Annotated in this window: 49 protein-coding genes (2 of these 49 cut by a window edge); 31 read left to right on the top strand and 18 right to left on the bottom strand. The window is 65.7% G+C overall.

The annotated features are described in order from the left end of the window. Window positions 1-351, top strand: partial view of an ABC transporter ATP-binding protein gene (locus CEY09_RS02960; protein WP_088587474.1) — the 3' portion only. 348 nt of this gene lie to the left of the window's left edge; 351 of the gene's 699 nt are visible here — the last part of the coding sequence; its start codon lies beyond the left edge, outside the window; it ends in the stop codon at window positions 349-351. A gap of 612 nt (window positions 352-963) precedes the next feature. On the opposite strand, the gene CEY09_RS02955 is transcribed toward CEY09_RS02960, so the two are convergent. Then, complete coding sequence (locus CEY09_RS02955; RefSeq protein WP_088587603.1) at window positions 964-1,251, bottom strand: YkvA family protein; 288 nt, start codon at window positions 1,249-1,251, stop codon at window positions 964-966. A 107-nt stretch (window positions 1,252-1,358) separates the two neighbouring features. On the opposite strand from CEY09_RS02955, the gene CEY09_RS02950 reads away from it, so the two are divergent. The 6 genes from CEY09_RS02950 to CEY09_RS02925 all read left to right on the top strand — a co-directional run bounded on the left by CEY09_RS02950 (window position 1,359) and on the right by CEY09_RS02925 (window position 8,792). Then, on the top strand, window positions 1,359-1,685 hold the full coding sequence (locus tag CEY09_RS02950; RefSeq protein ID WP_088587473.1) for an ArsR/SmtB family transcription factor: 327 nt from the start codon (window positions 1,359-1,361) through the stop codon (window positions 1,683-1,685). 29 nt (window positions 1,686-1,714) lie between these two features. Then, a complete protein-coding gene (locus CEY09_RS02945) occupies window positions 1,715-2,215 on the top strand; it encodes an arsenate reductase ArsC (protein ID WP_088587472.1) in 501 nt (166 codons plus the stop codon). A 4-nt stretch (window positions 2,216-2,219) separates the two neighbouring features. Then, a complete protein-coding gene (gene arsB, locus CEY09_RS02940; RefSeq protein ID WP_088587471.1) occupies window positions 2,220-3,299 on the top strand; it encodes an ACR3 family arsenite efflux transporter in 1,080 nt (359 codons plus the stop codon). Between the two features lie 3 nt (window positions 3,300-3,302). Next, entirely contained in the window at window positions 3,303-4,496 is a 1,194-nt protein-coding gene (locus CEY09_RS02935) for an MFS transporter (RefSeq protein ID WP_088587470.1), read from the top strand. Between the two features lie 34 nt (window positions 4,497-4,530). Then, window positions 4,531-5,289, top strand: a complete 759-nt coding sequence (gene arsH / locus CEY09_RS02930; RefSeq protein WP_088587469.1) for an arsenical resistance protein ArsH — start codon at window positions 4,531-4,533, stop codon at window positions 5,287-5,289. Between the two features lie 641 nt (window positions 5,290-5,930). Beyond that, complete coding sequence (locus tag CEY09_RS02925) at window positions 5,931-8,792, top strand: autotransporter family protein (RefSeq protein ID WP_088587468.1); 2,862 nt, start codon at window positions 5,931-5,933, stop codon at window positions 8,790-8,792. 70 nt (window positions 8,793-8,862) lie between these two features. Here CEY09_RS02925 and CEY09_RS02920 read toward each other — a convergent pair whose 3' ends face one another. Genes CEY09_RS02920 through CEY09_RS02905 form a run of 4 tightly spaced genes read right to left on the bottom strand, consistent with a single transcriptional unit; the run spans window position 8,863 to window position 13,919 of the window. Then, window positions 8,863-10,500 carry an ABC transporter ATP-binding protein gene (locus CEY09_RS02920; RefSeq protein ID WP_088587467.1) on the bottom strand — a complete coding sequence of 546 codons (1,638 nt, stop codon included), beginning with the start codon at window positions 10,498-10,500 and terminating at the stop codon, window positions 8,863-8,865. Then, window positions 10,497-11,327, bottom strand: a complete 831-nt coding sequence (locus CEY09_RS02915) for an ABC transporter permease (protein WP_088587466.1) — start codon at window positions 11,325-11,327, stop codon at window positions 10,497-10,499. The genes CEY09_RS02920 and CEY09_RS02915 overlap by 4 nt, the downstream gene beginning before the upstream one ends. A 3-nt stretch (window positions 11,328-11,330) precedes the next feature. Continuing rightward, a complete protein-coding gene (locus tag CEY09_RS02910; protein WP_088587465.1) occupies window positions 11,331-12,305 on the bottom strand; it encodes an ABC transporter permease in 975 nt (324 codons plus the stop codon). 9 nt (window positions 12,306-12,314) lie between these two features. Next, window positions 12,315-13,919: an ABC transporter substrate-binding protein gene (locus tag CEY09_RS02905; protein WP_088587464.1), complete on the bottom strand. Its 1,605-nt coding sequence runs from the start codon at window positions 13,917-13,919 to the stop codon at window positions 12,315-12,317. A gap of 260 nt (window positions 13,920-14,179) precedes the next feature. Between CEY09_RS02905 and CEY09_RS02900 the strand changes: the two genes are divergently transcribed. From CEY09_RS02900 to CEY09_RS02860, 9 genes are read left to right on the top strand one after another with little or no spacing between them, the layout of a single operon-like run. Beyond that, complete coding sequence (locus CEY09_RS02900) at window positions 14,180-15,052, top strand: VOC family protein (RefSeq protein WP_088587463.1); 873 nt, start codon at window positions 14,180-14,182, stop codon at window positions 15,050-15,052. Between the two features lies 1 nt (window position 15,053). Beyond that, complete coding sequence (locus CEY09_RS02895) at window positions 15,054-16,163, top strand: M14 family metallopeptidase (protein WP_088587462.1); 1,110 nt, start codon at window positions 15,054-15,056, stop codon at window positions 16,161-16,163. Between the two features lie 37 nt (window positions 16,164-16,200). After that, window positions 16,201-17,214: a quinone oxidoreductase family protein gene (locus CEY09_RS02890; protein ID WP_088587461.1), complete on the top strand. Its 1,014-nt coding sequence runs from the start codon at window positions 16,201-16,203 to the stop codon at window positions 17,212-17,214. Then, the gene (locus tag CEY09_RS02885; RefSeq protein WP_006227806.1) at window positions 17,211-17,633 is read left to right on the top strand and encodes a PaaI family thioesterase; all 423 of its coding nucleotides are present in this window, start codon (window positions 17,211-17,213) and stop codon (window positions 17,631-17,633) included. The genes CEY09_RS02890 and CEY09_RS02885 overlap by 4 nt, the downstream gene beginning before the upstream one ends. Before the next feature lie 27 nt (window positions 17,634-17,660). Further along, window positions 17,661-19,307, top strand: coding sequence for an ABC transporter substrate-binding protein (locus CEY09_RS02880; RefSeq protein ID WP_088587460.1), 1,647 nt, complete (start codon window positions 17,661-17,663; stop codon window positions 19,305-19,307). A 10-nt stretch (window positions 19,308-19,317) separates the two neighbouring features. After that, a complete protein-coding gene (locus CEY09_RS02875; RefSeq protein ID WP_088587459.1) occupies window positions 19,318-20,289 on the top strand; it encodes an ABC transporter permease in 972 nt (323 codons plus the stop codon). A gap of 1 nt (window position 20,290) precedes the next feature. Continuing rightward, window positions 20,291-21,178: an ABC transporter permease gene (locus CEY09_RS02870; RefSeq protein WP_088587458.1), complete on the top strand. Its 888-nt coding sequence runs from the start codon at window positions 20,291-20,293 to the stop codon at window positions 21,176-21,178. Window positions 21,179-21,203: 25 nt separating this feature from the next. After that, window positions 21,204-22,745: a class I adenylate-forming enzyme family protein gene (locus CEY09_RS02865; RefSeq protein WP_088587457.1), complete on the top strand. Its 1,542-nt coding sequence runs from the start codon at window positions 21,204-21,206 to the stop codon at window positions 22,743-22,745. Continuing rightward, on the top strand, window positions 22,742-23,515 hold the full coding sequence (locus tag CEY09_RS02860) for an SDR family NAD(P)-dependent oxidoreductase (protein WP_088587456.1): 774 nt from the start codon (window positions 22,742-22,744) through the stop codon (window positions 23,513-23,515). Before CEY09_RS02865 ends, CEY09_RS02860 begins: the two co-directional genes overlap by 4 nt. Window positions 23,516-23,535: 20 nt before the next feature. On the opposite strand, the gene CEY09_RS02855 is transcribed toward CEY09_RS02860, so the two are convergent. Next, window positions 23,536-24,516, bottom strand: a complete 981-nt coding sequence (locus CEY09_RS02855; protein ID WP_088587455.1) for a LysR family transcriptional regulator — start codon at window positions 24,514-24,516, stop codon at window positions 23,536-23,538. 181 nt (window positions 24,517-24,697) lie between these two features. On the opposite strand from CEY09_RS02855, the gene CEY09_RS02850 reads away from it, so the two are divergent. The 3 genes from CEY09_RS02850 (at window position 24,698) to CEY09_RS02840 (ending at window position 28,171) form a co-directional block, all read left to right on the top strand. After that, on the top strand, window positions 24,698-26,041 hold the full coding sequence (locus CEY09_RS02850) for an MFS transporter (protein ID WP_088587454.1): 1,344 nt from the start codon (window positions 24,698-24,700) through the stop codon (window positions 26,039-26,041). Between the two features lie 10 nt (window positions 26,042-26,051). Continuing rightward, complete coding sequence (locus CEY09_RS02845; RefSeq protein WP_088587453.1) at window positions 26,052-27,362, top strand: ArgE/DapE family deacylase; 1,311 nt, start codon at window positions 26,052-26,054, stop codon at window positions 27,360-27,362. A gap of 188 nt (window positions 27,363-27,550) precedes the next feature. Continuing rightward, complete coding sequence (locus CEY09_RS02840) at window positions 27,551-28,171, top strand: glutathione S-transferase family protein (RefSeq protein ID WP_088587452.1); 621 nt, start codon at window positions 27,551-27,553, stop codon at window positions 28,169-28,171. A gap of 29 nt (window positions 28,172-28,200) precedes the next feature. Here the strand turns inward: CEY09_RS02840 and CEY09_RS02835 are convergent, their stop codons facing one another. Beyond that, window positions 28,201-30,534, bottom strand: a complete 2,334-nt coding sequence (locus CEY09_RS02835; protein ID WP_088587451.1) for a cytochrome P450/oxidoreductase — start codon at window positions 30,532-30,534, stop codon at window positions 28,201-28,203. A gap of 107 nt (window positions 30,535-30,641) precedes the next feature. Here CEY09_RS02835 and CEY09_RS02830 point away from each other — a divergent pair, with 107 nt between their 5' ends. Beyond that, entirely contained in the window at window positions 30,642-31,442 is an 801-nt protein-coding gene (locus CEY09_RS02830; protein WP_088587450.1) for an IclR family transcriptional regulator, read from the top strand. Here the strand turns inward: CEY09_RS02830 and ligD are convergent, their stop codons facing one another. From ligD to CEY09_RS02785, 9 genes are all read right to left on the bottom strand, one after another. Continuing rightward, window positions 31,443-33,944, bottom strand: a complete 2,502-nt coding sequence (ligD, locus tag CEY09_RS02825) for a DNA ligase D (RefSeq protein ID WP_088587449.1) — start codon at window positions 33,942-33,944, stop codon at window positions 31,443-31,445. It abuts the gene before it with no gap. 1 nt (window position 33,945) lies between these two features. Next, window positions 33,946-34,866, bottom strand: a complete 921-nt coding sequence (gene ku / locus CEY09_RS02820; RefSeq protein ID WP_088587448.1) for a non-homologous end joining protein Ku — start codon at window positions 34,864-34,866, stop codon at window positions 33,946-33,948. A gap of 65 nt (window positions 34,867-34,931) precedes the next feature. Continuing rightward, entirely contained in the window at window positions 34,932-36,053 is a 1,122-nt protein-coding gene (locus CEY09_RS02815; protein WP_088587447.1) for a PepSY-associated TM helix domain-containing protein, read from the bottom strand. 34 nt (window positions 36,054-36,087) lie between these two features. Further along, on the bottom strand, window positions 36,088-38,304 hold the full coding sequence (locus CEY09_RS02810; protein ID WP_088587446.1) for a TonB-dependent receptor family protein: 2,217 nt from the start codon (window positions 38,302-38,304) through the stop codon (window positions 36,088-36,090). Between the two features lie 175 nt (window positions 38,305-38,479). Beyond that, window positions 38,480-39,943 (bottom strand): ArnT family glycosyltransferase, encoded by a 1,464-nt coding sequence (locus tag CEY09_RS02805; RefSeq protein WP_088587445.1) that lies wholly within the window; start codon window positions 39,941-39,943, stop codon window positions 38,480-38,482. Beyond that, a complete protein-coding gene (locus CEY09_RS02800; RefSeq protein ID WP_088587444.1) occupies window positions 39,927-40,949 on the bottom strand; it encodes a glycosyltransferase family 2 protein in 1,023 nt (340 codons plus the stop codon). Before CEY09_RS02800 ends, CEY09_RS02805 begins: the two co-directional genes overlap by 17 nt. Beyond that, complete coding sequence (locus CEY09_RS02795) at window positions 40,936-44,094, bottom strand: CusA/CzcA family heavy metal efflux RND transporter (protein ID WP_088587443.1); 3,159 nt, start codon at window positions 44,092-44,094, stop codon at window positions 40,936-40,938. Before CEY09_RS02795 ends, CEY09_RS02800 begins: the two co-directional genes overlap by 14 nt. A 13-nt stretch (window positions 44,095-44,107) precedes the next feature. After that, on the bottom strand, window positions 44,108-45,337 hold the full coding sequence (locus CEY09_RS02790; protein ID WP_088587442.1) for an efflux RND transporter periplasmic adaptor subunit: 1,230 nt from the start codon (window positions 45,335-45,337) through the stop codon (window positions 44,108-44,110). Window positions 45,338-45,351: 14 nt separating this feature from the next. Further along, complete coding sequence (locus CEY09_RS02785; RefSeq protein WP_088587441.1) at window positions 45,352-46,566, bottom strand: TolC family protein; 1,215 nt, start codon at window positions 46,564-46,566, stop codon at window positions 45,352-45,354. A 266-nt stretch (window positions 46,567-46,832) separates the two neighbouring features. Here CEY09_RS02785 and CEY09_RS02780 point away from each other — a divergent pair, with 266 nt between their 5' ends. From CEY09_RS02780 to CEY09_RS32365, 5 genes are all read left to right on the top strand, one after another. Next, window positions 46,833-47,171, top strand: a complete 339-nt coding sequence (locus CEY09_RS02780) for a DUF4148 domain-containing protein (RefSeq protein WP_006222053.1) — start codon at window positions 46,833-46,835, stop codon at window positions 47,169-47,171. Between the two features lie 189 nt (window positions 47,172-47,360). After that, a complete protein-coding gene (locus CEY09_RS02775) occupies window positions 47,361-48,050 on the top strand; it encodes a heavy metal response regulator transcription factor (RefSeq protein ID WP_006222054.1) in 690 nt (229 codons plus the stop codon). Continuing rightward, window positions 48,050-49,423 (top strand): heavy metal sensor histidine kinase, encoded by a 1,374-nt coding sequence (locus tag CEY09_RS02770; protein ID WP_088587440.1) that lies wholly within the window; start codon window positions 48,050-48,052, stop codon window positions 49,421-49,423. Before CEY09_RS02775 ends, CEY09_RS02770 begins: the two co-directional genes overlap by 1 nt. A 74-nt stretch (window positions 49,424-49,497) precedes the next feature. Further along, window positions 49,498-49,890, top strand: coding sequence for a DUF4148 domain-containing protein (locus CEY09_RS02765; protein ID WP_088587439.1), 393 nt, complete (start codon window positions 49,498-49,500; stop codon window positions 49,888-49,890). 5 nt (window positions 49,891-49,895) lie between these two features. Continuing rightward, window positions 49,896-50,258 carry a hypothetical protein gene (locus CEY09_RS32365; RefSeq protein ID WP_208625034.1) on the top strand — a complete coding sequence of 121 codons (363 nt, stop codon included), beginning with the start codon at window positions 49,896-49,898 and terminating at the stop codon, window positions 50,256-50,258. Between the two features lie 24 nt (window positions 50,259-50,282). On the opposite strand, the gene CEY09_RS02755 is transcribed toward CEY09_RS32365, so the two are convergent. After that, window positions 50,283-51,170: a LysR family transcriptional regulator gene (locus CEY09_RS02755; protein ID WP_006222058.1), complete on the bottom strand. Its 888-nt coding sequence runs from the start codon at window positions 51,168-51,170 to the stop codon at window positions 50,283-50,285. 126 nt (window positions 51,171-51,296) lie between these two features. Here CEY09_RS02755 and CEY09_RS02750 point away from each other — a divergent pair, with 126 nt between their 5' ends. From CEY09_RS02750 to CEY09_RS02725, 6 genes are all read left to right on the top strand, one after another. Further along, window positions 51,297-52,205 (top strand): NAD(P)-dependent oxidoreductase, encoded by a 909-nt coding sequence (locus CEY09_RS02750; RefSeq protein WP_088587438.1) that lies wholly within the window; start codon window positions 51,297-51,299, stop codon window positions 52,203-52,205. 56 nt (window positions 52,206-52,261) lie between these two features. Continuing rightward, entirely contained in the window at window positions 52,262-53,227 is a 966-nt protein-coding gene (locus CEY09_RS02745; protein WP_088587437.1) for a Bug family tripartite tricarboxylate transporter substrate binding protein, read from the top strand. 32 nt (window positions 53,228-53,259) lie between these two features. After that, window positions 53,260-53,838 (top strand): amino acid synthesis family protein, encoded by a 579-nt coding sequence (locus CEY09_RS02740; RefSeq protein WP_006222061.1) that lies wholly within the window; start codon window positions 53,260-53,262, stop codon window positions 53,836-53,838. 344 nt (window positions 53,839-54,182) lie between these two features. Then, window positions 54,183-55,478: an APC family permease gene (locus tag CEY09_RS02735; RefSeq protein WP_175216731.1), complete on the top strand. Its 1,296-nt coding sequence runs from the start codon at window positions 54,183-54,185 to the stop codon at window positions 55,476-55,478. Between the two features lie 74 nt (window positions 55,479-55,552). After that, complete coding sequence (locus CEY09_RS02730) at window positions 55,553-56,428, top strand: SAM-dependent methyltransferase (protein ID WP_167389998.1); 876 nt, start codon at window positions 55,553-55,555, stop codon at window positions 56,426-56,428. A 58-nt stretch (window positions 56,429-56,486) separates the two neighbouring features. Next, window positions 56,487-56,951: an Rrf2 family transcriptional regulator gene (locus CEY09_RS02725; protein WP_035212164.1), complete on the top strand. Its 465-nt coding sequence runs from the start codon at window positions 56,487-56,489 to the stop codon at window positions 56,949-56,951. Window positions 56,952-56,954: 3 nt separating this feature from the next. Here the strand turns inward: CEY09_RS02725 and CEY09_RS02720 are convergent, their stop codons facing one another. Further along, window positions 56,955-57,671: the 3' portion of an acyl-CoA dehydrogenase family protein gene (locus tag CEY09_RS02720; protein ID WP_088587435.1), read on the bottom strand. 435 nt of this gene lie beyond the right edge of the window; 717 of the gene's 1,152 nt are visible here — the last part of the coding sequence; the start codon falls outside the window, past its right edge — the gene reads right to left on this strand; the stop codon is at window positions 56,955-56,957.

Here is a 57,671-nt window from a genome sequence, read left to right as displayed (position 1 = left end):
GCCGTGTTTCCGAAACTGGCGGCCAGGCTGCAGCAACTGGGCGGCACCTTGTCAGGCGGCGAACAGCAGATGCTGGCGATCGGCCGCGCGCTGATGAGCGCGCCACGCCTGTTGTTGCTGGACGAGCCGTCCCTGGGGCTGGCGCCCAAAGTCGTTGCCGAGATCTTCGAGGTGATCGGCCAACTCGTGGCCAGCGGCACCTCGGTGCTGCTGGCCGAACAGAACGCCGCCATGGCGCTGCGTGTGGCCGGCAGGGGTTACGTGCTGCGCGCAGGCAACATCGTCCTGTCGGGCAGCGCGCGGGCGCTGGCGGACGATCCTTCGGTGCAGCAGGCGTATCTGGGCATTTAGGTAGACAAACCGATCAAGCAGCCGTCCAGGACGAGTCCGGAATGCGGCTGCCGGGTGGACGGCCGCTTGGGCGCCGTCGTCCCTTGCCGCGTGCGGTCAGTGTTCCGGCTTCTTGGGGCGCGCGAAGGCGTCTTGGCCGTCGGGTGCCTGTGAGCCTCCAGCCGGATATCCTGAATTCGTGGCCGGGTCGGGATTGACATCGCCGGTGGGTGGCCCGCTGGCCGCTGGTTGACCCGTGAAACCGGTCTCCGCGCGGTCTACGTGAGGAGAGGGCGGTGGGTTCGGGGCGGGTGCGGGTTTTGAATCGGTCATGATGGCTCCTGAGTGCAAATTTGGCGGCATGCGCTGAGGGAAATGGGTCGGCACGCAGCCATACGCCGGATTGGGGTGTCGGCCGATCGGATACTCGCAACTCGCGTTCCCGTGTCGCGCCAAACATCGAGTTTTTTGCAGGGAAAGCAGGGCAAGAACGCTGGGGAGATTGTGGCTGAAGCCCCAGTGCCTCTCGCTGTGTATAAAATACGCATAATGTGTATTATGTAAAGTAAGAATGATGGGTTTCCAGCCAGGTCCCTGGCCTGCACCTGCCTCATCCGCCTTTCGCCGACCGATTCAAGGCCGTGGCATGAGCCAAAACCAGGCTGGTGCGCCAACGCTTAGCCACAACGCCAGGATCAACACCGCACCTGCCTTGCTTCGCGGTTTTGCGCCGGCCGAATCCATCCACGCCTCGGCTTGGCCCCTGCATTCGACAAGCGGACTCAGTGCATAGGCGACCACGAACACGCCTACCGCCTTCGCATGCCAAGGTGTCCGCGGGTGTTTGCCGGCAAACCAAAGGGTCAAACCGTCACGTTTGACGCGTTTGGCCCAAGCCTTGAGCCGTTCACCGGTGTTCATGGGATTGCCGTCGTTTTCGAACAGGATCTGCACTTTGCCATGTTGCGCCCAACCACTTGCGATTACCTACTATTCAATGATTCCAGAATCGTTGTATGATTTAACTTATGAATGAAGATCAAGCAGTTCTCGCCCTCGGTGCCCTGGCCCACACCCAACGTCTTCGCGTGTTTCGCGCGCTTGTTGTGGCTGGTCTGGGTGGTCTCACGCCCAGCTTCCTGGCCGACCAGCTCGGCATCGCGCGCAATACCTTGTCTTTCCATCTGAAGGAGTTATCGCACGCAGGCCTGGTCAGCATCGAGCAGCAAGGCCGGAACCTGATCTATCGGGCCGACTTTTCCCAGATGAACGGCCTGCTCGGCTACCTCACCGAACACTGCTGCCAGGGCGCGCCCTGCGAGGCTTCCGATCCCGGCGCCTGCACTACCTGCTGAATCCTCCTCCGCTATTGCCCGGAAATCCCATGTCGCACTCCCCTTTCAACGTGCTGTTTCTTTGCACGGGCAATTCCGCCCGCTCCATCTTGGCTGAAGGCCTGCTCAGAGGCATGGGAGGCGACCGCTTCCACGCCTATTCGGCCGGCAGCACCCCTCAAGGCCAGGTGCATCCGCTGGCGCTCGCCACGCTGGGCTCCTTTTCATTGCCGACCGACGGTTACCGGAGCAAGAGCTGGGACGAATTCGCGGAATCGGGCGCGCCAAAAATGGACTTCATCATCACTGTCTGCGATAACGCCGCCGGAGAAGTTTGCCCGGTGTGGCCGGGACAACCCATGACGGCACATTGGGGAATTCCTGACCCCGCGGCATGCGAAGGAACCGAAGACACTCGTCGCAAGGCGTTCCATGACGCCGCGCGCGTACTTAAGCGCCGCCTTGAGCTATTCCTGTCTCTGCCTATTGACCGCCTGGACGCGATGTCGCTGCAGGCTGAGTTGCGCGGCATCGGCAAAGCGCAGGAGTAAGTCGATGTCGTCCGCTACACAAACGGCGCCCGCGCAGCAAGCGCGGGTCGGGTTGAGCGCCTTCGAGCGTTACCTGACGCTCTGGGTGTTTCTCTGCATTGTCCTGGGGGTGGCTCTGGGTCAACTTATGCCTGCGCTATTTCAGGCCATCGGGCATCTGGAGGTCGCGCAAGTCAATCTGCCCGTGGGCATGTTGATCTGGGTGATGATCATCCCGATGCTTCTGAAGGTGGACTTCGAGGCCTTGGGCCAGGTCAAGCAGCATTGGCGCGGTATTGGCGTAACGCTGTTCATCAACTGGGCGGTCAAGCCGTTCTCCATGGCGTTCCTGGGGTGGCTGTTCATCCGGCAGGTCTTTTCCCCCTGGTTGCCTGCCGACCAGGTGGATAGCTACATCGCGGGTTTGATCCTGCTTGCCGCCGCCCCGTGTACGGCCATGGTGTTCGTGTGGAGCCGGCTGACCGGCGGTGATCCGGTGTTCACACTGTCTCAGGTTGCGCTGAATGACGCGATCATGGTGTTCGCCTTTGCACCGATTGTCGGCCTGCTGCTTGGCCTGTCGGCCATCACCGTGCCCTGGAATACGTTGCTGGTTTCGGTCGGGCTGTACATCGTGATCCCCGTGATCCTTGCTCAACTCTGGCGTCGCGCCCTGCTGCGTCGCGGGCAGGACGCATTCGAGGCCGCGTTGGCGCGAATCGGGCCGTTTTCGATGGCAGCGCTGCTGTTGACGCTGGTGCTGCTGTTCGCGTTCCAGGGCGAAGCCATCATCGGCCAGCCGCTCGTGATCGCCATGCTGGCGGTGCCGATCCTGATCCAGGTGCTCTTCAATTCCGGCTTGGCGTACTGGCTGAATCGTCGCGTGGGAGAAAAGCACAGCATCGCTTGTCCGTCAGCACTGATCGGCGCCTCCAATTTCTTCGAGCTCTCCGTCGCGGCCGCAATCAGCCTGTTCGGATTCCAGTCCGGCGCCGCGTTGGCAACCGTGGTGGGCGTGCTGATCGAGGTGCCAGTGATGTTGCTGGTCGTGCGCGTGGTGAACCAGTCCAAAGGCTGGTACGACGCGGGCGCCCGTCGGAGCTAGCCGGTGGCAGGAGCTCCGGTCCGAGTGGTCGGTAGGCTGGGCGCCGCCCAGACATTGGCCTGGGCATCGTCCTACTACCTGCCTGCCGTGTTGGCCGCTCCGATGGCCGATGAACTGGGCGTTCCAACGCCAACGGTCTACGCGGCATTCTCCGGCGCAATGGTGGTGTCGGCACTTGTCGGCCCCTGGGCAGGCCTTGCGATCGACCGTCACGGCGGCCGCATCGTCCTTGTTGGCACGAGCCTGATGTTCGCGCTGGGATTGGCCATGCTGGGGGCGGCCCAAAGCCTATGGGCAATGGTTGCCGCTTGGCTCATCCTCGGCTTGGCAATGGGTGCCGGCCTGTACGAAGCCGCATTCTCCAGCCTCGTTCGCCTGTACGGACATCACGCGCGCGGCGCGATCACCGGCATTACGCTGATTGCGGGCTTTGCCAGCACCGTTGGCTGGCCGCTATCGGCCTGGATGGAAACACGGTTCGGCTGGCGCGAAGCATGCCTTGGTTGGGCGGGCCTGCATTTACTGATCGGTGTGCCCCTCAATGCCTGGCTACCGAAACTGCCGACCTCGCCAAACGTCGAAAAGCCAGTCGTGGCAGCGCCGACAGAAGCGGTTTCCTCCCCTGCCACTGCTCCTCCACCCAAGCACCAAAAGTTTGCAACCGCCCTCCTCGCCTTCGTCTTCGCCGCCACTTGGTTCATCAGTACCGCCATGGCGACACACTTACCGCGCATGCTCGAGGCTGCCGGCGCCACCTTGGCCGCGGCGGTTGCGGTAGGTGCGCTTATCGGTCCTGCACAGGTGGCCGGCCGCGTGCTGGAGTTTGGATTTCTGCGACACGTTCACCCCCTGCTGTCAGCACGCTTGGCCGCGATGGCGCACCCCGCGGGTGCGGCGGTGCTGCTGATGGCGGGACCGGCAATGGCGCCGGTATTTGCCGTTCTCCACGGCGCCGGTAACGGCATCCTGACCATCGCGAAGGGCACCTTGCCGCTGGCGCTATTTGGCTCAGACGGGTACGGCGCGCGCCAGGGTTGGCTGATGATGCCCGCGCGGATCGCGCAGGCGGCGGCTCCGCTTCTTTTCGGTCTGGCACTGGACGCATGGGGGTCCAACGCGTTGTGGTTGTCCGGCGCCATCGGGCTGGCCGCCTGTGGCGCACTGCTGCTGTTGCGCGCCCAGTCGCCCGCGCAATGAATGAAGTTTCAGTTTTGCATCAATGGAGGTTTGCATGAGTTTCCCCCCCAACTATCACAACGTCGCCAACGGCACATCGCGCTACGTCGATCTGCCCAACATTGATCCGTCGTTGTTGGCCCCCCCCTCCTTTGCGGCCTTGTTCTCGCCCCAGCGGGCTACCCACGCGCCACGTTTCCTGGTGCTGTATGGGTCATTGCGCGAACGCTCCTACAGCCGGCTGGTCGCAGAAGAATCTGCGCGGCTGCTCCAAGCCTTGGGTGGCGAAACCCGCATGTTCAACCCGGCCGGACTGCCGCTGGTCGATGACGCCACTGACGACCACCCCAAAGTCCGCGAGCTGCACGAACTGGTCCAATGGGCCGAAGGCATGGTGTGGAGCTCGCCGGAGCGTCACGGCGCCATGACGGGTCTGATGAAGACGCAGATCGACTGGATTCCCCTGTCGATGGGCGCCGTTCGTCCCACCCAGGGCAAGACGCTTGCCGTGATGCAGGTATCGGGCGGATCGCAGTCCTTTAACGCCGTGAACCAGATGCGGGTACTGGGCCGGTGGATGCGGATGCTGACCATACCGAACCAATCGTCGGTGGCCAAGGCGTACCAGGAGTTCGATGATGCCGGGCGCATGAAGCCTTCGCCCTACTACGACCGTGTCGTCGATGTGGTCGAGGAATTAATGAAGTTCACCTTGCTCACGCGCGATGTGGCGCCGTACATGGTGGACCGCTACAGCGAACGCAAGGAAACGGCCGCCGCCCTCTCCCGCCGGATGAAGCAAGGCTCGATATAACGGTTTTCTGCGCCTCTTGCACCGGCGCCACGATGTGGCGCCGGCATTTGCAATGCTATTTCTTCGCCGCAATATTCACATTGGCCTGGCGGCCCAGCGATTATGTTGCAGCCGTTATTGATCCATTGATGTCTCATTAATATTTTAATCCGCCCCGCGCGTTAGTCTGCATATTTGTTTTCTGTTTGGTGCGGTGATCGTATTTGGTCATTCAATGGCCAGGCATTAAAACCCGCAGGGTTTTTATCGGATCTTGCGCGCAGCGATATCCTGCATCTGCGCCCTCCCCTTGGGACTGTTCCACGCCCTTGCGGCAAGCCCTTTCAGCCCCGTTGTGCTACCTGAACCGGCCCTATTTCAATAATATAAAAGTGTATCAATTAGCGCCAGTTTTACGGTTTGGATGGTATCCATCCATCAGCTCTGCACGCATCGGTTGGTATCCTTTTTTTCATACTAGATAATAGGGATGGTATCCATCCATTAATTCTTGGTATTGCAAAAAAATTGGTATACATTGCGTCCTTTTTTTCGACCGCCCATTTCGTCCGCGCAGATTGGATCGTTACGTAAGCATACGTTTGCTGCGATCCGGTAATGCTTGGACATCAGTTTATTAATCGAAAAATAGGACCCAAGTTTTGATATACGGCACAAGAAAGTGGCTGACCGCGACGCTCGCGCTGAGTACCTCTTATTGCGGTGGCGTTACGGCCGCCGACCTGACTGTTGCGCCAGGTAATACGCAGCTATTCGATGGCTCGGCCAACTTCCCCGGCGGCGTCGATGTGAATGGCGGCACGGTGGTGATCGGCGGCAACGGCGGCGGCGCCGGCGTCACGATCAATGGAAACGTCAATGCGGCCTCCAACGGCATCGTCTCGGGCTTCGGCTCGATCAATGGCGATCTGAACCTGACGGGAAATGCCCGCGTTGCGCCCGGCTATTCGGTCGGTACGCCGACCGGCGTCTCCAACGGCAATTTGGGCGTCACCGGCAACCTGTCGATGAGCAATGCCGTGTTCGACTTCGAAACCGGCTATGCGGGCCTGCCGATCACGCAACCCGGCACGGGCGACAACATCACGGTCGGCGGCAACGTTGCCCTGAACAACACCACGCTGAACGTCTCGGTGAACACCCTGGGTGTCAACGCCGGCTACTACCGGATCATGTCGTACGGCGGCACGTTAAGCGGCAACGGCCTGTCCTTGGGCACGGTGACAGGCGATTCCGTGCCGGGAGCCACCATCCAGTCGTTGACCGGCGACAAGCAGATCAACCTCATCCTGGGGCCCAGCACGACCAACCTGTGGAACGGCAACGGCGCGGCCTCCGCGACGCGGGCGGGCGGCGGCAATGGCACCTGGAGCGCCGCCAGCACAAACTGGAACAGCCCGACCAACGCCACCGGCGCCCTGCCCGATGGCGGCTATGCCATTTTCACCGGCGCGACCGGCACCGTCACGGTTGATGGCAGCGCCGGCCCGGTCCGCGTGTCTGGCATTCAGTTCGCCACCGATCGGTATCGTCTGCAAGGCGCGCCCATCACGCTGGTCGGCAGCGGCGGCAATCCGCCGGTCCTGGTCGTGGGCGACGGCACCTATGCCTCCGGCCAATTCGTCGACACGATCGACAACCCGCTTCAAGGCACGCAGGGTTTTGTGAAGACGGGCCCGGGGTCGGTGATCCTGACCGCGGACAGCAGCGGCCTGACCGGCCCCATCCTGATCGCCGACGGCGCGCTGGAAATCGACGGCAAGTTGAACGGTCCCATGGATATCGGCCGCGAAGTCGTGCTGGCGGGCGTGGGCCAGGTGGGCACCACCACCCTCTACCCCACCGCGGTCATCTCGCCGGGCAATGACGGCTCGCCCATTGGCACGCTGACGGTCAACGGCAACCTCACGTTCGGCGAAAACACCATCTATCGCGTGCACGCCGACCCGGCAAGCACCGCCAGCGACCGCATCCACGTCACGGGCGTGGCCTATCTTGACGGCTCCGTGGCGCACGTCGGCCCCGACGGCAACTATGCGCCGCGCACGACCTACAACATCCTGACGGCCGACGGCGGCATTCAGGGCCGGTTTACAGGCGCATCAAGCGCGTATGCGTTCCTGACCCCCACGCTCAGCTACGACGCCAAGAACGCCTTCATGACGCTGACCCGCAACGACGTGCCGATCGGCAGCGTGGGCGAGACGGGCAACGAGAGCAGCGTGGGCGGTGCGTTGGATAACGAAGATCCGCCCGCCACCGGAAACGGCTCCTCGTCGACCGGGAATGGATCGGCAGCGGCCGGAAACGGCGCTGCATCGGCCGACAATGGAACGTCGTCGACCGCAAACGGATCGACCAGCACCACGACCACCACGACCGAACCGCCGGTGGTTGGAAGCGGCATCGCGGCGGCCAAGGACACGGGCGCCAGCCAGGTGGCAGCGGCCGTCCTGACCATGACGCCGGGCGAAGCGCGTTCGGCCTTGAAGATGCTGTCAGGCGAAGCGTACGCCAGCACCGCCAGCGTGTTGCAGAGCCAGGCGGACACCGTGCGCACGCTGCCGCTGGCCCACTTGCGCGGCAACCTGGACGCGCCGACGCTTGCCGGACGTCCGACGGCCCAGTTGGGGGCATCGTCTTCCGACGCCTTGCCGCAAAGCGGGGCGTCCCCCGTCTGGGCGCAAGCGTTCGGCAACTGGAGCAAGTTCGGCGGTGACGGCAACGCGTCCAGCGTGAGCCAATCGGCCGGCGGGCTCTTCGTCGGCGGCGACGGCGCCGTAGGCGGCGGCTGGCGCTTGGGTGGCGCGCTGGGCTACATCGGCAGCCACAACACGATCGCCGATGCGTCGTCGCGCACCAACGTCGACAGCTATACGGCGACGTTGTTCGGTGGACGTAATGTCCAGGCCGGACCTGGCCATTTCCGCTTCATGGCGGGCGCGGCCTACACCTGGCACGACATCGACGCCAAGCGTGACGTGGCGGCCGGCAGCCTGAACCAGCGGCTTGAGTCGTCCTATCGCGCGTCGTCGACGCAGGTGTTCACCGAACTGGGCTACAACCTGCCGCTGGGCGATGCCTACACCATTGAACCCTACGCCGGCCTGGCCTGGAACCAGTTGCGCACGCGCGACTTCCAGGAATCGGGTGGCTCGGCGGCCCTGCACGGCGCTGGAAACACCGATGACGTGACCAGCACGACGGTGGGCCTGCGCGGCGCGTGGCAATTCGGTTCGGACGTTGCCCCGGGCCGCCTGACCGCGTCCTTGGGCTGGCGCCATGCAATGGGCGATGTGAAGCCCAGGCAGGAACTGGCTTTCGACGGCGGCAGCACGTTCTCGGTGACGGGCGTTCCCATTGCGCGCGACGCGGCAGTGCTTGGCCTTGGCGCTGAAATGGCCATCACGCGCAACACGACCGCAGGCATCGCCTACGACGCGCAGTTCGGCGGCGGCAACCGTCAGCAGTCGGGTCAGTTGAAGCTGGCCGTGCGCTTCTAAGCCAAGGCTGGAAGATGCGCAGGCGTCGCGATCGCGGCGCCTGCGCTCTGACCCACGGCCAAGCCCGCCTTCAGGCGGCTTGGCGTGCGGTCACGCTGGCGGGGTTCCAGCGACGGCCGGGGACCGCGGCCAGCAATGCCTGCGTATACGGATTCGTGGGGTTGCCGAAAACCTCGGCGCAAACCCCCTCCTCCACTACCCTGCCGTCCTTCATGACCGCTACGTGGTCGCAGACCTGCGCGGCCACGCGCAGGTCGTGCGTGATGAATACGATCGACAGCCCCAGTTGCTGGCGCAACCGCGCCAGTAGCGCCAATACCTGCGCCTGCACGGAGACGTCCAATGCCGAGACCGGTTCATCGGCGATCAGCACTTGTGGCCGCATGGCCAACGCCCGCGCCAACCCCACGCGCTGGCGCTGCCCGCCCGAGAATTCATGCGGAAAGCGCCGGATGGCGTCCGCCGACAATCCCACCAGTTCGAAAAGCTCTTGCGCAAGCGCCAACGCCTCACGCCTGGGCATGCCGTGCACCATGGGGCCCTGGGCCACGATGTCGCCCACGCGTTGACGGGGATTCAGTGATCCATAAGGATCCTGGAACACCATCTGCACCAGCTTGGCATGCGCGCGCCGCGCCGAGCCGCCCTTGAACGCCAGCGGCTTTCCGGCCAGCGTGATGCTGCCGGCATCGGGCGGCAGCAAGCCTAGCAGCGTGCGGGCCAATGTGGATTTTCCCGATCCGCTTTCACCGACGATTCCTAGCGTCTGGCCCTCGCGCAAGGTCAGTTCGACGCCGTTCACGGCGTGTGTCACGCGGCTGGGGCGTCCGAACCAGCCACGCTTGCGATAAATCTTCGAAAGCGCCTTCGTGGCCAGGATGACCGGCGCATCGGCGTCCAGCGTCGAGCGGGCTTCGGCGGGCGCCAGCGGCGGCACGGCGGCGATCAAGGCGCGCGTGTACGGATGCTGGGGGTGTTCAAGCACCTGGTCGGCGGTGCCGCTTTCCACGAGCACACCGCGTTGCATCACGGCGACGCGGTCGGCGATTTCGGCCACCACGCCGAAGTCGTGGGTGATGAACAGCACCGCCGTGCCACGGCGCCGTTGCAAGTCGTGGATCAGATGCAGGATCTGCGCCTGCGTGGTGACGTCCAGCGCCGTGGTCGGTTCATCGGCAATCAGCAATGCCGGCTCCAGCGCCAGCGCCATGGCGATCATGGCGCGCTGGCGCTGGCCGCCGGACAGCTCGTGCGGGTAGGCGTTGACCGCCTGCGCGGGGTCCGGCAAGCGCACGGAATCCAGCAGCTCCAGCGTCCGCCGGGCGATTTCGGCTCTACCCAGGCGCGTGTGCGTGCGAAAGACCTCGCCGATCTGGTCGCCGATGGTGCGCAGCGGGTTCAGGGCGGTCATCGGTTCCTGAAAGATCATGCCGATACGTCGGCCACGCAGGCGGCGCAAGGCGTCCGGCGCCAGTTGCAGCAGGTCTTGCCCTTCCCAATGGATCTGTCCGCCGCTGGCGTGCACGCCCTGGGGCAACAAGCCCAGGATGGCGCCCGCCGTCAGGGACTTGCCCGACCCGCTTTCACCGACCACGCACACGATTTCGCCCGCGTTGACGCTCAAGGTAAGGTCCTTTAACGCGTGGGGACGGTCGGCTCCCGCCGGTAGGTCCACGGTAAGGTTCTGGATGCGTAGCAATTCGGTCATGAGCGTTTCAGCCTGGGATTGAGGGCGTCATTGATCCCCTGCCCCACCAGCGAAATCGCCAGGACGGTCAGCAGGATGGCAACGCCGGGAATGGCGGATACGTACCATTGCACCCGGAGGACTCCCCGGCCGCCGCCGATGAGGTTGCCCCAGGAAGGCACGTTGGGGTCGGACAGGTTCAGGAAGGCCAGCGCGCTTTCCAGCAGGATGGCGGTGGCCATGATGACGCTGGCGTACACGATGACGGGCGGCAAGGCGTTGGGCAGGATTTCGCGGAAGATGAGGCGCAGGTCGCCCATGCCCAGCGCCCGGCCCGCCTGGACGAATTCGCGCGCCTTGAGCGTCAGGAATTCCGACCGCGTCAGGCGCGCTACCGGCGGCCATGACACCAGGCCGATCGCCAGCACGACGGTGTGCAGGTCGGAACCGAACACCGCCACCAGCACCAGCAGCAACAGGAAGTTGGGCAGGATCTGGAAGGCTTCCGTCACCCGCATCAACAGGTCGTCGATGGCCCCGCCGTAGTAGCCGGCCACCGCGCCCAGCGTCACGCCGATCAGCACGGACAATAGCGTCGCCACCAGCCCGATCGCCAGCGTAACGCGTGCGCCGTGCAGGATCTGCGCGGCAATGTCGCGCCCGACCTGGTCGGTGCCCAGCAGAAATCGCGCGTTCTCGCCGGGCCATTGCAGCGGTCTGCCGGCCAGGCTGAGCGGGTTCTTCGGGTACCACAGGCCTGCGCCCAGCGCGCCGGCGCACACCAGCACCAGCAGCACCAGCCCCAGCACGGCGATGGGACTATGGAAATATCGGCGTATCGTTTCCATGGTTCAGCTCCGCGCAATGCGGGGGTCAAGCCGCGCATACAGTAGATCGACCACGAAGTTGATCGTGATCACCAGCAGCGCGGACACGAACACGATGCCCAGCAAGGTGTTCAGGTCGCGCTGGACCACCGATTCGTAGGCCAGCCGGCCCAGGCCGGGCAAGGCAAAGACGCTTTCGACCACGACAGAGCCGCCCAGCATGGTGCCGGCCTGCAGGCCCAGCAGCGTGATCATGGGAAGCAGCGCGTTGCGCAGGATGTGGCGGGCGACCACGGCTGTCTCGCGCAGGCCCTTGGCCCGCGCCGTGCGCACGAAGTCGTGCGTGGACACTTCCAGCATCGACGCGCGCATGATGCGCAGATAGGTGGCCAGGAAGATCAGCGCAAGCGTGGCGGTGGGCAGCACAAGGTGCCAGGCGATGTCCAGGATGCGCGCCCAGCCCGTGTAGCCCGAGGCGATGGTCGCAAAGCCACCTGCCGGCACCCAGTCCAGCCACACGGCGAAGACGAAAATGCCCATCAAGCCGAACCAGAACGACGGCGTGGCGCAAAACACCAGGCCCAGCGTGGAGATCAGCGCGTCCGCCCAGCCGTTGACGCGCCGCGCCGCGATCACGCCCAGCGCCATGCCGCCGGTAAAGGCGAAGGCCAGCGCCGACCCCATCAGCAGCAGCGTGGCAGGCAGGCGTTCGGCAATCACCGTCGAAACGGGCTTGCCGTAGATGGCGGAATAGCCCAGATCCAGGTGCACGAGGCGCCACAGGTAGTTGCCCAGGCGCGACGTCGTGGACTGGTCCAATTCATAGTGCGAACGCAGAGACGCGATGGTGACGGCATCTGCCCCGCCGATCTGCGCCACCAGCGCGTCCACCGTGTCCCCCGGCGCTAATTGCAGCAGCAGGAAGAGACCTGCCAGGATGATCAGCAGCGCCGGCGCGGCGGCCGCCAGCCGGCGGGCGGCCAAAGTCAGGAAACCCATGCCTGCGTCCTAAGCCGAGAGCCAGGCGTCGTGCCAGTCGCTGGACGGCCAGCGCGCATTGTTATGGCCATTCTGCAGCTTGCGGCTGGCGACCGAATAGAACTGCCGTTCCGTCGCCATCCAGATGGGCAGTTCATCATTGACGGCCGCCACCCATTCCGCGTACAGCGCCTTGCGGCGGGCCGGGTCGATTTCGGACGCGGCATCGTCGATCAGCTTGTCCACCTTGTCCGATTGCCAGCCGTACTGGTTGGTCCACGGCGCGCCCGCAGGGCTGCCGGAGCGATACCAGACGGTGGTGGAGACGGCGGGATCGCCGCGATACTGGTGCCAGCCGGTGGCGATATCGAACGTATGGTTCTTGTACACAGACGCCAGCGCGCCGGCGATGTCGTACTGGACGATCTCCACCTTGATGCCCACGGCCTCCAGCGACTGCTGGATGAAGGTGGCCAGCAACGGCACGTCTTCGCCGTTCTGGATGGGCACCAGCTTTAGCGTGAAGCGTGTGCCGCCGGCGCCGCGCTTGTAGCCGGCTTCGTCCAGCAGCGCCTCGGCGCGCTTGACGTCAAAGGGGTACGGCGGCTTGCTGCCAGCCGGAAAGAACGTTTCGGACGTGGACGGGATCGGCCCGGTGGCGGGCTTGCCCAGCCCGTAGAGGAAGTTCTCGATGAAGAAATCGATGTCGATCGCGTGCACGATGGCGCGGCGCACGCGCACGTCGGCCAGCTCTTTGCGACGGAAATTGAATTCCAACGTGTTGTTGAACACGTTGGCCTCCAGCCCCTTGCTGCGGACTTCGAAGCGCGGATTCTGTTTGAGCCGGTCCAGGTCCGCCAGGGTCAGCTGCGAGTACGCGCTCAACTGCAACTGGTCCGTTTCCAGGGCGGCGGTGGCCGCGGACTTGTCCGTGATGATGCGCCACACGATGCGGTCCAGATAGGGCTGGTCGCGCCGCCAGTAGTTCGGGTTGCGTTCGGCGATGATGAATTGCCCCCGCTGGTACTGCACGAACTTGAAGGGCCCCGTGCCCACGGGCGCGGTATTGGCCGGGTTCTCCAGCACGTCGGTGCCCTCGTACAAATGACGGGGCACCAGGTATCCCAGGTCCGCCAGGGCGCGCAACAGCAGATCCAGCGGCATCGGCCGGCTATAGCGGAACACGGCCGTATGCGGGTCAGGCGTATCGACGGCTTCAAGGTAAAGCTGCAAGGCCGTGCCGAAGTTCAGGTGTTTCTTCCAGAGCTCCAGCGCGTTGTACTGCACGTCGGCTGACGTAAAGGGCTTGCCGTCATGCCAGGTGACGCCTTCGCGCAGCTTGAAGGTGATGGTCTTGCCGTCGGGCTCGGTCGTCCATGACGTGGCCAGTTGCGCCACCGGTTGGCCGGCGGCGTCCAGGTCCACCAGCGATTCGATGATCTTGCTGGTGACGATGTACACGCCGGTCGAGGCGCGCAGCGCGGGGTTCAGGATGCGTTGTTCGGAGCCCAGGTGGACGTTCAGCACGCCGCCATGACGGGGAGCTGTGGTCTGAGCCAGCAACGACGTGGGAAACGCCATCGAAGCGGCCAGCGCTCCGGAGGAAAGAAGGAATTCACGGCGGGTAGTACGCATCGGAAGGGACTCTATGGTTCTGCCTGGAAGAAGCTGCGGATCATAGGCCTGCGTTATGAGCCAGGAGAAATGCCGATTTCTCATTTGCTCATGCGTCCGTCCGGCCCCGTATGGCCGATGCTGCGCGCAGCCGGCCTCACGCACCGCGCGTGGTGGTCCCTGGAATGAAAATCAGATATCCACATGCGAATTCAATCGTTCTAGCCTGCCCCCGCCTGCGCCAGACTGCACCTCTTTCCAACGCGAATTCAGGAGCTTTGATGTCTCTCCCGTCAGTCACCGGCCTAGATCACTACATCATCCGGGTCAACGATCTGCAGGCGGCGACCGACCGCTACGTGAAGCTGGGATTCAGCCTCGCGCCGCAAGGCAGGCACCATCGCGGCACGCGCAACCAGACCCTCATTCTTGATGCCAACTACCTGGAACTGCTCTATTTTCCGGAAGAACTGAAAGCGGAATCGCGCTTCAGCGGCTATGAAGACGCCTACGAAGGCCCGGTCGCCACTGCCCTGCAAACCACCGACAGCAGCGCGGTGCACGCGGAACTGGCGCGCCTGGGCATCACCGCCGAGCCGCCGCAAAGCGGCGGCCGCCCCGTGCATCTGCCTGAAGGCAGCGAAGACGCTGCCTGGAACAACACGAATTTTCCGGCCGGCCTGCTGGGCGTGCCCGACTTCTTCACCTGCGGCCACCTGACGCGCCACCTCGTATTCCGGCCGGAATGGCAGGAACACGCCAACGGCGCGCGACGCATCGAATCGCTGATCGCCGTCCACCCCGACCCTGCCTCGCTGCGCGCCGGCTATGAGCGCGTGTTCGGACCGATCGCCATCAGCGAACTGCCCGACGGCGGCCTGCAAGTGCGGCGCGGCAGCCTTCGCATCGACTTCCTGAGCCCCGCCGCGTTCGAACAGCGCTATCCGCGCGTCCGCGTCCCGGCCGGCTTGCCGGCATCGGCCCACGGCGGCTGGTTCGCGGGATCGGTGATCGGCGTGCGCGATCTGGCGAAGACGCGCGCCCTGTTCGACGCCAATCAGGTGAATTACCGCGCCAACGCGCATGGCGAACTGGTGGTACCGCCCGAAGACGGGGCCGGCGCGCTGCAGGTGTTCGTCCAAGAGGCGGCCTGACATGAGCGATACCCTGCCCGATTACTGGGACTGCTTTTCGGTCGATTACGCGGCGGCGCGCCAGGCGTTCGTCGCGGCTGCGACGCAACGCGGTGCGGCCCTGTCCCGCCATGAGCATCCCACGCTGAAAGATCCGCACGGCCAGGCGCTGAGCGTGGATGTTGCCGTGCTGGGCCGTGCCGACGCCCCGCGCACGCATCTGGCGATCAGCGGCACGCACGGCCTGGAAGGCGCGGCGGGCTCTGCCGTGCAGATCGGCTGGTTGCGCGCCGATGGCGGCAATCCCTTGCCCGACGACGTGAACGTGGTGCTGGTGCACGCGCTGAATCCTTACGGCTACGCGTACGACACCCGCACGACCGAAAACAACGTCGACCTGAACCGCAACTTCATTGACCACACGCGTCCAACGCCGGCCAACCCGCATTACGCCACGCTGCATCCGCATCTGATTCCCGACGCCTGGACCGAAGCCAGCCTGGAAGCCGGCGCGCGCGCCGTCGAGGCGTTCCGCGAGACCCACGGCGCCGACGCGCTGTTCAACACCACCGCCAGCGGCCAGTACACGCATCCGGATGGCCTGGTCTACGGCGGCAGCGGCCCCGAGTGGTCCAACCGCACCCTGCGCCGCATCGTCGACGAACATCTGGCCGCCAGCGAACGCGTGGCCTTTATCGACTGGCACACCGGCATCGGCGAATACGGCGAACCCTTTTTCTTGTGCTTTAACGACGAAGACAGCGCCGAACACGCGCAGGCCGCCCACTGGTGGGGCGCCGACCGCGTCCGCGACCAGCGCCCGCATGGCCTGGCGCGCCCCGACTACCAGGGCCTGGTGTTCCGTGGCGTGCAACAGGCGCTGGGTGACCGCGCGCTGGCCGGCGCCGTCGTCGAATTCGGCACGCGCGGCCTGCAGATGCGGCCCGCGCTAAGGCTGGACCAGTGGCTGCGCTTCAAGGCCCCGCACGCGCCCGATGCCGCCCGCGACGCCCAGTTGCGCGCCGACCTGGTCGATGCCTTCGTGCCCGTATCCAGCGTGTGGCGGCGCAGTGCGCTGGCCCACGGCCTGGCCATCACGCGCCAGGCGATCGCCGGCGTGGCCGCTTGGTAAGCCTTTTCCCTATTTCCTCTTCCTACTATTGGCAGTCATGAAAGCAATTGTTTTGCGTGAACACGGCGGCAACGACAAGCTCCGTCTGGAAACCGAATTTCCCGATCCCGTCGCCGGGCCGGGCGACGTCGTCATTCGCGTGCGCGCGTCCTCGTTGAACTACCACGACGTGTTCACGCGCCGCGGCATGCCCGGCATCAAACTGCCCTTCCCCGTGATCATCGGCCTGGACGTGGCTGGCGAGATCGTGCAGACCGGCGCCAACGTGCAGGACTGGAAGGCCGGCGACCGCGTGCTGGTCGACCCGATCGACCGCGTTGACGGCGGCCTGGTGGGCGAAACCATCCACGGCGGCCTGGCCGAGCTATGCCGCGTGCCGGCGCACCAGTTGCTGCGCCTGCCCGATGAGGTCAGCTTTGAACAGGCCGCGGCGCTGCCGGTGGCTTACGGCACCGCGCTGCGCATGATGAATCGCATCGGCCAGATCCAGGCCGGCGAAAAGGTGCTGATCCTGGGCGCCAGCGGCGGCGTGGGCGTGTGCGCGGTGCAATTGGCCAAGCTGGCCGGCGCCGAAGTCATCGCTTGCGCAGGTACGCCGGAGAAAGGCGAAGCGCTGCGCGCGCTGGGCGCCGACCACATCATCCTTTACACCGAGGAAGACTTCCTGAAGGCCGTGCAGGAACGCTTTGGCCGCCCTGCCCGCCGCCGTGGCGCCAAGTCTGGCGGCGTGGACGTGGTAGTGAACTTCACGGGTGGCGACACCTGGGTGAAGTCGCTGCGTTGCCTGCGCCTGGGCGGCCGGCTCTTGACCTGCGGCGCCACCGCCGGCTTCGACCCCAAGGAAGACCTGCGCTACATCTGGACGTTCGAGCTGCAGATCCGCGGCTCCAACGGCTGGGACCGCGAAGACCTGCATGAACTGCTGGAACTGGTGCGCAGCGGCCGCCTGCACGTGGAAGTGGACCGAAGCTGGCCGCTGGAACAAGGGGCCGAGGCATTGGCATCGCTGGAAGATCGCAAGATCGTCGGCAAAGTGCTGGTGACGTCATGAGCAATGTGCTGAACGCCGCCCAGATCCAGGCCAAGTTCGACGATTCGCCCTTCATCGCATGGCTGGGCCTGTCGGTCAGCGCCGTGGACCACGAGCGCGGCGAACTGACCGTGCTGGCGCCGATGCGGGCCGAATTCGAACGCGGTGCCGCCAGCGGCCAATGGCATGGCGGCCCGTTGGCCGCCGTGATCGACACCGTGGGCGATTTCGCCGTCGGCATGCTGCTGGGCCGTGGCCTGCCCACCATCAACTTCCGCGTCGATTACCTGCGGCCCGCCGTCAACACCGGCCTGACCGCGGTGGCGCGCGTGCGCCGCAATGGGCGCAGCGTCGGCGTGGCCGACGTGGACCTCTACAACGACCAGGGCGCGCTTGTCGCCATCGGCCGCGCCACCTACGCCACGCTCAGCCAAGGCTGAGCCGCGTTACCCAACAAGGATGCCATCATGACCCAAGCTCCGCGCCTCGGACGGCGCGCCTTCCTGACCCGCACCGCCGCAGGCTCCCTGGCCGCCACCGGCCTGGGAGCATTGCCGCAGGCGCTATACGCCGCCACCGCCCAACCGGGCGCGGATGCGGGCCCCGCCCGCAAGGGCGGCACGCTCGTCGCCACCTGGGGCGGCCTGGAGCCGCAAGCGCTGTTCGTGCCCGGCGGCGGCGGATCCAGCCCGTTCCAGACGTCCACCAAGATCCTGGAACGGCTGTTAAAACTGGATGCCGACCTGAAGTTCCAGCCCGCGCTGGCGCTTAGCGTCACCCCGGCGGCGGACTTCCGCAGCTACACCATCAAGCTGCGCGAAGGCGTCACCTGGCACGACGGCGCACCCTTCACGTCAGCCGACGTCGTCTACAACGTGCTGCAGCATTGGAAGCCGATTTCTGCGGGTATCGCGCTGAAATCGTTAACGGACGCCACCGCGCCGGATGCGCAGACGGTCGTGCTGACCTTCAACGCGCCCGTGCCGGAATTCTTCCTGAAATCCACGTTGTCCGGCCAGTATCAGCTGTTGGTGCCCAAGCACCTGTATGACGGCAAAGACCTGATCACCAACCCGCTGAACAACACGCCGGTGGGCACGGGCCCGTGGAAATACGGCAAGTGGGTGCGCGGCAGCCACGTGGAATACCAGCGCAACGACAAGTACTGGAACCCGGGCGAACCCAACCTGGACAAGCTGGTCATCCGCTGGTGGTCCGACCCCGCCTCGCGCGGCGCCGCGCTGGAAACGGGCGAGCTGGGCCTGGCCTATTCCAATCCGGTTCCCGCCCGCGACATCGACCGCCTGATCAAGACCGGCAAGGTCGTCGTGGACACGCGTGGCTACCAGAACACGGCCTGGACGGTGACGGCCGAATTCAACCAGCGCCGCGACATCGTCAACCGCCGCGAGGTGCGCCAGGCCATCCTGCACGCCATCGACCGCCAGTTCATCGTCGACACCATCTATTACGGCCGCGGCAAACCCGCCATTGCCCCCATCTTCAGCAGCAACCCGCTGTTCTTCACCGAAGACGTGCCGCGCTATCCCTTCGACCCGAAGAAAGCCGCGTCGCTGCTGGACGCCGCCGGGCTGCCCGTCAAGGACGGCAAGCGCTTCACCGTCAACCTGGTGGCCGCCGCGTGGTTTGAAGAGAACGCCAAGCTGGGCCAATACCTGAAGCAGGCGCTGGAAGACGTGGGCATCGCCGTCAAGCTGGATTCGGTGGACCGCGCGACGGCGCTCAAGCGCATCTACGGCGACTACGACTACGACATTGCGGTGTCCAATTTCACGTCGCCGCTGGAACTGGTGCCGACCGTGACCCAGTTCTTCACCACCGATGGCATCGTGAAGGGGGCCGCCTTCCGCAACGCCACCGGCTACTCCAGCCCCGAGATGGACGCGCTGGTCGGCAAGCTGGCGGTCGAAACGGCGCCCGACGCCCGCAAGGCGCTGGCCGCGCAGTTCGCGCGCCTGGCCTCGACCGATGTGCCAATCGTGCCGCTGGTGGAAATCCAGTCGTTCACGCTGGCTGGCAAGAACGTGCGCAACTTCACCACCGGCGCCAACGTCCAGGGCGAAACCCTGGCCGACGTCTGGCTGCAAGCGTAAGAGATCCGCCATGCCGTTGCGTTTGATCTTGCGCCGCCTGCTCCAGGCCGTTCCGCTGTTGCTGGGCGTGGTGGTGCTGAACTTCGCCCTGATCCAATCCGTGCCCGGCACGTTCCTGGACGTCATGACGGCCGAGCAGCAGGTCACCGACCCGGCGCTGATCGAACGCCTGCGCGTGACGTATGGGCTGGACCAGCCGCCGACCGTCCAACTGCTGAAGTACATCGGTTCGGTCGCGAGCCTGGATTTCGGTTATTCGTACCGGCACAACCTGCCGGTGCTGGACGTAATCCTGGCCCACCTGCCCGCCACGCTGGTACTGATGCTGGCCAGCATCGCCATCGCCGTGCTGGTCGGCATGGCGGCGGGCATCGTGTCCGCCATCAAGGTCAACACCTGGTGGGATAGCGCGGTCTCGGCGTTTGCCGTGCTGTGCTTTGCCGCGCCCAGTTTCTGGCTGGGCATCATGCTGATCATCCTGTTTTCGGTGAAGCTGGGCTGGTTTCCCGTGGGCGGCATGGTCACCATCGGCCTGGACGGCGGCTTGTGGCGGCGGGCGCTGGACGTGCTGCATCACCTGGCGCTGCCCGCCATCGCCCTGGGCCTGTTCTATTCCGCGGCCTATGCCCGCGTCATGCGGGCGTCGATGCTGGAAGTCAGCCGCATGGACTACGTGCGCACCGCCTACGCCAAGGGCCTGACGCGCACCGCCGTGGTGCTGCGGCACATTCTGCGCAACGCGGTGCTGCCCATCGTCACGCTGCTGGGCCTGCAACTGGGCTCGGTGCTGGGCGGCAGCATCGTGGTGGAGGCCGTGTTCAGTTGGCCGGGCATCGGCGGCGTGCTGTTCGACAGCGTCATGAGCCGCAACTACCCCGTCGTGCTGGGCATCCTGGTGCTGAGCTCCTTCGTGGTGGTCCTGGCCAACATCGTCGTCGATCTTCTCTACACGCGGATGGACCCGCGCATCAAGGCTGTCTGATATGTCCGCATCCCCTACGCTTGCCACCCTGCCCGTCGCCCGCGCAACCCCTCGCCCCGCGTCGTTCGCCGCCCGATTCGTCCGCAACCGCGGTGCGGTGGCGGGCGCGGTCGTGCTGCTGCTGATCGCCCTGCTGGCCGCCAGCGCCGGCTGGCTGTATCCCATCAATCCGCTGCGCATCGTCGGCGCACCCGAGATCTGGCCCTTCGAATCCTGGCGTTATCCGCTGGGCACGGACTCCATGGGCCGCGACGTCGCCGCGTTGATCGCGCATGGCGCCCGCGCCACCCTGCTGATCGGCCTGGTCGCCGCCGCGGCCGCAACCGTGATCGGGGTAAGCATCGGCGCGGCCGCCGCCTGGTCCGGCGGGTGGATCGACGAAGTGCTGATGCGCGTCACCGAACTGTTCCAGATCATTCCGAACGTCGTGTTCGTATTGACCGTCGTGTCGGTGCTGGGCCCGCACATCGAAGCCATCACGTTGGCCGTCGGGCTGGTGTCGTGGCCGCCCATCGCCCGGCTGACCCGCGCCGAATTCCTGTCCTTCAAGGAACGGGAATTCGTGCAGGCCAGCCGCGCCGTGGGCATGAGCCCCTTGCGCATCGTCGCCGCCGAGATCCTGCCCAACGCGCTGCCGCCCGTCATCGTGATGTCGTCGCTGGTGGTGGCGGGCGCCATCCTGTACGAATCGGTCGTGTCCTTCCTGGGCCTGGGCGACCCCAACATCGCCAGCTGGGGCCGCCTGGTCGGCGAAGGCCGCAGCCTGATCCGGTCCTCCTGGTACATCTGCGCCGTCCCCGGCGTCGCGATCATGCTTGCCGTGCTGTCTCTGAATCTGGTCGGAGACGGCCTGAATGACGCGCTCAACCCCAAGCTGCAAAAGCGTTAAGCGCCAAAACTCCCGGAATTTCCCCATGACGCATCCTCTGAAGAACCTGGGCGACCTGGCTGACCCCAGCCGCCCCGCCGCCCTGCCCGCCATCGTCGACCTGCGGGTCGCCGACGCGCCTGTCCGCTACACGCACGGCGACATCCATCAACTGGCCGGTGGCGTCGCCGCATGGCTGACGGCCCGCGCGTTGCCGGCCGGCTCGCGCATCGCCATCGCCGCCTTGAACCGCGCCGAATACCTGATTACCTATTTCGGCATCATGCGCGCCGGCTTCGTGGCCGTGCCCATCAACATCAAGCAGACGCAAGAGAACATCGACTACGTGATCCGCGACGCTGGAATTGCCCTGGCCTTCGTAGACAGTGCGCGCCGCGCCGCCTTCGAGGCCACGGTGCCGGTGCTGGATTTCGATGAAGCCGGACCGCAGGGCTTTGCCGCGCAGATCGTGCCGACGGCCTTCGACACCGTCACGCCCGCGCACGACGACGTGGCGCAGATGCTGTACACGTCAGGTTCCACCGGCAAGCCCAAGGGCGTGCCGCTGACGCACGCGGGCCAGCTGTGGGCGCTCGGCGCCACGTCCGGCCCGGCGGCCGCACCCGATCGACAGGAACACTACCTGCTGGCCCAGCCCCTCTTCCACATGAACGGCCTCTTCATGGCCAAGCGCGCATTCGCCAGCAACAGCCTGCTGGTGATCCAGCCGGCGTTCGACGTGGCCGCCTATGCCGACGCGCTGGAACGCTACCGCATCACCGTGCTGACGGCCGTGCCCACCATGTTTGCCCGGCTGGTCAAGGAGCCTGCCTTGCTGCAGGGCCGTGACCTGTCTGCGCTTGGCCGCGTCATGCTGGGCTCTGCGCCGATGACCGTGGCGCTTTACGAACGCATCCAGCAGGCCCTGCCGCAGGTGCGCATCACCCACGGCTACGGCACCACTGAAGCCGGGCCCGCCGTGTTCGGCCCGCATCCCGACGGATTGCCCACGCCGCCGCTGGCGGTGGGCCATCCGATCGATCCGTCCCACGTCCGCCTGGCCGACGGCCCCAATCCGGATGAAGGCGTGCTGCTGATGAAGAATCCGGCCGTCTTGTCCGGCTATCACAACCTGCCCGAAAAGAGCGCGCAAGTGCTGCGGGACGGCTGGTATTACAGCGGCGACGTCATGCGCCGCGACGCCCAGGGCTTCTACTATTTCGTGGGCCGCGCGGACGACATGTTCGTCTGCGGCGGCGAGAACATCTATCCCGTCGAAGTGGAAAAGCTGCTGGAACTGCATCCGGATGTACGCCAAAGCTGCGTTGTGCCCCTGGCCGACGAAGAGCGCGGCCAGATTCCCGTCGCCTTCGTGGTGCGCCGCGACGGCAGCGCCCTGGACGCGGACAGCCTGAAGCGCCATGCGCTGGCCAACGGCCCCGCGTACCAGCACCCGCGGCGTATCCGCTTCGTCGACGAACTGCCGTGGGCCGGCACCAACAAGGTCGACCGCAACGCCCTGCTCTTACAGGCGCGCGCACTGGAAGCCCGCCAGACCTGGACAACCCCTGAAACGGAGGCCGCATGAGCCACGCACCTGACAGCTTGACCGGCAAGACCGCATTGGTCACCGGCGCCAGCCGCGGGATAGGCCGCGCCATCGCCCTGGCTTTGGGGCGGCGTGGCGCGCACGTCGCCGTCCACTACAACGCCGCCAGCGACGCCGCCGACGAGGTCGCCGACCTGATCCGCGCAGCCGGCGGTCAGGCCTGGACGCTGCGGGCCGACCTGTCCGCGCCCGAGGCGGCGTCCGACCTGGCGCGCGACCTGCGCCAGACCCTGCTTGAACGCAACGGCGACGGCGGCCTGGACATTCTTGTGAACAATGCCGGCGTCGGCCTGCGGGCGCTGCTGGCGGACGTCACCCCCCAAGACTTCGACCGTGTGCTGCAAGTCAACCTGAAGTCGCCGTTCTTCCTTATCCAGCACTGCCTGCCGTTCCTGCGCGACAACGGCCGCATCATCAACATTTCGTCGATGGGCACCCGGGCCGCCTATCCCGAGATGAGCGTCTATGCGCCTGCGAAAGCGGGGCTGGAAACGCTTAGCCTGCTGCTGGCCGCCGAACTGGGCGCACGCGGCATCACGGTCAACGCGGTCCTGCCGGGCGCCACCAGCACCGACCTCAACCAGCGCGCGCGCGACCCCGAGATCAGCCAGGTCATTGCCAAGACGATTGCGCTGGGCCGCGTGGGGCAGCCGGAAGACATCGCGGACATCGTCGCGTTCCTGGCATCGCACGAGGGCCGCTGGATCACCGGCCAAAGCATCGACGCAACCGGCGGGCAGCGCCTGTAGTTCCAGCCCCGCGCTCAGGCCTATTGCACGGCCAGTTCATGGGAAGCCAGGCGTTCCGCCATGGAATAGCCGTCGATGTAGTCGCGGAAATGCTTCAGGAACGCCGTCTCGGCAGGCGTCAGCTGCGCGTCGCGGTGCCACAGCAGATGCAGCTCGACCGAGCAGACCCCTTCCCCGGGCGGCAGGCGCCACAGCCGCCCTTGTTCCAGGTCCACCTGGACGCTGTGCTCCGGCAGGCAGCCGATGCCGAACCCCGCGATCAGCAGGCGCTTGACCTCGTCATGCTGCGTCGATGACGCCACGATGCGGCCTGAAAAGCCACGCTGGTCGCGGAAGATGGTCAACGGGGACAGGCTGTCGCCCAGGGCATCGCTCGCAAACGACACGAAATTCTCGCCCAGCAAATCCTCGATGCGGATGTCGGGCTTGCCGAACAAGGCATGGTTGCGCCCGCAGAACAGCGCATACCGCTGTTGCAGGAACACTTTGCTCTCCAGCCGCTTGGGCATCCGGCGGCTTAATGCGATACCCGCCGTGGCGGCCCGCTGCTGCATCAGCGTGACGATTTCGCTGCTGGGCATCACGTCCATCTGCACTTCAATCCGCGGAAATGCACGATGGAAATCCGCCCAGAAGTTGTCGTACACGGTCGAGTGGATCCGGCTGGCCACAAGCAGATGGATCCGCCCCGTGGCTTCCACCTTCGTTTGCGAGACATCCGTCAGCAACTGGGACACGCTGCCGTAGATGGCCTCTGCCGCCCGGCAGGCTTCCTCGCCGGCGTTCGTGATCGTGAATGCGGTGTTGTGCCGCTCGATCAGCCGCCGCCCCAGCTGATCTTCCAGGCGCTTTAACGCCTGGCTGACCGCCGATTGGGTCAGGTGCAATTTGGTGGCGGCGCCACTGATGCTGCGTTCCTGAACAATGACCAGAAACGTACGCAGCAGATTCCAGTCCAGCCGATCGCCGGTGCGGGTGTCGAGAAGCGTGGCAGGTGTCATGAGGGTCGCGCGCCGTTAATCGATGTTTGGCCTTGCCCTGCGAAAACAGGCGGGAGGCCTCGTGTTTTCGCCGGACATCAAATTGGCTTAAGTCGATTATTAGAAAGCATAAATTGACGTTATGTCGAGCTCGGAGCGATAAACGCGCCTTCGAACAACGATATTCAGCCAAGAGGAAAACATGGCCGTTCCCGCCACTCCTTCTACGGCGCGTCAGCCCGTTCGGGCCGCAACCGCCGCATTCGTCGGAACCACGATCGAATGGTATGACTTCTACATCTACGCCACGGCCGCCGCGCTGGTATTCGGCAAGGTGTTCTTTCCCACCGCCGACCCCTTCATCAGCACCATGGCGTCTTTCGGCACGTTCGCCGCCGGCTTTCTGGCGCGGCCGCTGGGCGGCGTCATCTTCGGCCACCTCGGCGACCGGGTCGGCCGCAAGAACGCCCTGATGACCACCCTGGTCATCATGGGCGTGGCCACGGTCGGCATCGGCCTGCTGCCCAGCTACGCCACCGCCGGCCTGTGGGCCCCCGCCCTCCTCTTGCTGCTGCGTCTGGCGCAGGGCCTGGCGGTCGGCGGCGAATGGGGCGGCGCCGTGTTGATGGCGGGCGAGCACGCCTCGCAGGCCCGGCGCACGTTCGCCGCGTCGTTCGCGCAGTTGGGCAGCCCGGCGGGATTGATCCTGTCGTTGCTGGCCTTCCGCCTCCTGACGACGCTGGACGAAGCCGACTTCGTCAGTTGGGGTTGGCGCGTCCCGTTCCTGATCAGCGCCGTCCTGCTGGTGGTGGGCTATTTCATCCGCGTGGGCGTCAATGAATCGCCCGACTTCGCGCAGGTCCTCGAACGCCAGGAGCGCGCGGAGATTCCCGCCAAGGAAGTGCTGCGCACTGCCTGGCGCACCGTCTTGCTCTGCATGGGTGTCTGCACGGTCGCGATCGGCGGCATCTACTTCACCAACACGTTCATGCTGTCGTACACCACGCAGACGATGGGCCTGCCGCGTACGCTGATCCTGGACTGCCTGTTCGTCGTCGCCATCATCCAGTTCCTGGTCCAACCGCTGGCGGCGTGGCTGGCGGACGTGCTCGGCCCCAGCCGCGTCCTGATCACCGCCGCGGCGTGTTCGGTGCTGGCGCCCTACCCGATGTTCATGCTGGTCAGCCAAGGCACCGCATTCAGCATCATCGCCGGCATCTCCATCGTGCTGGTCTTCATGGCCGCGATCTATTCGGCAATGGCCGGGTACATCAGCTCGGCGTTTGCCACGCACGTGCGCTACTCCGGCATCTCGCTGTCGTACCAGCTGTGCGGCGCCGTGGCCGGCGGCATGACGCCGCTGGTCGGCACCTGGCTGACTTACCACTATCCCGGCCAATGGCTGCCCCTGGCGATCTTCTATTCGACCTTGTCGGCCATCACGCTCTTCTCGCTCTGGGCGCTGGCCGGCCACAAGCGCCGCCTGGCCCTGAACGCGCCGCGCGCCTCCGTGTCGGCCGCAAGCCCCCGATCCCACCCTCTTTGAAGGAATCCGCATGACGCAATCCCCCTCTGCCCAGCCGCTCACCGAAGCGCAGACCCGGCGCATCCTCCAGGCGGTCGACGCGCAATTCGACGCGCAGCTGGCGTTCACCCAGGACCTGGTCCGGTTCCCGTCGCTGCGCGAGCAGGAACATACCGCCCAGGATTTCCTATATGAAGCCATGCGCCAGCGCGGTTTCGCGATGGACCGCTGGCGCATCGACGTCAAGGACATCGAATCGCATCCCGGCTTCGGGCCCGTCACCGTTTCCTACGAAAACGCCTTCAACGTCGTCGGCACCTATCGCCCGGAACAGCAAGCCGGCCGTTCGCTCATCCTCAATGGACACATCGACGTGGTGCCGACCGGCCCGGTCGACATGTGGAGCCGCTCACCGTGGGATCCGGCGATCATCGACGGCTGGATGTATGGCCGCGGCGCCGCCGACATGAAAGCCGGCCTGGCCGCCAACCTGTATGCCTACGATGCGGTGCGCGCCGCCGGTTACGCGCCCGCCGCGCCCATCTACTTCCAATCGGTCGTCGAAGAGGAATGCACCGGCAACGGCGCGCTGGCGGCGCTGCTGCGCGGCTACCAGGCCGACGCCGTCATCATTCCCGAGCCCGAAGAGAACATGCTGGTGCGCGCCAACGTCGGCGTGCTGTGGTTCAAGGTCCGTGTGCAGGGGCATCCCACGCACACCCGCGAAATGGCCAACGGTTTTAACGCCATCGACGCCGCCTATGCCGCGATCCAGGCGTTGCGCGGCCTGGAGGCCAAATGGAACGGCCAGCACCACTGCCACCGCCACTTCGAACACCTGGACCATCCCATCAACTTCAACATCGGCAAGATCGAGGGCGGAGACTGGCCGTCCACGGTGCCGCCCTGGTGCGAGTTCGACGTGCGCGCGGCGATCTACCCGGGCACCACCGCCGATGAGGCCCGCGAGCAGATCGACGCCTGCCTGCGCGACGCTGCCACCGACCCACGGTTCGGCGGCACGCCGCCCGAAGTGACCTACACCGGCTTCTATGCCGAAGGCTATGTGCTGGAGGAAGGCAGCGACGCCGAGAACACCCTGCGCGAATGCCACAAGCAGGCCTTCCAGAGCGACCTGGAAAGCTTCACCACGCCCGGCTACCTGGATGCGCGGGTGTTCGTGATCTACGGCAATATGCCGACGTTGGTCTACGGTCCGAAATCGCTCGACATCCACGGTTTCGACGAACGCGTCCACATCGAGTCCCTGCGCCTCATCACCAAGGCAATCGCCCTGTTCATTGCCCAATGGTGCGGCGTCACCGAGGCGGCAACGGCATGATGCCGGATGGTCGGGGCGCACTGACGCGGCGCTCCGGCCATCCATCGGCCACGAGCCTCGCGCGCAGGAAGCCGCCGCTGCGCCCAGCGACGCGCCAACCGAACAAGAGTTTGCTATCGTGATCGGGGTTCGGGTCCCAACGCAACACGACCCGACGACTTCTTGCCCCATACCGATAGAGGATGACGATGGCCCGTTGGACCTTTTACTCCGCCCCTGGCACGTGCGCGCTGGCGACCCACATCGCGCTGCACGAAGCAGGCGCCGATTTTGACGTGGTCAAGCTGGATTTTGCCGCGGGACAGCAGCAAAGCCCCGAGTACCTGCGCGTGAATCCCAAAGGCCGCGTGCCGGCGCTGGCCACCGAGCAGGGCGTGCTGACCGAAACCCCCGCCCTCCTCGCCTTTGTGGCGCAGCGCTTTCCGCAAGCCAGGCTGGCGCCGCTGGACGATCCCTTTGCCTACGCGCGGATGCAGGAGCTGACGAGCTATCTGGCCGCGACCGCTCACGTGGCGCACGCACACAAAAGGCGCGGTGCGCGCTGGGCCGACGACGCCGCCGCGCACGAGGCCATGCGCGCCAAGGTCCCACAGACGATGACGGCCTGCGCCGCGTATCTGGAAGGCCAGATTGTCGGCCCGTGGGTCGCGGGCGAGGAATACAGCGTGGCCGACGGCTACTTGTTCACTGTCGGCAGCTGGCTCGAAGGCGACGGGGTCGACCTGGCGCAATTTCCGAAGCTGACGGCCTACCTGGCCCGTGTCGCCGCGCGACCGGCCGTGCAGCGCGCCCTGGCGGACGCCCGCTAGCGGCACCGACGCCGCGCCTGCCCGGCCGTTCAGAGTTCCAGCACGATGCGCTGGCCGCAGGCGCGCGAACAGCAGCTCATCATCTTGCGATTGGCCTCGCGCTCGGCGCGGGTCAGCACCACATCGCGATGGTCGATGTCTCCAGCCAGCACGCTGACCTCGCAAGACCCGCACAGGCCTTCTTCACAATCGCTTTGCACGTCGATATTGGCGGCGCGCAACGCAGCCAGCAGGGTCTGGTCGGCGCGCACGGTCACCACCAGCCCCGAGTCTTTCAGCTCGGCCTCGAATGCATGCTCGCGCTCGGGGTCCAGCGTGCCCAGCGTCGAATGGAAATGTTCGACCCGCAATGCGTCCTGCGGCCAGTGCGCACAGGCTTGTTGCAGCGCGTCCAGCAGGCGCTCGGGCCCGCAGGCGTAGATCTGGGTGTCTGCGTCGGGCTGCGCCAGAAGCGCGCCGAAGTCGTTGCGACTGCCCTCTTCGCTGATATGGAGGTGCAGCCTGTCGCCATGCAGGGCGGCCAGTTCCGCCAGCATGGCCATGCCGGCGCGCGTGCGGCCGCTGTAATGCAACGCGTAATCGATGCCCAGCGCTTGTGCGCGCCGCGCCATGGCGCTGATGGGCGTAATGCCGATGCCGCCCGCAACGAGGATCACCTTGGCCGCGCTTTCGTCCAGGCGGAAATGGTTGCGCGGGCCGCGGACCCGCAGGCGCTGGCCGGGTTTCACGTTGTCGTGGACCCAGGCCGAACCGCCGCGCCCGTCGGTTTCCCGCAGAACGGCGATGCGCAGGCGGCTGGCGTCCGCCGGGTCGCCGCAAAGCGAGTATTGCCGGGACAGGCCGGTGTCGCCGCATTCGATGTCGATATGCGCGCCCGGCGCCCAGCGCGGCAGCGCCTTGCCGTCGGGCGAGGCCAGCGTCAGCATGACGATGCCGTGTGCGGCCGGCTCCACGCGTTCGACGACAAGCGTGCGTGCGCTGGCGTGGGCCGAGGGCTCGCCGATGCGCACCGGTTGGCGTTGCGCCAGCAGCTCAGGCTGGCTGCGTTCGGGGTTCTGCGCCGGGTCCCACTCGACCCACAGGTGTTCGGGGCCGCGGAACGAGGTGTTGGGCACGTAGGTGAACTGCTGGGCTGCCAGGCGCAAGTGCGGCAGGCGACGCGTCAGCTCCTCCAGGAAAATCTGCATCTCCATGCGCGCCAGGTTCTTGCCCATGCATTGATGCGAACCGTACCCGAAGGTGAGCTGGTCGCTGGCGTTGTCGCGCCGGATGTCGAACAGGTCGGCATCGGCGAACTGGCGCTCGTCATGGTTGGCGGACGAGCTGACGATCAGCAGCTTGGAGCCGGCCGGAATCGGCATGCCCGCAATGGTGGTGTCGCAGGTGGCCAGCCGGCGCCAGGCCGCGACCGACCCGTTGTGCCGCAGGCATTCTTCGACCGCGTTGGGAATCAAAGACGGGTCTTCGCATAGGTCGCGCCACGCGTCGGGGTGCTGCAGCAGCAGCTTCAGCGCGTTCGCCGAGGCGTTGGCCGTCGTTTCGTGCGCCGCGACAATGCCCGCCATCATCATCGAATGCAAGTAGGAATCGGTGACGACGTCCGGGAAGTCGCGCTGCTTGCGCAGGCCATATTGCATCCAGCCGGGCTGGTCAGGGTCTTGGCGCATCTTGTCCAGGATCTTGCCGGCCAGCTGCCAGCAATTGCCGACCGCGTGCGCCACGGCCACCTGTTCCTCGGGCTTGGGACGGCCCCAGGTATTGACCGTGTGCGCAATGGAATAGCGGCGCAGCAGATCCATGTCTTCTTCCGGGACACCCAGGAAATGCAGCGCCACCGTCAGCGGGACTTCCCAAAGCAACTGGTCGACCAGGTCGGCGCGGCCGTCGTCGATGAAGCGGTCGACGTATTCGCGCGTCAGGCGCCGCACCATCGGTTCGTGGTGCTTCAGCGCGTCGGGCGTGAACGGTTCCATCAGCACGCGCCGCCGCGGCATGTGGGCCGGCTCGTCTTCGTTGACCAGCGTGCGGTTCATCGCATAGCCGTACGACGCCAGCACGGCGTTGGCTTCCGGGCCTGTCGGGGTGATTTTCTCAAGCGCGATGGACGGGCTGAACGTGATGTTGTCCCGGAAGATCGCCTTGATGTCGTCGTAACGGGTCACCACCCAGTAGCCCAGTTTCGGACTGTAGAAGACGGGTTCCTGCTCGCGCGCCCATCGCACGTACTCGGGCGGATCCTGCTGGTAGCCATCGCCGAAAGGGTCGAATTCAGCGGCGCGCTCGCTGACGTGCACGGGACAGCCGCTGGCGGCGGCAGCCGCATGCATCGGACAGCCGGTCGCGGGTTGGGCGGGTTGGGACATGTCTCTACTCCGGGTAGTCATCTGTTTTATGCGTAAATCATATACGCATTGCGTAATTCAATAAACCCGGTTTACCCTTCGCCTCTCTTCCCTTCCGACTTCCCGCCATGACTGCCACCCCCGATCTTCCGCGTCCCCGTGAACGCCGCCAGCGCGTGCAGGCGGCCGAGACCAGCATGGCCGTCCTGAAAGCACTGGGCGAGCTTGGCGGCCGCGCGGGATTGAGCGTGATTGCCGCCCGGATCGAGGAAAGCCCCGCCAAGGTGCACCGTTATCTCGTCAGCCTGATGGAAGGCGGGCTGGTCGGTCAGGACGCCGCCACCCAGCAGTACTTCCTGGGATTGGAGACCTTGCTGCTGGGCCTGGCGGCCATGCGGCAGGCCGATCCCATCCGCCTGGCTGAAGCGTCGCTTATCCGGCTGCGGGAAGCGCTGGAAGTCACGTGCTTCGTAGCGGTGATGGGCAACAAGGGGCCCACCATCGTGCGTTTTGAAGAGCCAGGGCTGCCGGTCACCGTAAACGTGCGCGTGGGGTCGGTGTTGTCGATGCTGTGGTCGGCCACCGGCCAGGTCTTGTTGGCGACGCTGGACGAGACCGCCGTGCGGGCGCTGGCCGAAGCCGAGCTGGAGGCCGCCACGGCCGAACAGCGGGCGATGCTGCATGCCGATGACCCGATTGGCGCGCTGCAGCGGTCCGTGCAGGCGGCGGGCTGCGCCGTGGTGCGCGACACGAACTTGCGCGGCATCAGCGCCGTATCGGCCCCGATCTACAACTATGCCGGCCGGCCCTGCGCCGTCCTGACCGCCCTGGGCGCCACCGGCGGCTTCGATCCGTCCGCGGATGGCCGCGTCGGGCTGGCGGTGCGCCAGGAGGCGCAGGCCATCAGCCATTTGCTGGGCAACACCTAGTCATTTGCCAGGCCGGAAATCGATCGCGGCCATCGCCCGCCCCACCGCCTGCGGCGCATACCCTTCCCAGGGCGTATTGCCGGCGTCCAGACGCGCATGGATATTGGCGATGGTCCAGTGCGCGCTGCCGCTGAGTTTCGCCAACTCTTCCCACGCCACCGGCACCGACACGCCCAGCCCCGGCCGCGCCCGGGCGGACCAGGCCGCCACCGTGGTGGCGCCGAAGCCGTTGCGCAGATAGTCGACGAAGATCTTGCCGACCCGGTTTTTCGGCCCGCTCTTGGCCACGAACTGCTTCGGCAGCGTTCTCGCCAAATGCGTGACGATCGCTTGCGAAAACGCCTTGATGGTGTCCCAGTCGTACTGCCGGCGCAGCGGCACCACCACGTGCAAGCCCTTGCCCCCGCTAGTCTTCAACCAGGGCGTCAGGCCGATTTCGTCAAGCAGGGTGCGTACCAGCTGGGCCGCCTGCTGCACGGCAGGCCAGCCCACGCCTTCGCCCGGGTCCAGGTCGAACAGCATGCGGTCGGGCTTGCCGATCGCGGTCTTCACCGCGTTCCACGTGTGGAATTCCACCACGTTCATCTGCACGGCAGACAGCACCGCTTCGGCGGTCGGCACCTCCAGCAGCGGCGGATGGCCGGGGTCCAGCTTGGGCGGCAACGATTTGACGCCCGGCATGGCGGCTTCCAGGTGCTTCTGGAAGAACAGCTCGCCCTGGATGCCGCCCGGCGCACGCAGGAACGAGACGGGGCGGGATTTCAGGTGTTCCAGCAGCAGGGGCGCGACCAGGCCGTAATAGCGCGCCAGGTCCAGCTTGGTCAGCCCGGTCGACGGATCGATGACCCGTTCGGGATGGGTCAGCTTGCCGATCTTGCCCGCGGGCTTGGCCTGCGCCTTCGCGGCGGGCGCTCGCGTGACTGCGGCCGCCTTTTCACGGGTGATCTCGCGCGCCGACTTGTCCGTACGCAAGCCCTGGAACACGGCGTGGCGGATATGCCCGCCGCTCGTCCAGTCGCCGAACGCCACTTCGGCAATCAATTCCGGCTTCACCCATTGCACGCCCCTGCCCTCGCCTCCCGTCACCGGCTTGTCGCGGGTTTCGATACGGGCAAGCTTTTGCTGAAGCGATAGCAAGCCTTGGCGGTCGAAGCCGGTGCCGACCTTGCCTACGTAGCGCAACGCGCCGTCGTCCTCGTGCACGGCCAGCAACAGCGCGCCCAGGCCCTCGCGCGCGCCCTGTGGCGCGGTGTAGCCGACGATGACGAACTCCTGGCGGCGGCCGCACTTGATCTTCAGCCAGTTATCGCTGCGACGCGACACGTAGGCGGCGGATTGGCGCTTGGCGATGATGCCTTCCAGCCCCATCTTGCAGGCTGACGCCACCAGATCGGCAGGTGTCTGGTCGAACGCTTCACTGAACCGCAGATGGTCGTCGTCGCTTGCGGCCATCAACTGCGCCAGCAACGCCCGGCGCACGCGCAGCGGTTCCTGGCGCAGGTCCCGTCCGCCGATGAACGGCAGGTCGAAGGCGTAGAACACGATGCCCCCCGTGGCTTCGCCGTCGAAGGCATTTTGCAGCGCCTGGAAATTGGGCACGCCCTGCTTGTCCAGCACCACGGCCTCGCCGTCCACCCAGGCGCATTTCGCGGGCAGCCGTCCGAAGGCGTCCACCAGATGCGGCAACTTGGCGCTCCAGTCATGCCCGTTGCGCGTATGGAGGGTGACGGTGTCCCCGTCCAGGCGCGCCAACAGCCGATAGCCGTCGAACTTCAATTCATAAAGCCAGTCGTCCGAGCCCGGCGGTATACCGTCCGCCAAGGTGGCCAGTTGCGGCTTCAACGACGCCGGCAGGTCGGCTGCCTGGCCGGGCAATGCCGCCTCGTCCCCTTTGGATATCGCCCTGTCCTCCTTGGGCTCCGCTTGCGGACGCGCTTTCGCCGGTGTTTTCTTGCGCAAGGGCACCACGCTGTCAGGCATTTCGTCGACCACGCTGAATTCGCGTTCGCGGCGCGCAAAGTCGTCGCGGTCCTTGATCAGCAGCCATGCCGGCTGCTTGTCGGATTCCTTGCCCTTCATGCGGACCAGCGCCCAGCGGCCTTGCATTTTCGTGCCCTGCAGGTCGAATTTCAGATGCCCGTCGCGGTAGCCCTTGCGCGCATCACCGACGGGCATCCAGCGGCCCTCGTCCCAGATGATGACCTTGCCGGCGCCGTACTGGCCCTCGGGGATCTGGCCTTCGAACTGGTTGTACGCGATGGGATGGTCTTCCACCTGCACGGCCATGCGCTTGACGGCGGGATCGTAGCTGGGGCCCTTAGGCACCGCCCAGCTCTTCATCGCGCCGTCCAGCTCCAGCCGGAAATCATAATGCAGCCGGCTGGCCCAGTGCTTCTGGATGACGAAGGCGCGGGCCGCTTCGTTTGCCTCGCCGCCCTCGGCGGGTTCCGGGGTGACCTTGAAGTCGCGCTTCTTGCGATAGGTCTTCAGGCTGTCGGCCATGTCATGCAGCCTTGCGGGGCCGCGCCGCCTTGGTGGCCTTGGCCGCCTTTGCCGCTTTCGCGGGCGCCTTCTTGGCAGGCGTCTTGCGGGCCGCGGTCTTCTTCGCTGCGGCGGGTGCCGCTTTCTTTCCGCCCTTCAGGCTGCGTTGCAGCAATTCGGTCAGATCGATCACGTTGTCCGCATAGGCGGGCGTTTCCTCTTGCGGCTCAAGAACGGTCTCGGTCTTGCCGGCCTTGACCTTCTTGGCCACCAGCCCCATGACCGCCGCCTTGAATTCGTCTTTGTACTGCTCGGGGTCCCACTTGCCGGACATGTCTTCGACCAGCATCTTGGCCATTTTCAGTTCGCTGGCGCTCGGCGTCATCCCGCGGGCGCCGGACTTGGGCAGGTCCAGCTCGTCTTGCGGCTTGACGTCGTCGCCCCATCGCATCAGGTTCAACACCAGCGCATCCCCGGACGGGATCAGCGCGGCCAGATGCTGCTTGGTCTGAATAACGACTTTGGCGATCCCGATCTTGCCGGTCTTGGCCAAGGTGTCGCGCAACAAGGCATACACCTTCTGGCCCTTGTTGATCGGCGCAACGTAGTAAGGCCGCTCCAGATAGACGAAAGGCACATCCCCCGCATCGACGAACTCTTGTATTTCAATGGTTTGCGTGGTGCGCGGATAGGCGTCGGCAATCTCTTCCGGGGAAATGATGACGTACTGGCCGTCTTCATACTCCACGCCCTTGACGATATTGTCCTTGTCGATTTCCTTGCCGGTGCGCTTGTTGATGCGCTTGTACCCGACCGGATCCATGGAGCGCTTGTCCAGCCAGTCGAAGTCCACGCCGGACTCCGTGGTGGCAGTGTGCAGGCCGACGGGGATGTGTACGAGGCCGAAGGAAATGGCCCCCTTCCAGATGGTTCTTGTTGCCATGATCGACTCCTCTAAACCGGGAAGTGATCAGCAAATAGTATTCCCGCGCCCCGCCGGGCGCCACGTCAGCGGCTGCGCGCCTTGGCCGTTGCCAGTTTGACGGCGCGGCGACGCCACCAGAGCCATACGCCGCTGATGCCCAGGCCGCCCAGCGTCAGGCCGCCCACGGCGACCGCGGTTTCCAGCGCCACGCCGCCCAGTTCGCCCGTGTGCAGTGGGTAGACCACGGCCGTCGCCCGTGCGCCTGGATCCAGCGTGTTCCAGCGCTGGACGGCCAGCACGTCGGCCGTGCGCGGGTCGATCCAGACGGACGTCATGCCGTTGGGATGCGGATCATCGCCCAGCATCATGCGGAAACGGGTCGGCGCGCCGGCGTGCGGCGGCACTACGATATAGCCGATGGGCGCCGGTTCCTGGAATTGCGCGACGGCTTTTTCGGCCAGTTGATCCAGCGTCAGCGGCTGTCCAGCAACCGCGCTGGCGGCCACGGCGGGCAATTTCGGCGCTTTGACCGGGGCCGCGCCACTTAGCCACGTTACGGCCGCGCCCAGCGGACGCCACGCCATGTAGGCGCCGGTGGCGACCGATACCGCGATCAGCAGGCCCAGCGTGGCCCCGCCCACCCGGTGCAGGTCGAACAGCGATCGCAACAGCCCTCGGTCCAGTGCGATGTTCCAGCCCTTGGCCCAGTGCCGCGGCCACCACAGGATCAGCCCCGTGATCAGCAGGAACAGATAGGCCAGCGCCACCCAGGCCAGAATGGCCTTGCCGGTGCTGTCCAGATACAGCGCGCTGTGCAGCTTGAACAGCACATTGGCCGCGCCTTCGGTTTCACCGCGCCGGCCTTGCTCGGCACCGGTGGCCGGGTCCAGGTAGAGCGTGCCGCGCCAGCCGCCGCGCACCCGCACTTCCAGCGTTTCGCCCGGGGCGCGGGCAGGCCGGAACACCAGGTTCGCGCCGTCGCCGAATTCCTGCCTGGCCGACCGCAGCACGGATTCGAGCGTGACGCCCGCCTGGCCGGGAGCCAAATCCGAACGGGCCTGGAACAGCTGCGGATTCGCCCAGCGGTCCAGCGCCGGCGTGACGACGAGCGCCGCGCCGGACAGGCCTGAAAAGATCAGGATCCAGCCGGCGCTAAGCGCCAGCCAGCGATGCACCCGCAGCCATACGCCGCGCAGGCCTTTCACAAGAACGATCCGGTCAATGCAATGCTCACGGTGCTTAGAAGGCCATCGAGGCCTGCATGTAGATCGTGCGCGGCTGCCCCACGAACTTGCCGCCGTTGTTGTCGGTGGAGCGCGTGTAGTAGCGGCGGTCGAACAGGTTTTTCACGCCAACGGCGAGTTTCAGGTTATTCATGTCGCGGCCGAAATCATAGCCTGCCCGCAACGCCACCGTGGCGAAGCCAGGGATGTCGCCCAGGCGTCCGCTGGCGTCTTCCTCGGTGACGTAGCCCGCGCCGGCATCTGGCGAACCCGGCGAGCGCTGCTTGGACTGCGCGAAGACGTCGGCATTGAAGGTCCAGCGCTGCACCGCGTACCGGGCGCCAACGGAAGCCACCTGGCGCGAGTACAGCGGCAGGTCGCGGCCTTCGAAGGCGCCGGCTTTGGCAATGGCTTGCGTGTACGTATAGGTGGCGTAGACGGACAGGCCGCGCAAGGCGTCGCTGAGGTCGCCCATGTCATAGCGCAAGGCGGATTCCACGCCGCGATGGCGGGTGGCGCCCAGGTCGGTCCACATGCCCTCGCCCACGATGGAACGCGTCAGCTGCAGTTCCTTGTCGAAGTCGATATTGAACAGCGTCAGCTCGCCGCTCCATGCCTGGCCCGCGAAGTGCGTGCCGATTTCATAGGTCTTGGCGGTTTCGGGGTGCAAGCCTTCGGTGGTGGACGCCAGTTGACTGTACTGCTGCGGGCCGAACGACTTGCCGGCGTTGGCGAACAGCGACCACTTGTCGTCCACGCGGTAGAGCACCGACAGGGTCGGCAGGGTCACGCGCGAATCGATCGACGGCGACAAGGCGCTGGTGACGGCGCCGGTCGCGGTGTTGAAGTTGGTGACGTTGTTGTAGGTGCTGATGCTTTCGAAGCGCACGCCGGGCGTGATCGTCCACTTGCCGATGTCGATGCGGTCGTCGATGTAGAAGGCGTGGGCGGTGGTGCCGCCGTCGCTCGTCTGGTAGGTGGGCATGTTCAAGTCGAACGCATCGCCGCCGGCGGCCGGGTTGTAGTAGGCGGTACGCCCGGCCACTTCCGAGCTGCTTTCCTTCAGGTAGCGGTAGCCGACGGTGACTTCCTGCACGAACGAACCCGAATCGAACAGGCGCGAATAACGCGGTTCGAAGCCGAAATAGTGATAGCTGCGCGGCGCGGTGGTCAGGCGGAACTGGTTCGCCGTGGCGCCGGTGCCGCCTTGCTCGATGTAGCTGCCACGGTAGGAATCCACGTAGTACGTCAGCACTTCGAAGTTGTTGACGCCGTCATTGTGCGTGTACTTCAGCGAACCGTCGGTACGGCGGCCCGTGAACTGGTCGTATTGGCGGGTCGACTGGAACGGGTCTTCCGAGTATTGCGCGGTGGTCAGGCCGCCGGGCATCCGGCCCTTGCCTTCGAAGTGGTGCAGCGACACAGCCACGTCGTCGGTCGCCGAAAAGCGGTAGGCGCCCTTCAGGATCACGTCGTCGATGTCGGTGGAATCGTTGCTGGAACGGTAGCCATCGCCATGCGTGCCCGAATACAGCAGCGCGCCGCCCAGGCCCTTGTCAGTGGTGCCGCCCACGAACAGGCTGGGCGTGGTCTTGACGTTGCCGCCATGGCTGTAGATTTCGCTGCCGACGTTCAGGCTGGTCGTGAAGTCCTGCGGGATGGCGCGCGTCACGAAGTTGATGATGCCGCCCACGTTCTGCGGGCCATACCGGACCGAACCGGCGCCGCGCACCACATCGACCGATTCCAGGTTGCCCAGCGACACGGGCGCCAGCGACAACTGCGGCTGGCCATAGGGGGCGTAGGCCATGGGCACACCGTCCATCAGGATGGTGGACCGGGGCGAGAGGCGCGAGGTCAGGCCGCGCACGCCCACGTTGAGCGACACGTCGCTGCCGCCCGTGCCGTTGCTGTCCTGCACCTGGACGCCGGGAATCTGACGCAGCACGTCGCGCACGCTGCTGGACCCGCTTTCCTGGATCTGCTGCTGTTCGACCACGGTGCGGGCGCCTGGGTGGGACAACACTTTTTCTTCGGTGGGGGTGCCCAGCCAGTCGCCGGTCACGGTCACGGCAGCCAGTTCCCCGGCTTGTCCGGTGGCGGCCGCAGGCGCGGGGGGCGCCGTCTGGGCGTGCACCATGCTGGACAGGCCGGCCAGCGCGGCGGCAATCGCCGCGGCACGGCGGTTCAGCGGGAACCCTGCCCGCGCGTTCTGATTTCTGGCCTTAGCCATCTTGCTCTTCTCCAAGCGCCGTTTGAGGCGTCACCATGATTGGCGGTCATCCTCAGTGCGACCTAGGAGCAGCAAGAGTCAATGACGCGAAAGCCGGACCATCGGGGGCCGACTCCGGGCGGGAGTATAAATAGGATCCATTTGCAAGTAAATAGGCGCCAAAATGGTTGCCAAGTTAACGCAAATCGTTGTTATGTGAACGTTTTTCCCCGTTGGAAACGCTCAGCAGGACGTACCGTCGGCTGCTGTAAAGCGGAGCAATCACGCCCGGAATGCGGTCGCGAATGTCCGCCAGATCGCCCTTCTCGACCGCCAGCAATACCCGGCCGCCTTGCTGCGGCAACACGTCGCGCACGCTTTCCCGCGGCACGATGCCGGCGTTGCCTTGCGAATAGAAGCGGGCCGAAAACGGCCGGCTGTCGACGAAATAAAGCCGTTCCCCCGCCTGCATCTCGGCCTCGGCGCGGGCGATCAACTGTTTTTCCGTCTTGAAGCGGTTGGGCTGCACGACGGACAAGGTGCCCAACACCACCGCCGCCGTGGGCACCAGCATCAGGCATCCCACGGCGACCCGGCGCGGCAGAACCGAGTTCAGCCGGCTAAGGCTCACGCCAATGCCCAGCGCCACCGGCGGCAGCGCGGGCAGCACATAAGTCCAGAGAATGTTGCCCGACAAGGTGAAGAACGCGGGCGTGGCAACTGCCCATGCGAACAGATAGGACGCCGTGGGCGAACGGCCGAACATCCGAATCCGCGCTACGAACTCGCCGCGCCGCTCACGTAGCAGCAGCCACAAGCCCAGCGGGCTCCAGGGCAGCGTCGCCAACACCCAATCCAGCCAGATCGCGCCATACGGCCGGCTGTGCGCGGAGCCGTAACGGTCGCCCGTCCAGCCCGGGTCAATGAAACGCAACACGTGTTCGCCCACGATGAAATATTCCAGGAACCCAGGCGTCTTCCACTCCGCAAGCAGATACCACGGCAGCGTCAACGCTAGCGTCAAGGCGGTTCCGCTGACCCACGGCAATGCGCGCAGATACCGGCGCGCATTGCCGTGCCAGAGCAGCCACGGCAGGATCGCGCCCGTCATCAAGACAAGCGTCAACGGTCCTTTGGACAGCAATCCGATGGCCAGCCCGATGAACAGTCCATAGCGCCAGAACCATGACGAAGCTTCGGGCGCCAGGAGGAACGACGCCATGCTCAGCGTGATGCCCAGCGCCAGGAACGGGTCGGTCAGCACCGCACCCGCCGCGACCAACGGCAGCAGCATGGTGCTGAACACCAGCACTGCCCATCTGGCAGCTCCAAGCGAAAACAGGCGCCGGCCCAGTTCATGCAAGATTGCCAACATGCCCAGCATCGCCAGCCACGACGGCAGGCGCAGGCTCATCTCGCTCATTCCGAACCAGGCGCCGGAGGCGGCCTGGGCCCAGAAGGCCAAAGGCGGCTTGCCCCAGAAGGGTTCGCCCGGCGCGAACCAGGGCGTGATCCAGTCTCCGGATGCCGCCATGATTCGGGCGATCTCGGCGTAGCGGGGTTCCGACGTATCTGCGAAGGGCATCACCGCCATGGCCGCCAATCGGATGCCCAGGATGACGCCCAGGCCGGCAAGAACGGCTTTAGCGGTCAAACGCATGGTGACGCACGTCAAGCGGGGAGCTGGACTGCAGCTCGGTGACCGGCGTCGCGCGGCTGCTGCGCACGTCGCGCACCAGGTACACCGGCCGTTGCTTGGCTTCCAGATAGGTCTTACCCACGTATTCGCCCAATAGCCCGATGGTCAGCAGCTGCACCCCGCTCATGAACGTGATCGTCGCCATCAGCGACGGATAACCCGCGACGTCATCGCCATACATCAAGGTCTTGAAGATGACGGCCACGCCCAGCAGCCCGCCCAGGATCGCCGCGATCGCGCCCGCGCCGGTCGCCCAGCGCAAGGGCGCCGTTGAAAACGACGTGATGCCTTCCATCGCCAGGCGGAACAAGGCGAAGTAATTCCATTTGGTCGTGCCGGCCGCGCGCGGGACGCGGTCGTAGTCGATGATGCGGGTGGGCATGCCCACCCACGCGTACAGGCCTTTCATATAGCGGCAGCGTTCGGGCAGTTTCAACAGTGCCCGCACTGCCCGCCGGCTCATCAGCCGGAAATCGCCCGTGTCGGCGGGGATGGCGGCCCGGCTAAGGCGGTTCAGCAGGCGGTAGAACGCGTAAGCAGAGGCGCGTTTCAGCCAGCTCTCCCCTGCCCGGCTGCGTCGGCGCATGCAGACGACGTCCGCCCCTTCCTGCCAGGCCCGCACCATTTCGGGAATCAGTTCCGGCGGGTCCTGGAGGTCGGCGTCCAGCAGGATCACCGCGTCGCCTTCGGCATGGACGATGCCGGCCGTCATGGCCGCTTCCTTGCCGAAATTGCGGCTTAGCCGGACCAGTTTCAATGACGGTTCGGTCGCCAGCATGCCCAGCAGATAGTCAGCGCTGCCATCGCGGCTGCCGTCGTCGACAAAGACGATTTGGTACGGCAGGCCCAAGCCGTCCAGCACCCGGCGCACGCGCGCCAGGCACAGGGGCAACACCTCGCGTTCGTTCAGAAAGGGAATGACGACCGATAGCGACGGCAAGCGCGCCGCGGGATCAAGTTTTCGCATGGGCGAGCTCCTCTTCCTCGGGGTCCCGCCGGTGCACCAGGCGGTAAAGCGCAGGCAACACCAGCAGCGTAAGAATGGTGGACGAAATGATGCCGCCGATCACGACGGTCGCCAGCGGCCGCTGGACCTCGGCCCCCGTCCCCATCGCGATCGCCATGGGCACGAAGCCCAGCGAGGCGACCAGCGCGGTCATCAGCACCGGACGCAGCCGGGTCAACGCGCCGATGCGCACGGCCTGATCGATGCTCTTGCCTTCGTCGCGCAGCGAACTGATGAAGGACAGCATCACCAGCCCGTTCAGCACGGCCACGCCGCACAGCGCGATGAAGCCGACGGCCGCCGTGATGGACAGCGGAATGCCCCGCATCCATAGCGCGATCACGCCGCCCGTCAAGGCGAACGGGATGCCGGTGAAGACCACCAGCCCGTCCTTGACGTTGCCGAACATGGCGAACAGCAGCGCAAACACCAGCAGCAGCGCCGCCGGCACCACGATCTGCAGCCGCTTGGCCGCCGACTGCAGCTGTTCGAACGTGCCTCCCCACGATGTCCAGTACCCCGAAGGCACCTTCACCTGTTCGCCAATGGCCGTGGAGGCGTCCGCCACGAACGACCCGAGATCCCGGCCGCGCACGTTGGCGCTGACCACGATGCGGCGCTTGCCGTCTTCGCGCGAGATCTGGTTGGGGCCCGGCGCCAGGTCAAACGACGCTACCTCGCTGAGCGGGATGTACGCCGTTTGTGCCTGCCCATCGGCCTTGGGCAAGGCCACCGGCAGCTTACGCAGTGCTTCCAGGTTCTCGCGCACGGATTCCGGCAGGCGCACAACGATGTCAAAGCGCCGGTCGCCCTGGAAGAAGGTGCCCGCCTCGCGTCCGCCGACCGCGATGGCGATGGTGTCCTGCACGTCGCCCAGGCTGAGTCCGTAGCGGGCCGCGCGCGCCCGGTCGATGTTGACGGTCAGCATGGGCAGGCCCGTGGTCTGCTCGACCTTGACCTCGGAGGCCCCAGGCACCTTCTGCAGGACTGCCGCGATTTCCGCCGCGGTCCTGTTCAGCACGTCGTTGTCGTCGCCGAAGACCTTCACCGCCACGTCGCTGCGTACGCCCGAAATCAGTTCGTTAAAGCGCAGCTGGATGGGTTGGGAGAACTCATAGTTGTTGCCGGGCACCTGGGCGGCTTCGGCCTGGATGCCCGCCAGCAGCTCGGCGTGCGTCTTGCGCGGCGTGGGCCATTGGTCCACGGGCTTGAGCATGATGTAGCCGTCAGAGATGCTGGGCGGCATGGCGTCGGAAGCGATTTCCGCCGTGCCGGTGCGGGCGAACACGCGCTCGATCTCGGGGAACTTGTCCTTCAGGCGCTTTTCGATCTGCTTTTGCATCTCGACCGACTGCGTCAGGCTGGTGCCCGGAATGCGCAGCGCCTGGATCGCCATGTCGCCTTCGTTCAGGTTCGGGATGAATTCGCTGCCCAGGCGCGAGGCCAGCACGCCGCACAGCACCACGAACAGCGTCGCGCCGGCCAGCACCAGCGGCGTGCGGCGCAACGCCCCTTCCAGCAGCGGCTCGTACCGGCGCTTGGCCCACAGCATCAGCCGGTTTTCCTTTTCGGACACCTTGTTGCCCATGAACAGGGCCACCGCCGCCGGCACGAAGGTTACCGACAGGATCATCGCGCCCAGCAAGGCCAGCACCACGGTCAGCGCCATCGGGTGGAACATCCGCCCTTCCACCCCGCTCAGCGCGAAGATCGGCAGGTAGACCACCATGATGATCAGTTGGCCGAACAACAGGGGCCGGCGAGCCTCGCGCGCCGCCGCGAACACCTCGTGGAACCGTTCGGCGCGCGTCAGCGGTCGCCGGTGGTGTTCCTGGGCGTGGGCAAGGCGCCGCACGCAGTTCTCCACGATCACGACCGCCCCGTCCACGATGATGCCGAAGTCCAGCGCGCCCAGGCTCATCAGGTTGGCGCTGACCTTGTAGGCGACCATGCCGGTGAAGGTGAACAGCATCGACAAGGGGATGATCATGGCCGTGATCAGCGCCGCCCGGATATTGCCCAGGAAGACGAACAGGATGACGATGACCAGCGCCGCGCCCTCCAGCAGGTTCTTCTTGACGGTAGAGATGGCCTTGTCGATCAGGTTGGTGCGGTCGTACACGGTCACCGCCTTCACGCCCTGCGGCAGCGACTTGTTGATGGTGTCCAGCCGCGCGGACACGGCTTGCGAGACGCTGCGGCTGTTTTCTCCGATCAGCATGAACACCGTGCCCAGCACGACTTCTTCGCCGTTGTCGGTGGCCGCGCCCGTGCGCAGTTCGCGCCCGATCCCGACGTCGGCGATGTCGCGGATCCGGATGGCCTGGCCCTGCACGGAAGTCAGGACGATGTCCTTGATGTCGTCGATCGAACGGACCTGGCCCGGCGCGCGGATCAGGTATTGCTCGCCATTGCGCTCGATGTAGCCCGCGCCCACGTTGGCGTTGTTGCGGTCCAGCGCGGTCATCACGTCCGCCAGCGTCAGGCCGTAGGACGCCAGCCGCTCGGTGCTGGGCGCCACCTGGTATTCCTTGGCGTAGCCGCCGATGGAATTGATTTCGGTCACGCCGGCCAGATTGCGCAATTGCGGCTTGATGACCCAGTCCTGGATTTCACGCAGGTCGGTCGGCGTATAGGCCGTGCCGTCCTCCTTGCGCGCGCCCGGGTCGGCTTCCACCGTCCAAAGATAGATCTCGCCCAGTCCGGACGATATCGGGCCCATGGTCGGCGTTACGCCTTCCGGCAGGCTTTCCCGGGCTTCCTGCAGCCGCTGGTTGACCAGTTGCCGGGCGAAATAGATGTCGGTGCCGTCCTTGAAAATGACGGTGACTTGCGACAAGCCGTAGCGCGACGTCGAGCGGGTCTGCTGCAGCCCGGGCAGGCCCGCCATGACTGTTTCGATCGGATAAGTGATGCGCTGCTCGGTCTCAAGCGGCGAATAGCCCGGCGCGCCCACGTTGACCTGGACCTGGACGTTCGTGATGTCGGGCACGGCGTCGATGGCCAGCTTGGAATAGTTGTAGACGCCGATGGCGGCCATGCCCAGGGTGACGAACAGCACCAGCCAGCGTTGTTCGATGGCGAAACGGATAAGGCGTTCAAACATGCTTGGCTCCGGCTCAGTGCGCGTGATCGGCGCTGGCTTTGCCCAGCTCGGATTTCAGGACGAAGGCGTTGCGGGTGACATACCGCGTGCCGGCTTCCAGGCCCGCCAGCACTTCAACCTGATCGTCCGACTGCTTGCCCAGCGTGACGGGCTGCGCCTGGAAACCGCCGGGCACTTCGACAAACACCGCCGGCCGGTCTTCGATCGTCTGCACGGCCTCGGCGGCAACGGCCACTGCCGCGTCAGAGGTCTGGACCACGACGTTGACCGACACGAACAGGCCCGGACGCCAGGCCATGTCGGGGTTGTCCAGCGTGACGCGGGCGGTCGCGGTGCGTGTCTGCTGCCCCAGCAGCGAACCGATGTATGACACCTTGCCGTCCGCGGTTTCGGTGAATGCCGCCGAGGCGACACGGGCCCGTTCGCCCACCCGCACGTCCTGCAGGTCCTTGGGCGCGATCACGAATTCCGCCCAGACCGTGCGCATGTCCGATAGCGTGAAGATGCTGGCGGTGTCGGCCAGCGCTTCGCCCAGCGCAATATGTTTTTCCACGATGACGCCGTCGAACGGCGCCCGGATTTCCAGAATGCCCAGGTCTTTGGACTGGGGCGATGCGCCCGCCGTGCGCAATTTCTGCTCGGCGTTCTGGACGGCGATGCGCGCTTCTTCCAGCGCGGTACGGGCCTGTTGATAGTCCTGCTCGGCCGACACCTTTTCTTGCCAAAGCCGGCGCTCGCGCTGATGGTTCTGCGCCGCCAGGTCGCGCCGCTTCACGGCCGCCAGCCATTCGCTACGCAGTTCGGACAAGCCCGCGCTGGAAATCGTGGCCAGCAGATCGCCCTTCCTGACCTGCTGGCCCAGGTCGGCCGACACGCTTTCCACCACCCCCGCCATGCGCGGCACGACGTGGGCGGTGCGGTCGGCGTTGAACTTGATTTCGCCCGGGAACGCCGCGGACCGGGCCAGCGTGGCTGGCGCGGCAACGGCCACCTTGATCCCCGCCACCGCGATCTGTTCGGCCGATAGCGTCACCTTCCCCTCTTCTTCATTTCCGGTTTCGTCGTGGTCGGCCTCTCCCTCGGCGTGGCCGTGGTCCGCGTCTTTGACGGATTGCGCGGATGGGCCGGGTTTGGCCGGCGCATCCGCCCACGCGGCGCCCGCCGGGCCCAGCAGCAGGCCGGACAAGACGGCGACAGCCAGCGCGTTGCGCGCGCGGACGGATTCAATTCGATGCTTTGCCATGGGTAGGGTTCTTTTCAACGTCCAAGAATGCGGTCGATTTCCGCGGAGGCCTGGTAGGCCGAAGCCAGCGCCGTCAGGTAGGCGATGTTTCCCTGGGACAGCGTGCGCTGGGCGTCCAGCACCTCCAGGAAGCCGAACTTGCCGGCTTCGAATCCTTTGCGTGCGGCGTCATAGGCCTGGGCCGCGCCCGGCAGCACGGCGCCCCGGTACTCGCGGGCCGATCCCACCGCCAGGTCGAACTGCGACACGGCCTGCAGCAAGTCGCCCGTCAGGCGCGCCGCCAGTTCGCGATAGGTGTCTTGCGCTTTGTAGGCCTGCATCGTGGCCGCATAGACGTTGCCCTGGTTCCGGTCGAACAGCGGCAGCGGAATCGATACGCCCAGTTGGGCCTTGTTGCGGCCGGCCTCGTTGTCACGCGCCACGCCCGCGCTCAACGTGATGTCCGGATAGCGCTTGCTCTTTTCGACTTCCAACTGCGCACGGCCCAGGTCCACGGCCAGCCGGCCGCCTTGCATCAACGGCGCATCGCCCAGGGCCGCGCTCAGTTCGTCGAGCGAACCGCGCTGAGGCAAGGCGTCCAGATTGCCGTCGACGCTGTCGAAGTCGGGCTGGGCGTTGCCCCATAGCAAGCCCAGCTTGCGTCGGGCGGCTTCCAGCGCCGCGTCTGCCGTGCGGGCCTCGATGCGCGCATTGGCCAGCTCCACCTGGGCCTTGCTGCTTTCCAGCGGCGGCGCCTTGCCTGCCGCCACGCGCCGATCGGCCAGGCGCAATGCGCTATTGGCAATATCCGCGTTGCCGCGGGCGACGCGCACGGCCTCCTGCGCCACGGCCGCTTCGAAGAATGCGGCAATCACCGCGGACCGCAGGCCGGCGCGCGCGGCCGACAGGTCGCGCTGCGCGATATCCCGCGACAGGCCGGCCGCCTTGATGCGCGCGCCGCGCTTGCCGCCGGTTTCGATCGGCACGCTCAGCATCGTGGTCGTGGTGCGCGTGGCCTTCTGGGTGTCGTCCACGCTGACCTCCAGCGACGGGTTGGGCAGCACGTCGGCCTGCGTCAGTTGCCCCTCGCTGGCCGCGGCCTCGTTGCGTGCGGCGGCAAAGCCCGGGTTGTTGTCGAACGCGGCGGACATGGCGCGTTCCAGGGTCAATGGCTGTGCCTCGGTGCGGGCAGGCAAGGCGAACGCCGCGGCCAAGGCCGCGACGGCAAGCGGTAAGACGGATAAACGCATGGGTCAACCAACGGAGACAGCCTGCGGCGATGCCAGGCGGGGATCAAGAGGATGGGTGTGCCGGCACTGTATCCAGGCGCCCTCGTCAAAATCTCGACCGCTACATGACATTTCTGTAAGGTTCGCGGCATTACGAATTCGTAATCAGGGTGTTTGCGAATTGACGAACTTGAATTCGTAAAGTGTCTCCACCGTTTCACAAACAGCGTGTAGGCGCTGGCCAGGCAACCGCCGCCAGTCCGACACACGCATCGAGGAGATTCCTGATGAAGACCCGTATCGCCGCCACCCTCGCTTTGACCGCCCTGATCAGCGTGCCCGCTCTGGCCAGCGCCAACAATGTCTGGCACCAGACGGACACCGAGATCGGCTACGCCATCGCCCCCGAACACGCGGCCAACGGCAAATCCCGTGATCAGGTCGAGGCCGAGCTGGCCGAGGCGAAAGCCGACAAGCGCCAATGGTTCCTGACCTATCGCAACCTGCCCAAGCCCGCCTGGGCCAAGCAGGCCACCTCGCGCACCCGCGCCGACGCGCTGGCCGAGGTCGAAGCCGTCACGCCTGCCGAGCGCGCCCGCCTGGCGGACATCTATACGCCGGGCTGATTCCCGCCAGGCCTGAAACGCCGTGCCTTCGGCGCGGCCGCTGACCCGGCGGCCGCCGCCCGCTCTTCCCACCCGAATGCGCCGTAAAATCGGCACGGACGCCCCATGCGCGCCGATCGCCCGCCGGCCCCGGCCGCCGGGCCATGGCGGCATGGCGCTGCCGCCCATGCCCCCCTCTTCCTGGCCCCCATGAAAGTCCTGGTAATCGAAGACGAGAAAAAGCTGGCCGAATATCTGCGGCGGGCACTGACCGAACACAACTACGTGGTCGATGTGGCGCACGACGGCGTCAACGGCCTGCATCTGGCCCGCGAAGGCCTGTATGACCTGATTCTGCTGGATGTGATGCTGCCCGGCATGGACGGGTTTTCCGTCCTGCGCGACATCCGGGCCTTCTCCCGCACGCCCGTCCTGATGCTGACCGCGCGGGACAAGATCGAAGACCGGGTCAAGGGGTTGCGCGACGGCGCCGACGACTATCTGGTCAAACCCTTTGCGCTGTCTGAATTGCTGGCCCGCGTGCTGGCGCTGGGCAGACGCAGCGGGCATCAGCATACGGAGACTCGGAGCCAGAACCTGTTGCGGGTCGACGGGCTGGAGCTGGACCTGCTGCGCCGCCGCGCCAGCCGCGATGGCGTGCGCCTGGACCTGACCGCCAAGGAATTCACTTTGTTGGCGCTGCTGATGCGCAAACAGGGCGAAGTCCTGTCGCGCCTGGAACTGGCAGAACAGGTGTGGGACATCAATTTCAACAGCAACACCAACGTGGTCGAAGTCGCGGTGCGACGGCTGCGCGGCAAAATCGACGACCCGTTCGAGAGAAAGCTGGTGCACACCGTGCGCGGCATGGGTTATGTGCTTGAGGTCCGCGAAGACTGATGCCCGCCGTTCGCCGCCCCCGCTCGCTGCGCCGCTGGCTGTCGCGCTGGCTCGCCATCCAGACTTTCCTTGCGTTGGGCCTGGTGTGCATCGCGGTCTATTACGCCACCAACCTCAACCTGAGCTATCGCCAGGACGCCCTGCTTCAGCAGAAGGTCGAAGTCATCCGCCACCTGGTCGACGAGAACCGCGGCAACGGCGACTCGACCCGATTGCGCCACAAGCTTGACGACTTCTTTTACGGACGTCCGGACTTCTCGCTGGAACTGGAGATCGACGGCGAGAAAGTCGCCTACGGCAGCCCGATCAGCCGCGACAACGACGTCGACCACGACCGCCGCATCACCTTTTCGCTGCCCCACCCCAGCACCCCGGGCGATTCCATGAGCGCGGAACTGGTGCTGGACATCACGCCAGACATCCGGTTGCGCCGCGCCCTGGCCTGGACCCTGTTCGGCTGCGCACTGGTCGGCGCCATCGTGGCCGCCAAGGTCGCCACGATGCTGGTCCGTCGGGGGCTGGCGCCCTTGGATGCCCTGGCCACCCAAGCCGCCCAGTTGTCGCCCGACCGCATCGGCGAACGGCTGGACGAAAGCGGCCAGGCCGACGAAGTCCGCCCGCTGGTGCGCCAGTTCAATGCGGTGCTGCAACGGCTTGAGCGCGCCTACGTCCAGATGGAAGGCTTCAATGCCGACGTGGCGCACGAAATGCGCACGCCGCTGGCTACCCTGATCGGCGAAACGGAACTGGCGCTGAAGACCCGTCCGTCTCAGGACGCCCTGCGCGAGATCCTGGGGTCCAACCTGGAGGAACTGCACCGGCTGTCCAGCATCGTCAACGACATGCTGTTCCTGTCGCAAGCCGACCGGGGCGCGCAGGCTCGCGCCACCTGGGAGGGCGATCTGGCCGGCGTGGTCGAGGAAGTCGGTCAGTACCACGAGGCGGAAGCCCTGGAGGCCGGGCTGCAGATTCGCGTCCTGGGTGGGGCCACCGCCGCCATCGACCGCCGGCTGTTCCAGCGGGCCGTGTCGAACCTGGTGTCGAATGCAGTCCGCTATGCCGACCAGGGCAGCGTGATCGACATCAGCGTCTCCCAACGCGGTGCGCGCGAAGCGCAGATCGCCGTACGCAATGCCGGCGAACCCATACCGCCGGAGCATCTGCCGCGCCTGTTCCACCGCTTCTACCGCACGGACGAGGCCCGGGGGTTCGACGGCGACCATCACGGGCTGGGCCTGGCCATCGTGGCCGCCATCGCCCGCATGCACGGCGGAAGCAGCTTCGTGCGGTCCGAAGGACGGACGACCGTCATCGGCTTCACCGTGTCGACGCCGCCGGCCGGCGACGCCGCGCACGACATTACAGAAAACTAATCTGCCGGTCCGCTTCCTGTCGGGGGCCCCTCCATAGACTTGTTGGTACGCCCAACTCGTTCCATGGAGAAACAATGAACCGTCCGACTCAACGCCTTTCGATGCTGCTGGTCCTTGCCGTGTCTGTCGCTGCCGCGGCCCCCGCCGTGCAGGCCGAGCCGAAGACCCGCGAACAGGTCGTCGCCGAGCTGCAGCAGGCCAAAGCCGCAGGCCTCGTCACTTACGGCGAACAGGATTACCCGGCCCAGGTCTACCAGCCGTCATCCAAGACCCGCGCAGAAGTCCGCGCCGACCTCCGGCTCTGGACCAAGGCCGGCCTGGCCGAGCTGCATCGTGGCGAATTGGAACCCGATGTGTTCGGGCTGGACTACCGCACGCGGTATGCCGAGTACGTGCGGATGCGCACGGGTCCCGAATACCAAGAGGCGCTTGAGCTTGAGCGCGGCCTGGCCAACCCCAACCGGTGAATGCCATGACGACGATCTCTCGCCCCCTGATTCTGGCGCTGGCGCTTGCCGCTTTCGGCGCAACCGCTCAAGGCCAACCCCTGGCGCCCGCGACGCACGCAGCGCCTGCTGCCGTATTGGCCACCTGCGACGCCTCACCCGAACGTCTGGCGAGCTACCGCAGCATGCAGGAAAAAGGCATGAAGACCCGGGCTGAGGTCCGCGCGGACACGATGATCTGGAAACGCGCCGGCATGGAAGAACTGTTCCGCGGACGTCAGCGGCTGGACACGTTTAACCCGGTGTACCGGCAGCGCTATGCGGACTACCTGCGGATGCGCAACGGCCAGGAGTACGCGGCCGAACTCTGCCGGCAGCTGGCCAGCTAGGCAATCCCGGCCGCGCGACCCAGCCTAGGTTCCCGCGTATTCCTTCAACACCCGCACGAAACGCTGCGCGTGGCGGCTGGGCGCATCGAATCGTGACCGCACCAGGCTCAACGCCAGCGGAATCGATTCGCGCAGCGGCCGCACGACCAGCCCGGGCCAACCGTCTTGCCCGACCGAGAACTGGTCCACGATCGCCACCCCGGCGCCCGCCCGCACCAGCGCGCAAGCCAGCTCGGCTCGGACGATGTCAACCGACGCGGTCCAGGCCACGCCGGCCCGCTGAAACGCCGCCGCCACCAATTGGCCGAACGGGATGTTGCGGCTGTATAGCACCAGGCGATACGCGGCCAGTTCGGCCAGTCCAACCTCCGCTTGGGCTGCCAGCGGATGGCCCGTGGGCAGGATGCAGACCATTTGGCCTGTGGCGAACGGTTCGACGATCAGATTGGGGTGGTCGATGGGCAGTACCGACACGGCCAGTTCGGCCTTGCGTCCCAAGAGCTCGTGCCCCATGTCCGCCAGCAGCGTCGTGTGGTACTTCAGCCGGACGTTCGGATAGCGCTCCAGGTATCGCGCCATGACGGGCGGCAGGAAGTTCAGCCCCAGGCTGGGGCTGGAGCACAAGGTCAGCGCCCCTTCCGGGCGCGCCGCCAGGTCCCGCGCAAATTCATCGATGCGCAGCGCCTCTTCAAACAGCGGCCCCACTTCCTCGAAGAGCCGGTGCGCCTCGGGCGTGGGCGTGAGCTTGCCTTTGTCTCGGGCGAACAATTGCAGGCCCAGGCTTTGCTCGGTATGCGCAATCAGCCGGCTGACCGCCGGCTGCGACACGAACAGCAGCTTGGCCGCCCCGTTCATCGATCCGGTCAGCATCACCGCCCGAAACACCTCCATCTGCCTCAGTTTGAACCGCATTGCCCTGTTCCGATAATCAATTGTTATATCCCCCGGCCAACTTAGCATAAGAGGAAATCCCGCCGCATCGGTAGCATCCAGAGTCGTCGCCGGGCACCGTTCCGGTCGTTTCGATAAAGGGATTGCATGACGTTGAAACTGGGATTCATCGGCCTGGGCATGATGGGCCTGCCGATGCTTGAGAACCTGGCGGGCTTGGAAACCTTCCGCATCCACGCCTACGACCGCGATCCGCAGCGGTTTGATCGCCTGAAGGCGCATCCCGCCTGGGGACGCACGCTGCTGCCGGCCACCGGCCTGACCGACCTTGCCGACTGCGAGGTGGTCATCACGATGTTGCCCAATAGCGCGATCACCAACGCCGTCATTGAGGGCGGGCAAGATTCGCCCGGCCTGGCGGCCCTGCTGCCGCGCGGGGCCACCCTGATCGACATGGGCTCGTCCAATCCCGCCGACACCCTGCGGCTGGCGCCGCTGCTGCAGGTAGCGGGCATCACGCTGATCGACGCCCCGGTATCCGGCGCGGTCGCCAAAGCCGCCAACGGCACGCTGGCGATCATGGCGGGCGGTCTGGCCGACGACCTGGAACGCGTGCGGCCGATCCTGTCCCGCATGGGGGCCACGCTGATCCATACGGGTGCGGTGGGCTCGGCCCACGCCATGAAGGCGCTGAACAACTATGTCTACGCGGCCGGCCTGCTGGCGGCCAGCGAAGCGATGCTGATCGCCCAGGGGATGGATCTGGACCCCGCCATCTTCACCCAAGTGCTGAACGCGTCCAGCGGCCGCAACGTGGCCACCGAAACAAAGCTGGCCCAGTTCATCGTGCCGCGCACCTTCAATGGCGGTTTCGCCCTGGCGCTGATGGCCAAAGACCTGCGCACCGCGGACAGCCTGCAACAACTGTCGGGCGTACCGGCGCCGCAACTGTCGCTGTGCACCGGCCTCTGGCAGCAGGCGTTGCAAGCCCTGCCCGCCGCCGCGGACAACACGGAGATCTACCGTTATCTGGAAACGCGGCACGGCGCGGGTTGAACGCGCAGCAACACCCCTATAACAAAGGCACATCCGCCATAAGGGAGACAAACACCATGCACAGAACCGCCACCTCCATCGCCCTGGCGCTGGGGCTGACCGCCGCCGCCTCAGCGCTGGCGGCCCCTTCTTTTCCCGACCACCCGATCCGGATGGTCGTCCCCTTCCCGCCCGGCAGCATCACCGACGTGGTGGCGCGCAGCCTGGGCAAGCATATGGCCACCGACCTGGGCCAGCCCGTGGTCGTGGAAAACAAGCCCGGCGCCAACGGCATCATCGGCACCCACGACGTGGCGCGGGCGAAACCCGACGGCTATACGCTGGTGGTGGTGGGCGTCTCTACCGCCGCCAGCGGCGTCAGCCTGTTCAAGGACCTGCCCTACAACCCGGCGAAAGACCTTGCGCCCATCGGCGCGGTCGCGGAAACGCCGTATCTGCTGGTGGGCTCGCCCAAGACGGCAGGCGCCAACGTGGGCGAGCTGTTCACCTATGGCCGCCAACATCCCGGCAAGCTCACCTACGCCTACGGATCGGGCAGCGCCCAGGTATTCGGCGCCAAGCTCGCCGCCATGGGCGACATCACCGTCACCGCCGTCCCGTACCGCGGCGGCCCCCAAGCGCTGACCGACGTCATCGGCGGCACCGTCGACCTGACGTTCACGGACCTGGCCAACGGCCTGCAGCAAGCCCGCGCCGGCAAGGTCAAGACGTACGGCGTCAGTACGCCCGACCGCTTCCCGCTGGCGCCCGACATTCCCACCTTGAACGAATCCGGCGCCCCCGGTTTCAACCTGACGGTCTGGTTCGGGCTGATGGGGCCGGCAGGCTTGCCCCAGCCCGTGGCCGACCGCTTGGCCCGTTCCCTGGATATTGCCCTGGCCAACAAGGAACTGCAGGAAACCTATGCGCGCCAGGGGCTGACCGTGAAGACGCAAAGCCCGGCCGAGTTCGGCGCCTTCGTCGTGGCCGAGATCGACAAATGGGCCGCGATCGTCAAGGAAACCGGCATACCCCCGCAATGACCCCTTCATTCCCTCTACGTAACGAGACTTCCATGTCGTTGATTGAAATCCGCAAGCGTTGCCTGATTGTTGAAACCACTTTCCACGAAAACGGCCCCGCGCCGGCCCAGCCGCTGAAGCTGGCCGCCTCGTGCGCCGTCATCAAGAACCCCTACGCAGGGCGCTACGAACCGGACCTGATGCCGTTCATGGCTGAGTTGCGCTCGTTGGGCACGTTGCTGGCCACCGAGCTGGTGGACACGCTGGGCAAGGACAACATCGAGGTCTACAGCAAGGCCGTCATCGTCGGCCTGGATGGCGAGATGGAGCATGGCGCCGTCTGGCATGAAGCCGGTGGCTGGGCGATGCGCACGGTGCTGGGCGAACCCAAGGCGATGGTGCCCGCGGTGAAGGCCGTTGCGGTGGCCGGCTATCGCCTCATGGTGCCGGTGCATTACATCCATGCGTCGTACGTGCGCAGTCACTTCAACAGCATCGAAATCGGCATTCAGGATGCGCCGCGTGCGGGCGAAATCCTGTTCGCGCTGGTGATGGGCACGGGGGGCCGCGTGCATTCCCGATTAGGGGGTCTGACGAAGGACGCCGTCTCGGTTCATGACGGTCAGCGATAAAAAAATCGCGGCGCTCTTCTTAAGAAATTACTTTAACTAAATCACTTTAATATGGATTTTTAATAGTTATATATCAATAACTTACTGAGTCATCTTAAAGCTATGTAGACGATGCTATTCGGCGCCTTTGCACGAATGCATCGTCTTTTTGGGGAAAACCCGAAGAAACTTTCTTGCTTTCGTAACGGTCGCTAATTGTTCAGGTTATCGTCAGGCGCCTTCTCCGGCACGCGCCGCACCTGTCTCCCGCCGCCCCTCCGAGAGCCCCCATGACACTGATCCGTCCGCGCACCGCCGCGATACCGACCCGTATGCTTGACGAGGCGCAACCGGGGTTATCGGTGATGGACGCCATCGTCGTATTGGTCGGGGTCGTGATCGGCATCGGCATCTTCGGGTTTCCGCCGCTGGTCGCGCAACACGCGGGTTCCGAAGCCATGTATATCGCGCTGTGGTGCGCGGGCGGCCTGGTGATGCTGGTCGGCGCCCTGTGCTATGCGGAACTGGGCTCGGCCTATCCCGGTGCGGGCGGCGAATACCTGTACCTGACCCGGGCATGGGGCCCGCGCGTCGGCCTGATGTTTGCCTGGGCCCGATGTACGGTGATCCAGACCGGCGCGATCGCTGTGGTCGCCTATATTTACGGCGATTATGCGCAGCGGCTGATGCCGCTGGGTACCTATGGCCCGGCGGCGCACGCCGCGATCTCGGTCGCCGCCCTGACAGCGCTGAATATCGTGGGCACGCGCTATTCCAAACGGCTGCAATGGGTGTTCACCGTGTTGACCCTCGGGGCGCTGGCGGCAGTCCTGGTCGCCAGCCTGACCGCCTCGGGCGACACCGCGGCCGCCGCCGCCACACCCACCCCGCTTGTCGGCAGCCCGGCCGGCCTGATGGGCATGGGCATGGTATTCGTGCTGCTGACCTACGGCGGATGGAACGAAGCCGCTTACCTTAGCGGTGAACTGCGCGATCCCGGCCGCAACATGAGCCGGGTGCTGCTGATCGGCACGGTCATCGTGACGGGCGCCTACGTGCTGACGAACCTTGCGCTGCTGGAGATCTTCGGCCTGCAAGGCCTGCGCGATACCCCCGCGCTGGGCGCCGACGTCATGCAGCTGGCGGCCGGCCCCTATGCCGCCGCGCTGCTCAGCCTGACCATTTGCGCCACCGCGCTCAGCACCATCAACGGCACCATCATCACCGGCGCTCGCGTCTATTACGCCTTGGGCCGCGATGTGCCGCGCCTGCACGCGCTGGCGGGCTGGAGCGCCCGCAAGGAAACGCCGGTCGCCGCGCTGCTGGCCCAAGGCGCGATCACGCTGGTGCTGGTGGCCCTGGGCGCGTTCAGCCAGAACAGCGTGCAGACGCTGGTGGCGTACACCGCGCCCGTGTTCTGGATCTTCATGCTGCTGGTGGCAGCATCGGTGTGGCGCCTGCGGCAGCTGGATCCCGAGCGGCCGCGGCCGTTCCGCGTGCCGCTCTATCCCCTTCCCCCGCTGCTGCTGGGGATAACCTGCGCCGGCCTGGTCTATTCCAGCGCGGTCTATGCGGGCGCCGGCGCCTTGATCGGTCTGGCCGTCCTGGCAGCCGGCATCCCCATGCTGCGTCTACTCAAGCCTGCCGGGATGTCGGGCTGACGCATGTTTTTCCTGGCGGGCGCTGCCACGCCCGCGGTTCGTTCCCAGCTGTTGACCTACAAGGAGAGCCCACCATGCAACCCTCGACTCAACCCCTAGTCGCCGGCCGCCTTTCGCGCTTGCCCAGGCGCCGGGCCATCGTAGTGGCCACCGCCATGGCGCTGTCCCTGGCTTACGCGGCCATCGCCACCGCCCAACCTGCGGCAAAGCCTGCCGCCGCGGCAGGCACCCAAGAGGAATACGTGCCGGACGTCGGCCAGGACGGCAAGGACGTGATCTGGGTGCCGACGCCACAGACGCTGGTGGACAAGATGCTGGACATGGCCAAGGTCACGCCGAAGGACCGGCTGATGGACCTGGGTTCCGGCGATGGCCGCACCGTGATCACCGCCGCGCAGCGTGGCCTGACGGCGCAAGGCATCGAATACAACCCCGACCTGGTCGAACTGTCGCGCCGCAACGCGCAACGGGCCGGCGTCGCGGACCGCGCCACCTTTGTGGCGGCCGACCTGTTCCAGACCGACCTGTCCAAGGCAGACGTGATCACCATGTTCCTGCTGTCGACCATCAACGAGAAGCTGCGTCCCACGCTGCTACAGCTACCGCCCGGCACCCGAGTGGTGTCCAATACATTCCGCATGGGCGACTGGGAGCCCGACGCGGCCGAAACCGTCACCAAGGATTGCTCCACCTACTGCACCGCGCTGCTCTGGATCGTGCCCGCCAAGGTCGAAGGCAAATGGGAGGTGGACGGCCAGACGCTGCAGCTGACGCAGCAGTACCAGATGCTGTCGGGCAAATTGGGATCCACCGACATTTCGGACGCCCGCCTGAACGGCACTGCGATTTCGTTCACCGCCAACGGCGTGCGCTACACCGGCGAAGTCAACGGCAAGACCATGAGCGGCACGGCGGCTGGCAAGGGCAACTGGTCCGCCAGGCGCACTTGAGCGTCCACGGGGCGGCGCCGTTTGACCGGGGCGCTTCTCATGCAATAGCATGCGTTGCATGAGAAGAGACAGCAAACTTTCCGGCGTGCTGCATGTCCTGCTGCATATGGCCGAGGCGCCCGGCCCCATGACGTCGGAAGACCTGGGCCGCGTCATGCAGACCAACCCCGTCGTCATCCGCCGCATCATGGCCGGGCTGCGCGACCAGGGGCTGGTGCGTTCCGAAAAAGGCCATGGCGGCGGCTGGACGATCTCGTGCGATTTCAACCACGTGACGCTGCGCGACATCTATGAAGCGCTGGGGTCGCCCGAGATCTTCGCCATGGGCAACCGTAGCGATGCGCCCGGCTGCCTGGTCGAAGCGGCCGTGAACAAGGCGCTGACCGGCGCCTTCGAAGACGCCGAAGCCTTGCTGATGGAGCGGTTCGGCGCCGTTACCCTGGCCGCGCTCAGCAAGGACTTCCACGCCGGCATGGTGCGCCACGGCCGGGGCTTTGACCTGGCGACGGCGCACGCGGAATGACCTTCAGCGCGGGGGACGCTGCGAAAAGCTGCGTTCGAAGATGCCTTCGGCGATGCGGTTCTTCAGGATCTCGATAGATCCCCCGGCGATCATCCATCCGCGGCACCGGCGCACGCAGTACTCGACCAGTGACTCCCGGCTGTAGCCCAATCCGCCCAGCACCTGCAAGGCGTCATTGGCCACGTCGAAGCCCACCTGGTTGCAGTAGGCCTTGGCAATGGCCGTGTCGGTGGCCGACGGGAACCCGGTGTCTGCACCAATGGCCGCCCGGTACAGCAGCAATTGGGCGGCATCCAGCTTGATCCGCATATCCGCGAATTTCCATTGCAGCCCCTGGAATTCACACAGCAGGCGGCCGAACTGCTTGCGCTGCATCGCCCAGTTGCGCGCTTCTTCGTAGGCATAGCGGCCCAGCGCCAGCGACCGCGCCGTGTTGCCGATGCGTTCCACGTTGAAGCCGGCGATCTGCTTCTTGAAGCCGCCCTCGCCCAGGACGACCATGTCGTCGGCCACGAACACGTTGTCGAAGAAGATCTCGACCCATTCCTCGCCGGACATGAACGCGGACCGCTTGCCCAGTTTCACACCCTCGGCCTTGGTGTCGATCAGGACGGACCCGATGCCGCCCGTTCCCGGGCCGAAGCGCACATAGGTCAGGATCACGCTGGCGTGCGGGCCGTGGGTGGTGAAGATCTTGGTACCGTTGATGCGCCAACCGCC

The sequence above is a fragment of the Achromobacter marplatensis genome, from assembly GCF_002209535.1.
GTDB classification, from domain to species: Bacteria; Pseudomonadota; Gammaproteobacteria; order Burkholderiales; family Burkholderiaceae_B; genus Achromobacter; species Achromobacter marplatensis.
This window is presented reverse-complemented; position numbering and strand designations above follow the sequence as displayed.

Excerpts from the sequence above, each read along its gene's own strand:
- CEY09_RS02955 (WP_088587603.1), bottom strand. The coding sequence starts at position 1,251 with ATGAACACCGGTGAACGGCTCAAGGCTTGGGCCAAACGCGTCAAACGT.
- CEY09_RS02950 (WP_088587473.1), top strand. The coding sequence starts at position 1,359 with ATGAATGAAGATCAAGCAGTTCTCGCCCTCGGTGCCCTGGCCCACACC.
- CEY09_RS02945 (WP_088587472.1), top strand. The coding sequence starts at position 1,715 with ATGTCGCACTCCCCTTTCAACGTGCTGTTTCTTTGCACGGGCAATTCC.
- arsB (WP_088587471.1), top strand. The coding sequence starts at position 2,220 with ATGTCGTCCGCTACACAAACGGCGCCCGCGCAGCAAGCGCGGGTCGGG.
- arsH (WP_088587469.1), top strand. The coding sequence starts at position 4,531 with ATGAGTTTCCCCCCCAACTATCACAACGTCGCCAACGGCACATCGCGC.
- CEY09_RS02920 (WP_088587467.1), bottom strand. The coding sequence starts at position 10,500 with ATGACCGAATTGCTACGCATCCAGAACCTTACCGTGGACCTACCGGCG.
- CEY09_RS02915 (WP_088587466.1), bottom strand. The coding sequence starts at position 11,327 with ATGGAAACGATACGCCGATATTTCCATAGTCCCATCGCCGTGCTGGGG.
- CEY09_RS02910 (WP_088587465.1), bottom strand. The coding sequence starts at position 12,305 with ATGGGTTTCCTGACTTTGGCCGCCCGCCGGCTGGCGGCCGCCGCGCCG.
- CEY09_RS02905 (WP_088587464.1), bottom strand. The coding sequence starts at position 13,919 with ATGCGTACTACCCGCCGTGAATTCCTTCTTTCCTCCGGAGCGCTGGCC.
- CEY09_RS02900 (WP_088587463.1), top strand. The coding sequence starts at position 14,180 with ATGTCTCTCCCGTCAGTCACCGGCCTAGATCACTACATCATCCGGGTC.
- CEY09_RS02895 (WP_088587462.1), top strand. The coding sequence starts at position 15,054 with ATGAGCGATACCCTGCCCGATTACTGGGACTGCTTTTCGGTCGATTAC.
- CEY09_RS02890 (WP_088587461.1), top strand. The coding sequence starts at position 16,201 with ATGAAAGCAATTGTTTTGCGTGAACACGGCGGCAACGACAAGCTCCGT.
- CEY09_RS02885 (WP_006227806.1), top strand. The coding sequence starts at position 17,211 with ATGAGCAATGTGCTGAACGCCGCCCAGATCCAGGCCAAGTTCGACGAT.
- CEY09_RS02880 (WP_088587460.1), top strand. The coding sequence starts at position 17,661 with ATGACCCAAGCTCCGCGCCTCGGACGGCGCGCCTTCCTGACCCGCACC.
- CEY09_RS02875 (WP_088587459.1), top strand. The coding sequence starts at position 19,318 with ATGCCGTTGCGTTTGATCTTGCGCCGCCTGCTCCAGGCCGTTCCGCTG.
- CEY09_RS02870 (WP_088587458.1), top strand. The coding sequence starts at position 20,291 with ATGTCCGCATCCCCTACGCTTGCCACCCTGCCCGTCGCCCGCGCAACC.
- CEY09_RS02865 (WP_088587457.1), top strand. The coding sequence starts at position 21,204 with ATGACGCATCCTCTGAAGAACCTGGGCGACCTGGCTGACCCCAGCCGC.
- CEY09_RS02860 (WP_088587456.1), top strand. The coding sequence starts at position 22,742 with ATGAGCCACGCACCTGACAGCTTGACCGGCAAGACCGCATTGGTCACC.
- CEY09_RS02855 (WP_088587455.1), bottom strand. The coding sequence starts at position 24,516 with ATGACACCTGCCACGCTTCTCGACACCCGCACCGGCGATCGGCTGGAC.
- CEY09_RS02850 (WP_088587454.1), top strand. The coding sequence starts at position 24,698 with ATGGCCGTTCCCGCCACTCCTTCTACGGCGCGTCAGCCCGTTCGGGCC.
- CEY09_RS02845 (WP_088587453.1), top strand. The coding sequence starts at position 26,052 with ATGACGCAATCCCCCTCTGCCCAGCCGCTCACCGAAGCGCAGACCCGG.
- CEY09_RS02840 (WP_088587452.1), top strand. The coding sequence starts at position 27,551 with ATGGCCCGTTGGACCTTTTACTCCGCCCCTGGCACGTGCGCGCTGGCG.
- CEY09_RS02835 (WP_088587451.1), bottom strand. The coding sequence starts at position 30,534 with ATGTCCCAACCCGCCCAACCCGCGACCGGCTGTCCGATGCATGCGGCT.
- CEY09_RS02830 (WP_088587450.1), top strand. The coding sequence starts at position 30,642 with ATGACTGCCACCCCCGATCTTCCGCGTCCCCGTGAACGCCGCCAGCGC.
- ligD (WP_088587449.1), bottom strand. The coding sequence starts at position 33,944 with ATGGCCGACAGCCTGAAGACCTATCGCAAGAAGCGCGACTTCAAGGTC.
- ku (WP_088587448.1), bottom strand. The coding sequence starts at position 34,866 with ATGGCAACAAGAACCATCTGGAAGGGGGCCATTTCCTTCGGCCTCGTA.
- CEY09_RS02810 (WP_088587446.1), bottom strand. The coding sequence starts at position 38,304 with ATGGCTAAGGCCAGAAATCAGAACGCGCGGGCAGGGTTCCCGCTGAAC.
- CEY09_RS02805 (WP_088587445.1), bottom strand. The coding sequence starts at position 39,943 with ATGCGTTTGACCGCTAAAGCCGTTCTTGCCGGCCTGGGCGTCATCCTG.
- CEY09_RS02800 (WP_088587444.1), bottom strand. The coding sequence starts at position 40,949 with ATGCGAAAACTTGATCCCGCGGCGCGCTTGCCGTCGCTATCGGTCGTC.
- CEY09_RS02795 (WP_088587443.1), bottom strand. The coding sequence starts at position 44,094 with ATGTTTGAACGCCTTATCCGTTTCGCCATCGAACAACGCTGGCTGGTG.
- CEY09_RS02790 (WP_088587442.1), bottom strand. The coding sequence starts at position 45,337 with ATGGCAAAGCATCGAATTGAATCCGTCCGCGCGCGCAACGCGCTGGCT.
- CEY09_RS02785 (WP_088587441.1), bottom strand. The coding sequence starts at position 46,566 with ATGCGTTTATCCGTCTTACCGCTTGCCGTCGCGGCCTTGGCCGCGGCG.
- CEY09_RS02780 (WP_006222053.1), top strand. The coding sequence starts at position 46,833 with ATGAAGACCCGTATCGCCGCCACCCTCGCTTTGACCGCCCTGATCAGC.
- CEY09_RS02775 (WP_006222054.1), top strand. The coding sequence starts at position 47,361 with ATGAAAGTCCTGGTAATCGAAGACGAGAAAAAGCTGGCCGAATATCTG.
- CEY09_RS02770 (WP_088587440.1), top strand. The coding sequence starts at position 48,050 with ATGCCCGCCGTTCGCCGCCCCCGCTCGCTGCGCCGCTGGCTGTCGCGC.
- CEY09_RS02765 (WP_088587439.1), top strand. The coding sequence starts at position 49,498 with ATGAACCGTCCGACTCAACGCCTTTCGATGCTGCTGGTCCTTGCCGTG.
- CEY09_RS32365 (WP_208625034.1), top strand. The coding sequence starts at position 49,896 with ATGACGACGATCTCTCGCCCCCTGATTCTGGCGCTGGCGCTTGCCGCT.
- CEY09_RS02755 (WP_006222058.1), bottom strand. The coding sequence starts at position 51,170 with ATGCGGTTCAAACTGAGGCAGATGGAGGTGTTTCGGGCGGTGATGCTG.
- CEY09_RS02750 (WP_088587438.1), top strand. The coding sequence starts at position 51,297 with ATGACGTTGAAACTGGGATTCATCGGCCTGGGCATGATGGGCCTGCCG.
- CEY09_RS02745 (WP_088587437.1), top strand. The coding sequence starts at position 52,262 with ATGCACAGAACCGCCACCTCCATCGCCCTGGCGCTGGGGCTGACCGCC.
- CEY09_RS02740 (WP_006222061.1), top strand. The coding sequence starts at position 53,260 with ATGTCGTTGATTGAAATCCGCAAGCGTTGCCTGATTGTTGAAACCACT.
- CEY09_RS02735 (WP_175216731.1), top strand. The coding sequence starts at position 54,183 with ATGGACGCCATCGTCGTATTGGTCGGGGTCGTGATCGGCATCGGCATC.
- CEY09_RS02730 (WP_167389998.1), top strand. The coding sequence starts at position 55,553 with ATGCAACCCTCGACTCAACCCCTAGTCGCCGGCCGCCTTTCGCGCTTG.
- CEY09_RS02725 (WP_035212164.1), top strand. The coding sequence starts at position 56,487 with ATGAGAAGAGACAGCAAACTTTCCGGCGTGCTGCATGTCCTGCTGCAT.